Origin of the sequence: Rubripirellula lacrimiformis, assembly GCF_007741535.1 — a bacterium.
GTDB lineage: Bacteria > Planctomycetota > Planctomycetia > Pirellulales > Pirellulaceae > Rubripirellula > Rubripirellula lacrimiformis.
Window position 1 is genome coordinate 5,709,464 of record NZ_CP036525.1, and the last position, 57,671, is coordinate 5,767,134.

Consider the following 57,671-nt stretch of genomic DNA (forward strand, 5'->3'; position numbering starts at 1 on the left):
ACGCGAGATGCTATCGCAGACCGTTTCACTGCGCAGCACCCTGTTTGACTTGGCCCAGCAAATCACATTGTTGGCAGCCGAAGACAAGAAACCCAACGAAGAGCGTCTGCGTGGTTTCACCGATTCGTCGCGAGATTCGTTGCTGCAGGAATTGCTGAGCACGGCGCCAATTTATGCGGACTTGGAACAAGCCAAATTAGCCGACGAACTTTCACGCATGATCGAAAACCGTGGTGCCAACGACCGTCTGGTCGTCGAAATTCTAAGCGGCAAGGGACCGAGCGAACGGGCAGCGGAGCTGGTCGGCGGAACCAGTCTGTTCGAAGTCGCCAAGCGAGAAGAATTGATCGAAGGCGGGATCAACCAAGTCCTAGCCAGCGACGATCCGATGATCCAGTTGGCACGAAAGACAGAAGACGAGTACCGGCGTATTCGCAAGCAGAACGAAGAAATCGAAGAACGCGAACGTCAAGCCTATGCCAAGATCACTCGCGCAACGACAGCGATCGAAGGCACCGGTGGTTACCCCGACGCGACGTTTACATTGCGTTTGGCTTTCGGAACCGTCAAGGGATACGAACAGGACGGCAAACAGGTCCAACCCTTCACGACCTTTGCCGGTGCTTACCAGCACGCCGAACAGCATGCGGGGCAGACCGATTTTGACTTGCCTGCGTCGTGGATGAAGGCCAAGGATCGCGTGAAGATGGACACCCAACTGAACTTCGTCTGCACTGCCGATATCATCGGCGGAAACAGTGGTTCGCCCGTCGTCAATCGCAAAGGTGAACTTGTCGGGCTGATCTTTGATGGGAACATTCAAAGCCTGACCAGCGACTATATCTACAGCGATGTACAGGGTCGTGCCGTCAGCGTGTCGGGCGTCGGCATCCTGGAATCACTGCGATCGATTTACAACGCTGGCGACCTGGCCGACAGTATCGGCAAGTAGCGGGAAAACGCCGCTTTGATGAGCCGTTTTGGCGATAGGGGCCTGCTAATTCGATCGTTTTCCTGAAATTAGCATCGAGCGATCAATAAGTGTCGCATTATCAGTCCTCTCGCCCCCGCCGCGCAGCGGTTTGCGGGGCAGAGAGTAAGAGAGAGGGGGGGAAGATAGTTCGAGTTCGAATTTCTGAACTGTCTTTGCGTGCGAAAATCGAACTGAAACTCGAACTTCCATTCTTCATGTTCAAGAAGTGCAGAATGGATTCAACCCAATCGCCCACGTCGCAAGAAACGAGATTCGGATGACTGTTCCAACCAGCGATTCATTGCGACGGGCACAGTGTGTCCCCTGCGAAGGTGGGGTTCCCATGATTGGACCGCAGCAGGCCGCCGATCATTTGGCAGCCACGCCGCAGTGGACTCTGGACGAGTCCGGTAAAATGATTTCGCGTCAGTTCAACACGGGCAACTTTGTCAAAGCGGTGAAACTGATCCAACAGGTCGCGGAGATTGCCGAGACCGAGCAACATCATCCCGACCTGCACCTAACCGGGTATCGCCACCTTCGCATCGACCTTACCACGCATGCGATCGGCGGCCTCAGCGAGAACGACTTCATCATTGCTGCCAAGATCGACGCGATTGTCGACCAGGGAAACAGCACCCAAGGCAGCTAAGGACCAAGCGGACAACGCAGCATGGATGCACTCTTTGGCGAACAGCCGATCTTTGGCTTCGGGCCCGACCCGTTAAGCCCGCACCCGACTCGCCCCATCGACGCGGTGGGAGACGTTTCGACGATCGAGTTGAAGCGGCGTGTGATTCAGTCCTGTCCGCGAGTGCCGGGTGTGTACGGGATGCTGGATCGGAAAGGGCAACTGATCTATGTCGGCAAAAGCAAATCGCTGCGGTCTAGGCTGCTTAGCTATTTCGCGGCATCGAACTCCAAAGAGAAAGGCGGGCGGATCATCGAGGCGGCTCGCGCGATCCAGTGGGAAACGCAGCCAAGCGAATTCGCAGCGCTCGTGCGCGAACAGCAACTGATTCGGCGGTTCACCCCAAGGTGGAACGTCCAAGGCGTCCCCAAACGGCAACGTCCCGTCTATCTATGCCTCGGGAAAAACCCGGCAATGTTCTTCACATCAGCCAAGCCGCCCGAATCGAAACGCGATGGCGATATGGTCGCCGTCGAGGGTCCTTTTTTTGGCGCCGGCCGAATGAAGACCGCGGTCGATACGCTGAACAAAGTGTTCCAGCTTCGCGATTGTGGATCGAAACAGGTATTCCGATTTGCCGACCAGTTGCAGCTATTTGACTTGGAATACCGTCCCGGTTGCCTGCGGTTGGAAGTCGGTAGCTGCCTAGGGCCTTGCGCAGCGGCATGCTCTCGCCTGGCCTACGACGAACGGGTTCACGCGGCCGAAAGTTTCTTGGACGGCTTCAATCACGAACCGCTGGACGCGATCGAACTGCAAATGAAAACCGCGTCCGCGAATCAGCAATACGAATTAGCGGCGAGGTCGTTGTTGATGGTCAAATCGCTGAAGTACATCGATCGCAAACTAAAAATGTTGAACCAGGCGCGCCGCCGCTACACGTTCATCTATGCCGTCCCCGGCCACGATGGTTGCGGAACGTGGTACCTGATCCACTGTGGCGAAATCGCGGACGCCGTCGCGGCCCCACGAAACGCTAGCGAGTATGCCCAGTTGTCGGAAAAGTTGAAACACTGGGCGGCAGTATCCACCAGCCGCTTGGATCGTGGTCACGGGGCGTTTCCGCATACCCTGTCACTGGTGGCATCCTGGTTCCGCAAAAACCGCGACGAATTAGATTTCCGCACTTTCCCGGCGCACAAGGCGCAACTGCCGGTGCCGTCGAAAGCGACGGCCGCGCGCAGCTGATCGGACCGTCAATCCGACTTTCAGTTTATTGGGATCCAACGGGCCGATTGCCCCCACGTGCGACTCATCCGTGATAACAATAGGGGCGATACAAATCGAGGCGGGCCGCCGATCATGTTGCGTCCTGAAACCAAGTCCCCACCCCAAACGGAGCCCCCCCATGTCGACAGGACCTTTTGCGCAGAACCGAGGCGTGTCACGGCGCGACGCCCTGCTAAGCGGGTTGGCGGTTGCAGGCGCCGCCGGTGCCGCGATCGCCGCAGACGGATCCGCATCCAGCACGGGAAATCCACCCGATGGCAATGCAGCCGCGGACGAGCGGCGACAATCGAAAAAGAAGTATTCGTTTCGCAAATCCATCAATCAGTGGGCGTTCCCCTACCCCGATCGCATGAACCTGCGTGAATGCATGCAGCTGGCCAAGCGAGCAGGATTCGATGGCATCGAATTGAACTACGACCTGGACAACGACCTGTCGCCGAAGGCGTCCAACAAACAGCTCGCTGCCATTCGGCACATGGCGGACGAGATCGGTATCGAAATTAGCGGCCTGTGCAGTTTTCTATTCTGGCCCTACCCGCTGTCCAGCAATGACCCCGCCAAGCGAAATCGCGGCATTGAACTCGCCGGCATGATGGCCGACGCCGCCAATCAGATGGGAGTGCAGAATTTGCTGGTCGTTCCCGGTGCGGTTCACATCCCGTGGCGAGACGATCACGAACCTGTCCCTAACGATGTTTGTTTGCGACGGGCCAAGGATGCGATCGGAGGCATGGTGCGCAAGGCAGAAAAGTCCGGCGTGTCGTTGAACATGGAGAACATCTTCTTCAACGGGTTCTTGATGACTCCGATGGAAATGAATCAGTTCGTCGACGGCTTCGGCAGCGAAGCGATCCAAGTTCACTATGACACCGGCAACATTTCGATGTTCCAATTTGCCGAGCATTGGATCCCGATCATGGGTGACCGAATCCAGAACGTTCACTTCAAAGAGTTCACCAAGAAAGGCACCGACTACTCGCTGGAAACGTTCCGCCCCCTGTTGGACGGGACCACCAACTGGCCGGCCGTGATGGAGGAACTGGACAAGATTCACTACGACGGTTTTGTGACCTTCGAGTACTTCCATCCGTACCCGCACTACCCGGAAGCGTTGATCTATCAGACATCCGATTCGTTGGACCGCATGCTAGGCCGATTGCCCGACGGCCCAGCAGCGACTTAGCGTCCGCTGCAGCCTATCCAAGGCGAAACGACACGGCGATTCACAGATCGCCGTACGGACGTTGGATCCAGACAAACGGGTTCATGCAAACGAAACAGCCGATGGGCCCGTTCGATTTGGCGGAATCGCGTTGCCACAGGATGCTGACCAGACGACGGTTATTCGGGAGAATACCAAGCGGGCGTGCCGAACCAATCGTGCATTTCCTGGGTGAACGGTTCGACGATGGAACGTGCTTCGGGGATCGCGCCACGATCGTGGGTTTCTGCCATCCAAGTATCCAAGGCAGATCGCATTTGTTGCAATTGCGACTGGTGCTGCGGGTCGCTCGAATCGGCCAGGTTGTTGATTTCGAAGGGGTCAGCCTCGGTGTCGTAAAGCATTTCATCGGGAAAGGGTTGCATCAACTCCGCTGGCGGCCCGGTCAATTTCCCCTGGGCCAACAGTTGTCGCATCAGCGGCTTCACCAAGAAACACTTTTCCTTGTATCGGTTCAGTGTCGAAAACCCGGCACCGGGCGTGAAGTTGCGAATGTAGTGAAAACGTTTGCCACGAACGCTACGCAATCGGATCTCCGTTTCGTCGATCCGGTCACGAGCGCTGAAAACAAACCTTCGCGGTGGCGTTTGCGGCGTCCCCCAAAAGCTGCGTCCTTGCATCACGACCGGCGGCTCGATTCCCGCCATCGTCAAGGTGGATGCAGTCAAATCGATCAGGCTGACCAGTTCATCACTGACTTTCCCCGCCGCATACTGTGGCGGAGCCTGGTGATTCGCTGGCCATCGGATCACCATGGGAACGTGCAGCCCCGAGTCCCAGCACCAGTGGATTCCACGTGCTTCCAAGCGGCCATTGTCGGCAAAGAACACGATCACCGTGTCTTCGGTCAGACCGTCCGCATCCAGTTGTTTCAGGATGTTGCCAATCCGAACGTCCGTGCCCGATACCGAATTCAAATAACGCGCCCACTCGGATCGCGCGATGGGATGGTCGGGGTAATACGGAGGCAGCGAAACGTTCTGCGGCGTCGCAATCTGCGGATGCCATTCTTCCCCGACCCAGCGGACGCGATCCTTTTCGGCTGATTTGCGATCGTAGATGTCGTACTCTGCCTCCGGCATATTGATCTGGGCAAAGAACGGCTGATGATCCTTTAGCTTGGACCAATCGTCGGAATCGTACAGATCACCTTCGCGAGTGAAGTTCAAATCGAGTTTGCCCGTACCGACAGTCGCGTCACCCACCGTCGCATCACCGACCGTCCTGATGTTGGCCGTGAAATAACCGGCATCTTGCAGACGATGCGTGATTGGCCTGACGCCTTCGGGCAACCGAAACCCATCGTCACGGTGCGACCGCATGTGATGGGTATCTGTGGTCGTCTGATACATGCCCGTCATGAACGCCGACCGACTAGGTGCACAAACCGGTGAAGTCGAAAAGACGTTCGTGTACCGAATTCCTTCGTCGGCTAGCCGATCAACATTCGGCGTGGCGACGTTGGCAGCACCGTAGCATCCAAAGTCGAGGTCAAAATTTTCGCCAACGATCCACAGGATATTCGGCTTTCGCACGGGGTCGTCAGCCTGGCAAGGACACGCCTCAGTCCAAGTCAGGCAAGCAGCGATCCAAAGCATCACAAAGCAGCGTGTCATCGAACAACCCTGGTGGAAAGCAAGCGAGTGGTTTGGTCCCAGCGAACGACGTGGGCTTATTCTTGGCCGGGTGCCGGACCGAGTTCTTGGTACTGTTGTTGGGACATCCATCCCAAGTCGTTCCAGTATCCCGTGTCATTGGGCTGCGGCGCACCGGCGGTGGTCCGACCTGCGGCGATGATTCGATTGATCTGCTTGGTCAGCGACTGGACGAGCTTCGGATTCTGGTCCGCAACGTTGGACTTTTCCGATGGGTCGGTCGTCAAGTTGTACAGTTCCGGCTTTGCTTTCGGGGTGGGAAGGATCAGTTTCCAATCTTGGTCGGTGATCGAGTATCGGAAGCCGCCGGTACCGGATCCGTTATTGATCAGCGGCAGTCGTTGGTGGGTGGCTTGGGGATTTCGCAGGATCGATGCAAAGCTTTGGCTATCTTCGCCAGCGTCGTCCGGCAGCTGTACGCCGATGATCTCGGCCACAGTCGCCAACAGATCCACCTGCCCGACGGGGCGTTCCCAGGATCGTGACGGCTTGGCGATGCCCGCAGGCCAGCGCACCATGAATGGCACTCGGTGGCCGCCTTCGTACACCGACCGTTTCCCTTGCCGAAAACCACCGCGACTGTCATGGCTGTACTTGCGAAGACTGTTCTTCCAATGGTTTTCGGGACCATTGTCACTGGTGAAAACGACCAGCGTGTTTTCTTCTAATCCCTGGTCCTTTAGGAAATCCAAAACTCGTCCGACATGATGATCCGTCTCGATCACAAACTCGCCATAGGCACCACAGTCACCCATCCCTTGGAACTCGGGCAGCGGACAAACCGGGTAGTGAGGCGAGGTGTAGGGCAGGTACAGAAAGAAAGGCTTCCCCTGCTTGGCATCCGCCGACTTGCCGTCCATCCACTCGATCGCTTTGTCGGTAAACCGAGTCAGGCATTGGCTGTCGACAAAGTCCGGCGCGACCTCGAACCCATCCCGTTTCAAAGCAGCCTTGGTTTCTTGTGGCGTCCGATCGTAGGGCGGCATGATGCGGTAGTCCGACATCCGCGCGTTCGGTTTCTTGTTGGTGAACAGCGTCGGCGGAACAGCAGCGTGGCGGCCTTCGAACCACGCCAGAATCCCATAGTTCAGCGAAGCGGGCACGCCATAGAAGTGGTCGAATCCTTTATCCAGCGGCATGTCGCGGACGGGCTGCGACCAGTCCCGATCCGATGGTGTGCCGGGAAAGTCCATTCCCAAGTGCCATTTGCCCACCATCGCCGTGTGGTAACCATTTTCTTTTAGCAGAGATGCCAACGTCATCCGACCGTCGGCAATCAGACAGTCGCCTTCGGCCCCCATGACACTTTGTTTCAGCTTTGTTCGCCAAGGGTAGCGGCCGGTCAACAATCCGTAGCGGGACGGCGTACAGACCGCGGCGGCGCTGTGCCCATGAGTGAAAGAGACACCTTCGCGGGCCAGGCGATCAAAGTTCGGCGTTGGAAACTTCGCATCGGGGTTCAGTGCGGCGACGTCACCGTAACCTTGATCATCCGTGTAGATCACGATGATGTTCGGTTTGGTCAGATCGGGATCGGCAGCCGCGGCATCGGGTGAACAGCAAACGCAGTGCTGGGCCGCGAGTGCCAACAGAATCAGGAAGCAAAGGGAACGGTTCATCGATTGCCCACGGGTACGAAGAAAGGCGGTCGCTGCGTCGTCACAACGCATTGCCCATCATCCTAACCGTTTTCGCACCGCCGCTGCTGTGTCCCAGATACAGCCCTGTCCCCCGATAGCATTGCTGGCGATATGGTGAGCCCCTCCCCCTCGTGTTCCATATCAGCGGGACGTTCGGGCAAACGTCGTAGCGCCAAACCGTTAACGGTTTGGCGATTGAGTCGAACTTGCAACAGCAATGGTGAGCCGTTGGCCGTGAGGCCACGGGCATTCGGCGGATACCCGGCCGCTCACGCGATCACGGCCCGCTCAATTGAAAACATTTCGTAGCGAAAGTCGCCAAGACTTTCGGTGATCCTTTCAACGGCAATGGTGAGCCGCTGGCCGTGAGGCCACGGGCATTCGGCGGATTCCCGGCCGCTCACGCGATCACAGATCACAGATCACTCAATCGACAAACCGTGGACGAAATGGGGACCGGCGCTGCGGCACGTTTTAGATACGTCCCAGCAGATCCGATTTTTTCTGGTCGAACTCTTGCTGGGTGATGTAGCCCTTTTCTAGCAAGCCACCCAAGCGGTCGATCGTATCGAACACGTCCGGCTGAGCCGACGACGGCGAGGGCGAGGACTGACCTTGATTGTCATTTGCACTGGGCTGATTGACTGCAGGGGTGATTTGCTGGCTGGGCAAAGGTGCCTGGACAGGTTCCGGGTTTGGCGCAGATGGAGCTGGCACGGCAACCCCGTTGCGGCTGACCACGGGCAATGACCCCAGCGACACGGTCCCGAACTGACTGGTGAAGGTGATCGATCCATCGCCGGACTGTTGTTGGCTGAACCCGCCGATGTTGTGCTGCAGCGTGTCGTACACCCAAACATCGTCGCCGGTAGCGACGGCCAATCGGTGTGCGTTGGCAAAGTAGGCGTATCGCGTTTGGTTTTGCGAACCGCTGGCGGAAGGCGAACCGAGTTCTTGGGGCCACCAGTTGCGACGCGGATCGGGCGCGAACAGACTGTTCTGGCCTCCGCTGCCGCCGGCGTTTTGGTCTTGGTAGTCCGAGCCACTGCTTTGGCTTTGCGACTGAAAGACACCGCTTTGCGAACCGTTCTGGTTTTCAGAAATGGACCGGGCACAGTCGTCGCATAGCGAGGCGACGCGGAACTTCAGATTCTGATTGAACATGTCGCCAATCATCATCATCCCACCGGCCATCCACTGGCCAGAGCCACCAAATTCCGGATGCGAGAACTGAGCCATGCTGCCGTTGCCGTTGTAAACCGCCGTCAACATGTGGGCGACTGCATCGACTGAAAAGCCGTGGCGTTGGGCAAGCGTTTGGGCGATTTGCTGGCCCATCGGTGAAAGAGGCAACACGGCGAACTCGTTGGGGAAGCAGTTTTTGGATTTCTACCATTGTCAACTACGAACCCGCTTCCTCCTATAGTCCGTTTTGAATTGTTCGCTAGGAACTGGCAATGACCGATATCGGCCCCCAAAGAACCGGAACGGAACGTTAGTTGAACCTTCGGTGCCGGGAACGATGGGAGAAACCCAAAAACGACGAGCGGGTTTGTAAGCCGGGTTCTGTGAAGTCGACGCCACCCGAGGGCGACGCACGACAACGACGATCATTTATCTGTGCACGACGATTGCTCGCCGCCTCTACTGCGACCTACCCGAACGTAGGGACGTGACGGACCGCCACGTGAATGGCGGGTGGCAAGCCACCGACCACTGCTTCGTTCTGTTTGGTCTAGCTCCGGATGGGGTTTACCAAGCCGACCGAGTCACCTCGGTCGCTGGTGCGCTCTTACCGCACCGTTTCACCCTTACCACGCACATGATCAGCCACCGAGGTGACCAACATGCCGTTCGGCGGTCTATTCTCTGCTGCACTTTCCCTAACCTCGCGGCCGGTCGACGTTATCGACCATCCTGTCCTGCGGAGCCCGGACTTTCCTCCAGCGACAACTCGTATCGCCAGCGATCGCCCCACCCGCTCGTCGAACCCGATAGATTAGCGTGAATGGGGAAACGGTGTTAGAGCTTGCCACCTTCGTGGGCGGTGAAGTCGGCGAATACCGGCAGGTGGCTGGTCACGGCCTCGGCTTCGATCGGGTTCAGGTCCAGGGCACGGGGATAGTCGTAAACGCCTGATCGGCCCAGAAACTCGCTGGTCGAAACCGTATCGATCAACAGATTGCTGGTGTGGTAGCGGCCAAAGATATCGGTCGCACGCCCTTGCACTGCCGCTCGGATCGGACCGCCGCCCATGGTCGGGATCAAGTACGCGTCGTCAGCCTGGAACAGCCCCAACAGCAGCACATCATCCTCGCCTCGCCCGTCGGCTCGAACCGATTCTAGCACCTGCGGCAGCAGAGCAACCTCGGCCGGGGCTCGGGCCAAGTCGATCCGCAAATTCACAAGCGTGAAGGTCCATGCCGTTTGCGAATCCGGCTTGGCGGCGCGGAACGAAGCCACCAACGGGTCATAGGTCATCTGTTGCTGTGGGTCTTCGACGGTGTAGGCCTGGCGGCGATCGACCAACACCTTGGTCGTATCAAAAATGTACGCCAACTGTTCCTGACGGCCGGTCGGTCCCGACGATTCACCCAACACATAGTCGTATCGATTCTGGTACCCGGCAACCTGGCCGCCGTTGATGATTTCAACCAGTCGCGGGACAAGGTCGCGTTCGATCGAAGCGATCTGTTGCAGCGCGATCACGTCAAATTGCCGCACAACGGCGCTGACATGTTTTCGCACCGCCAGATTGCTGAGTTTGGTGGGGCCGAACCCGTCCATCGCCCACGATGCGACTTTGATGCTGCGATAGGTTCGCCGCCGGGCAGTGACCGAGGCCGTTTGTGCCGTCGGCAATGAAGTCTGCGGGGCCGAAAAGTCCCCGAGACCATCCACCGAAATCGCCTGAGCGCCCAAGGGCGACGATGCACGCGAAGTCAGTGCGATCGGATTCGCGGCGACCGAATATTCGCTGGTCGGGACCGATCGGTTGGCGTCGATCGTGACCGGGGCATCGATGTAGCTGACAAACGACGTGTCGTCTTCGTAGCCATCTTTCGGTGTGACCGAAACGCTATCCAGCCCGGCGATCTCGTAATGACGAAAGAAATACCAACCTCCGCCGACGAGCAGAAGCACGACGACGGCGACTTGTAGCGGACTTCCACCTTGAGAATCAGACATGACCGTGGCGGCTCGCGGCGGTGGGTACGGGGAAAAGATGTGGGTGAACCTATTTCTTTTCATCGATCGCCGGCCACCGCCATCGACAGCCCCGTTGCCAAGTTCCCGCTCGATCGGCGCGGCCGGGGGGTTGCAATCGTCGCGAAATGCCCCAACCGATGGATCCCCCAAAGCCCTTTCAACCATCAGGACTGCCTGCATCATTCTTGCCCCCAGCGACTTTGCAGGCACCACTTCCGCTGGGCGTTGACGGCGTGAACTGTTATTTTGGTCACAGCGTTGGCAAGCGTACTCGCCCGGCCACACAGATTTTGGACAGACGCTACGATTCGAAGACGCATCCGATTCGCGGCTCTCCCCCCCAATCCCCCCAGTACCACAGACGGTTCTCGTGAGCGAAACGATTCAGGTCGAAGTCCCCACCGTTGGCGAATCCATCAGCGAAGTCCAAATTGGCCAGTGGTTGAAAGCCGAAGGCGAATGGGTCGAATCGGGACAGGACATTGTCGAAATCGAGACTGAAAAGGCATCGGTTCAGATCCCCGCGCCTGTATCAGGCTTTCTAGAAAGCATCCAAAAACAGGCCGAAGAATTTGCGGTGATCGGCGAAGTGATCGCGACCATGCGAGTTGCTCCGCAGCCGGCCGGTGGAACGGCACCAGCGGCAGCACCGCAAGCAGCAGCCCCCGCTCCGGCGGCATCGCCGGCCCCAGCGGCGTCGCCCGCCGCGGGATCATCCAGCGGTTTTGTGATGCCAGCGGCCCAACGGCTGTTGGACCAACATGGATTGAAGGCCAGCGACGTCGCGGCAACCGGTCCGGGCGGACGACTTTTGAAGGAAGACATTCAGGCGCACATCGATCGTCGACCTGCACCGGTCGCCCCACCGGCAGCGCCGGCCAAGCCGCCAACTGCGGTTGCCGCCCCCCGACGACAAGCCGCCGGTTCGCTGGTGGCCGACGGACCAGCCCACCGGACCGAAGAAGTCAAACCGCTGTCGATGCTGCGGCGAACGATCGCAGCCCGCTTGGTCGAGGCTCAGCAGACGGCCGCGTTGCTGACCACGTTCAACGAAATCGACATGTCCCCCACGATGACGATCCGAAAACAGTACAAGGATCGATTCGCGGAACGTCATGGCGTCAAACTCGGCTTCATGTCGTTCTTTGCCAAAGCGGCGGTCGAAGCGCTCAAACAGTTCCCAGCTGTGAACGCCGAGATCCGTGACGGCAACGCCATCTATCGCAACTATCAAGACATCGGCATCGCGATCGGCGGCGGCAAAGGGTTGGTCGTTCCTATCCTTCGCAACGTCGAACGAATGTCCTTTGCCGACATCGAAGGCACGATTGGTGATTTCGCCAAACAGGCGGGCGAAAACCGCTTGCAACCCGAAGACTTGATGGGCGGTACGTTCACCATTTCCAACGGCGGCATCTACGGTTCGCTGCTGTCGACCCCGATCGTCAATCCACCGCAAAGTGGCATCCTTGGTCTGCACTCGATCCAAGAACGCCCGGTCGCCATCGATGGCCAGGTCGTGATTCGTCCGATGATGTACGTCGCGCTTACCTACGATCACCGAATCGTCGACGGACGCGAAGCAGTCGGCTTCTTGAAAACGATCAAAGAAGTCATCGAAGAACCAGCTCGCCTGTTCCTCGAATTATAAGCCGAAAACAGCAAGGCGAAGTAGAAGTAGGCCGGATCAAGGAGCGAAGCGACGCGGATCCGGCAATCAAGCGCAAGTTCCCACGCCGTGCCCCCAAGCCAAGTTCGCGTTCAAGGCAGAGCATCGAAACGATTGCAAATTGCAAAGTGATCAATGCAAATCGCAAATCGCCCCCCCGCCGCGAGCTCTCCATCCCACTCTCTCCAAAATTTGCATTTTGAAATGTTCAATTTGCAATTTGCAATCTCCCCGCTCACCTCTCCGGCTTGACGGATCCCCAGCGAAGTAGGCCGGATCAAGGAGCGAAGCGACGCGGATCCGGCAATCAAGCGCAAGTCCCCACGCCGTGCCCCCAAGCCAAGTTCGCGTTCAAGGCAGAACATCGAAACGATTGCAAATTGCAAAGTGATCAATGCAAATCGCCAATCGAAAATCCCCGCCGCGAGCTCTCCATCCCACTCTCTCCCAAAATTTGCATTTTGAAATGTTCAATTTGCAATTTGCAATCTCCCCGCTCACCTCTCACAGATCCCCAGTGAAGTAGGCCGGATCAAGGAGCGAAGCGACGCGGATCCGGCAATCAAGCGCAAGTCCCCACGCCGTGCCCCAAGCCAAGTTCGCGTTCAAGGCAGAACATCGAAACGATTGCAAATTGCAAAGTGATCAATGCAAATCGCAAATCGAAAATCCCCGCCGCGAGCTCTCCATCCCACCTCTCCCAAAATTTGCATTTTGAAATGTTCAATTTGCAATTTGCAATCTCACCTCTCACAGATCCCCAGCGAAGTAGGCCGGATCAAGGAGCGAAGCGACGCGGATCCGGCAATCAAGCGCAAGTCCCCACGCCGTGCCCCCAAGCCAAGTTCGCGTTCAAGGCAGAACATCGAAACGATTGCAAATTGCAAAGTGATCAATGCAAATCGCCAATCGAAAATCCCCGCCGCGAGCTCTCCATCCCACCACTCCCCAAATTTGCATTTTGAAATGTTCAATTTGCAATTTGCAATCTCCCCGCTCACCTCTCGCAGATCCCCAGCGAAGTAGGCCGGATCAAGGAGCGAAGCGACGCGGATCCGGCAATCAAACGCAAGTCCCCACGCCGTTCCCCAAGCCAAGTTCGCGTTCAAGGCAGAGCATCAAAACGATTGCAAATTGCAAAGTGATCAATGCAAATCGGCCAATCGAAAATCCCCGCCGCGAGCTCTCCATCCCACCTCTCCCCAAATTTGCATTTTGAAATGTTCAATTTGCAATTTGCAATCTCCCCGCTCACCTCTCACAGATCCCCAGTGAAGTAGGCCGGATCAAGGAGCGAAGCGACGCGGATCCGGCAATCAAACGCAAGTCCCCACGCCGTGCCCCAAGCCAAGTTCGCGTTCAAGGCAGAACATCGAAACGATTGCAAATTGCAAAGTGAACAATGCAAATCGGTCAATCGCCGCGCCCGCCGCGAGCTCTCCATCCCACCTCTCCCAAAATTTGCATTTTGAAATGTTCAATTTGCAATTTGCAATCTCCCCGCTCACCCCTCCGGTTTGACGGATCCCTAGCAGCGGGTGCTGATAGATATCTCTTGACTTGCCGGTTGCCGGCTACTAGTTGTAGAGTTCAGGTGAACAGGCCCTTCCGATTCCACTAGCGAGGAGGTGTGCGATGGAGCCTGAGTACAACGAAAATGACCATCCGCAACGTTCGACGATCGAACGTTTCTTTGTCGGCCTTAGCGAGTGCATCTTTCACTCGAAGTTGGGTGTGGCCGATGTCCAGCTTGTCGACTACGTTGGCGACATGATGTTGCGATTCATCCGAATCGATGACATTCATCGTGTCCGCCAAAACAACGGCCGGCCCGCAACCGAAGTCTTCGAAATGCTTCGAGAGGCCGAGCAACGTATCGGATTGGCACGACGTGAAGTCCATCGCCACATTGGCGACTTCACTCTGTTCTGGTCAGGGATGTATCCCGAGAGTCTTCGAAAGATGCAATCTGCCGGCACCGGCGACCAATTCATCGACTACTGCCAACAGGGCAAACGGGCGTATGCGATTGCAGCCGAGATCGAAGGTGGCGAAGACCGGCCGTCATCAGACGTGCTGCATCGGTTGAGCGATCAGTTCGAGATGTGCGCCTACGGTTTGCGTGAAATTCGGCGAGAAATCGAAGAAGGCGAGTCTGGCGAAAGCCTGTTGATCGGCTAGCCCAAAGTTGCAACTGGTCGCAGAGTCTCGGCAAGATCGGTATCTTGCCAGGCATGAATAATCATCAACCAAGCAACGAAAACGATCAACGATTCGACCGTGTCTGCGACCAGGCGCGGCGAGCGATGGTGCTGCAGACCACAGCCGACACTCTGGAATGGGACGAGCGAACCGGAATGCCGGTCGGCGCTGGTTCCTATCGGGCGACCCAGGTATCGACGCTGCGAGGGATGGTCCACGAACTGAGGACCGCCGAATCTTATGGCGATGATCTATGCCAGTTGGTCGAAGCATTTTCCGACGACGATCCCCACAGCGATTCGGCGGCCACGGTTCGGGAACTTCATCGCGATTGGAGCCGCGACCGCAAACTGCCCACCGACCTGGTTCGTCGTACATCCCAAGCCACCATCGGTGGCCAACAGATGTGGGACGCGGCTCGCAAGGCAGACGACTTCTCGATGTTTCGCGACTCGCTTTCCGAAGTGGTCGATCTAAAACGCGAAATCGGACAGCGTTGGGCCGCCGATTCGGATCGCTCACCTTACGAAGCGCTGCTTGACGAATACGAACCGAACGCCAGCGTGGCATCGCTGCAGACGATGTTCGACAGTTTGCGAGTCCCGTTGGTCGACCTGATCGCAAAGATCAAAGACGCTCCTCGCCAACCCGACTACTCCGTTCTGCAGCGTGACTTTCCAATCGATGCCCAACGAAAGTTCAGCCACCGGATCGCATCGCTGGTAGGTTTTGATTTTGATCGTGGTCGACTGGACGAAACCTCGCACCCGTTCTGTACCACGCTAGGCCCCAGCGACATCCGAATCTTGACTCGGTTCGAATCGGATTGGTTGCCCAGCGGAATTTTCGGGACGTTGCACGAAGCCGGACACGGTCTGTACGAACAGGGCATGCGAGAAGAGTGGTTCGGTTTGCCACCGGGATCCTACGTGTCGTTAGGAATGCACGAATCCCAATCACGATTGTGGGAAAATCAGGTCGGCCGAAGCCATGCATTTTGGCGGCATATGTACGGCGAGACCCAAACCACGTTTTCACCACAACTGGACGACGTGTCGATCGACGAATTTCATTTTGCGGTCAACACGATCCGGCCTAGCCTGATTCGGGTCGAAGCCGACGAAGCAACGTACAACCTTCACATCATCATTCGCTTTGACCTCGAACGACAAATGATCGAAGGCAGTTTGTCGATCGATGATTTGCCCGAGGCCTGGAACTCGCGATACGAAAGTGACCTAGGCATCCGCCCCCCCAGCGCTGCCGACGGCGTGCTGCAGGACGTCCACTGGAGCGCCGGGTTGATCGGATATTTCCCGACCTACACGCTGGGCAATCTGGCGTCGGCTCAATTGTTCGACGCTGCGGCCGCAGAATTGGGCGATCTGGACGAAGCCTTCGCGCGAGGCGAATTTGCACCGCTGTTGGACTGGTTGGTCCAAAATGTGCATCGCCATGGACGATGCTTCAGCGGCAGCGAATTGGTCCGCCAAGCGACGGGATCCGAGCTTTCAGCGGATGCGTTGGTGGGATATCTGCAACGTAAACTTTTGCCCCTGTACGGGCGGCAGTGATGCACGGCTGAATAGCGATTGCGATGCATCGGCGAAATGCCAAAGTTGCTCGATCCGATCCGGTTGTGCGCGTGAATTTAGTGATCCGGTCAGTTACAATTGGTCGCTGTCCCCCTTCTCTAGGATTCCTATGACAGTCTCGAATTGCCCCCGTTGTGAAGAACCGTTTCGCATGCCACTGGATCCGGCCAACGCCGAATTGCCAGATGGCGCGTTCGGGGAATGCCCGTGGTGTCACGAGACGTTTCTGATGAAGGAACTGATCCAGTCGCTGCCCCCCGTCTTGGCGATCAAATCCAAGGACGGAACCCCGATCCAAAGCCTGGTCGGCGGCGCGGTTGCGGTGGTAGCGAGCGGCCTGCCAACGGATTCGGATGACGAATTTGGACCGATGATCGTCGACGACGATGACCTGGGGCTGGCCAGCGGCCAGGAATCGAATCCCAACGAAACCGTCACAAACGAAACCTGGGCCAGTTCTTCGCCAGACGCAATGGAATCGTTAGAGATCGATGAAGTCGAAACATACCCCGATGCCAGCTCGCTAAATCAACCTGGGGCGGATGATCCAGTTGCGTTTGGGGAGATGCCATCCCACGACATCGGATCGTTCGAAGCAGAATCATCCGAGACGGATTCGGACGACATCCACCCCGAGTACAACCTTGCCCCTGTCGCGGACCAGTGGGGGGGTTCTGACCGCGAGGAAGTGGCCCCCATGCGGGTGTCGACTCCCGCCCGTCGCGCACCGAAAAAGAGTGCTCCCTGGAAGACCGCTGTCGGCGTCGTCGTGGGCGGTGCCTTGGCGCTGCCGATCGCTGACGGAATCCTGACATTGGCTGGTCGCGAATCGATCCTTGGCATCTGGCCATCGAAGTCGTCCAATTCGGCGACGGCCCGCGTCCGTGCATCCCAGCCGATGCCGATGTCCAATTCACCGGCCAACAACCAGATGGACACCGCGGCCACCGATGAACCGCCAACGACTGCGCCCGCCGGGCGTGAACTGGCGATGCCCGATGTGGCGGGCGGTCCAACAACGGATGAGTCGGCTGCACAGGTGTTAGGCGAACTAGGAATGCCCGATCCTGATGCCACGGCCCCCGCCGTCGATGATGCCCCGGCGACCGCCCCCAATCCGCAAGACAGCAGTTTTGCCGAGAACCCAACGGCGGATCCAGAAACAAGCTTTGCGGACCCCAAGGCGGTGGAAGCGATGGCCAACGACAACTCGTTCGACATGCCGATTGGCGGTGGCATGGGCAATGAACCTGCGACCGGACAGGCACGCATCAACCCCGAAGTGGAACCAGAGATCCGAAGTATCCCGGATGAAACCGCAGCAACGCCTGCTGCACCAAGCAATGACGAAACCGCCGCTGCGATCGATCCGCCAACATCCATCAGCAACGACGACGCTGGCACTGCTGCGGATGCTTCCACAACCAACGCCCTTCGCGATGCAGCGGATGCTTCCGCGCCGACGGATTCGCCCAAACTAGCCGCAGCGATCGCTGATGCCAATCAGATGCTCGACCAGGTGATCCAATCGCAAGATGGCGATCCGCAGGAACTTCGCAAATCATTGGCCCGTGGCTACATCATGATCGCGGAGGTCGGTTCGCTAGCGACCCCCGATAGCGCGGCCGCCAAAGAACTTCTCGCTCGCGTTCGCCAGCCCACGCTACTTTCGACCTACGAAAACGCTTCGTCACGCTGGTTCACGCACACCTCGCGAACGACCGATGGGATCCTGATCGTAGGGCGGCCCAGCGCGGACGTGACCGGCGATCGTAGCCAAGGCGGCACGATCACAGTGGGGGATGGCACCGTCATCACCGTCAAGGGCGGCGCTAATTTGCCCGACGCCGAACGTGTGCTGGCGCTGGGGCGAATCGTCGGCGATGGCGCTGACGCGACGGTGGAATTGACCGTCGCCGAACCTCTGTAAACTGAACCAACCTACGTGCGGATTTACTACACCGACCATTTTGAATTGCCGTTGCCGTCCACCCATCGGTTTCCGATGGACAAGTACCGGCGGTTAAGGCAGCGAGTGGTGCAGAACGATCGCCACCGCAACGATGTGCTGGTCGTTCCGCCGGAAGCCACTGATGACCAACTGCGACTCTGTCACGACCAGCGTTACGTCGGATCCGTCGTCGATGGCACGTTAACCGCAGCAGAAATTCGTCGCATCGGATTCCCCTGGTCGCCCAAGATGGTGCAACGATCCAGACGCAGCACCGGCGCGACCATCGCGGCGTCACGCGCAGCGATCCAAGACGGCATCTCCGTCAACCTAGCCGGTGGCACGCACCACGCGATGCACGCCGCGGGCGAAGGCTATTGCGTCTTCAACGATGCTGCTGTCGCGATTCGGACACTTCAGCAACAACAAGTCATCCGCCGTGCGTGCGTGATCGACCTGGACGTCCATCAGGGCAATGGAACGGCAGAGATCCTGTCGAACGATCCCACTGCGTTCACGTTTTCGATGCACGGCGTCAAGAACTTTCCGCTTCGGAAGACCGCCAGCGACCTGGACGTTTCGCTTCCCGATGGGACCGACGACGCCCCGTACCTGAATCAACTGCAATCTGCCTTGCGGATCGTTGAATCGGCTGGCCCATTTGATCTGGCGATCTATTTGGCAGGCGCCGATCCCTACGTCGATGACCGGCTTGGCCGACTGGCGTTGACCAAATCGGGTTTGCGGGATCGCGACGAAATGTTGATTCAGTGGGCCACCGAACGATCGATTCCGCTGGCCATTGCGATGGCGGGCGGGTACGCGGCGGATATCGACGACATCGTGGATATCCATGCCAGCACGGTGGCGTCGGCCGCCGCAGCATCCGTGCACTAGCCCAGCAACAACGGTTTTCGAATGGGGATGCGATATCTCGCAAAAAGTTTCGGGTTCCCGACTTCCTGCGGAACGATCGATGGCTGTCTTGCGTCTGCTACAATGAACGGGGGGCTATACCGGATCGCGAATATCTCGGGGCGAAACGAGAACGGCCGCGAGTCTCATCAAAAATTGAATCTGCAATAACGACCATGACTTCGATCACGGATCTTCTGACCAAAAGTACGAAAGGCGAATCAGGTGGTACCGACCAACTGTTTTCGCTGATGTACGAAGACCTTTGTCGGCTGGCCGGTCGGTTTCTCCAGAACGAACCCTTGCGTCACCGGTTGTCATCATCGTCCTTGGTGCACCAAGCCTATGTGCGGATGGTGGACCAATCTCGTATCAATTGGCAAGGCAAGACGCACTTCTTTGCGATCGGCGCGACGGTCATGCGTCGTATCCTGGTCGATCACGCCCGAAAAGTTCGGTCGCTGAAACGGGGTGGTGGTTGGGAACGTCGTCAATTGACCGACGAAGTCACCTTCAAGCTGAATGACGACGACGACGTGGTCGCGTTGGACGAACTGCTGAAGACGTTGGCGGATCTGAATCCACGCCAAGCGAAGATTGTCGAGCTGCGATTCTTTGGCGGCATGACGATGCGAGAAATTTCAACCGAAATGAATCTGGGACTGCGAACGGTTGAAAAGGAATGGGCCATGTCGCGAGCCTGGATGCGGCGGGAACTGCGCAGCGGTGACATTGCCGACGACACCCAAACTAGCAACGAACTGACCAGCAACGAATCGACTGGGGACGCGTAACGGATGGATGCGTCCCGGTACGCTCGGATTCGCGAGTTGTTCTTTGCGATCGAAGAGATGCCACCGGATGCTCAGGCCGATTTTCTGCGGGCCCAAGCCGGTGACGACCAAGAACTGTACGACGAGATCATGTCGTTGCTGGACGAACATGATTCGGAATGCGCGCGGATCGAAGGCGAGTCCGCGATTGCCGTTTCTGTTCCTCCCATGCAACCCGACCTGGACGAACACGACTCGCCGCCCGGCAGTGGCTCTTCGATTGGAACACACCCCGGAACCGAATCGCCACCGAAAGGCGATACCACTCGCCGTGGCGATTCCCAGAACCGGACGCAAACCGACGCCGATCAACGCGTCGGTGGTGGATCGGCCGCCATCACCAAGCACGGCGCCCATCGCACGCACGCATCGCCGCGAGTCAAACAAACCAATGCTGCCAAGCAGTCGTCCAGCAACAACCAAATCTGGGCCAAACGAACTCGCAATAGTCGTCGACGCAATTCCGGTTGGCTGTGGCTAGCCGCTTTGCTTCCCACCGCGTTGATCGGTTGGTGGACCTACCGCCAGGTCGAATCGATGATCATCCGATCGATTGCCACCGAACTGAAAGGGGTCGTCGACAGCATGACGCTTTCGGCAGACCAGTTCCTGGGCGAAAAAGAAACGCTGGTCGAATCCTGGTCGCGGGAACCGAGCCTGCGAAGTGCGATTGTCGAACTGAATCAATTGGCGGAATCGAATCCACCGTTGGACAAATTGAAAAACGCCAAACAGATTGACCAGATCCGAACCCAACTTCGCGAATTGTCCGGTGTCGAAGACATCAAGTTCGTCGTTTGGAACGACTCCTTTCGGACGCTAGCCAGTTCAATCCAAGACCGCCGCGATATCGGCAAACCGGTTCGCCCTGCGGACGCCGCCTATCTTGCCCGAGTGATGGCGGGCGAAACGGTAACCTATGGCCCTACACGACTGACCGATGAACCCGGTACCGAAAAGCCCATCATGGCGGTCATCGTGCCGATCCATGACGATTCGGGCCGGATCATCGCTTCGATGCTGGTTCGGGGGATCGGCATCTTCGAAGAATTCAATCGGATCTTCACCAGCATCGCCGTTGCGGGGGAACTGGACGCCTACGCGATCAATCGCGAGGGCACCATGATCACCGAAAGCCCGCGAGCGATTTCCAAAGCGACCCAAGGCCGATTTGATTTGGCCCCGGATCAAATCGCGGCCAACCTTCGCGTATCGGATCCGGGGTTCTTGATCACCGGCGAAAACGCCGCCGACCTGCAGCGACAAGTTCGCCCCGTCACCGTCGCGGTGGCCGGCGCGATCGCGTCCCAGCCCGATGTTCGCACCGATCCCTACATGAATTACTGTGGCGAATCGGTCGTTGGTGCGTGGCAATGGCTGCCGAACCGGCAAATGGGTGTGATCATCGAAACCACCACCGACCGTGCCTTCGCCCCCGCCCGTGTGGTGCGATTCAATTTTTTGCTGCTGGGCAGCCTGCTGTCGCTCACCGCGTTTCTAGCCGCGACAAAAATCGCTCGAACTTCGACCGCCGAACACGCCGCGGTCCACCCTCTGTCGCGCTACGACATCCAGGAACAACTTGGCAGCGGCGGGATGGGCGTCGTGTTTCGAGCCAACCATCGCCAACTCGGTCGCGACGCCGCATTGAAGGTGCTGCGAGGCGATCGCCACAGCCCCGAAGATCAACTGCGTTTTGACCGCGAAGCCAGATTGGCGGCCAGTCTAAGCAATCCCCACAGTGTCCAAATCTACGACTACGGTCGCAGCGATCAGGGTGAAGCCTACTGTGTGATGGAATTCCTGCGTGGTCTGACCTTGCAAGAAGTCGTCGCCCGCAGTGGCCACCAACCCGTTGGACGAACTCTATCGATCCTTCGCCAAGTATGCGACGCGCTGGCCGAGGCGCATTCGATGAACCTTTTGCACCGGGACATCAAACCTCAAAACGTCATGCTTTCCCTGGACCCTTCGGTCGGTGATTGGGCGGTCATCTTCGACTTTGGCCTCGCCAAGCCGTTGGAACCCGACACCAGCGTCTACCAGACGCGTGAAACCATCTGGGCCGGAACGCCGATGTACATGGCACCGGAACGATTTCGTCAGCCAGGCGTGATGGACCCGCGCAGCGACATCTATTCCGTGGGCTGTATCGCGTATTACCTGCTGTCCGGCCGACCGCCGTTCATCGAATCCGAACCGGAATCACTATTCGCGTTGATCCTGTCCGAGCACCCGATCGGGATCGCCATCCACCGTGGCGAGGGCATCCCTACCGAAGTCAACGACCTGATCATCAAGTGCATGGCGAAGCGACCAGAGGACCGCTACGATTCGATCGTCGACGTCGGACGGGCCATCGACCAGCTTCGCGTCAAACATCCGTGGACGGTCGACGAAGCCAGAGTTTGGTGGGGCCACCACGGCGGAAAATAGCCTGCCGTAATCCAGTCGCGAATCAGCAACCGCCGCGGGTTCGCGATGCGTGAAGACCTTGGCCCCTGCGCAAGATCCCACCAGTGCCGGAATTGCGTTAGCCCGTAAACGGAACGGCCCGCGCACGAAAAACCCGTCGACGACAAACGTGCGACGGGTGACTTGAATATCGATAGTTCGCGATGGCGTTAAGCCGCGCGTCGATCCTGATGAATCCGTCGACTGACAGCTTCGATTCGTTCGCGAGGAATCGCGTGCGGCCCAGTCTCGTTGCGACCAGCGCCGGCGTACCACTGGCGTTGTTGAACGGATTCAAGAATCCGATTGGCAACGTTCACGGCACGCGAACCAGCAACACCGTCCACCGTTGGCGAGATGCCGGTTTGGATGCTGATGACAAAGTCATGCAGTTCATCCAAGATTGCGTTTCGTGGTTCCAATTCCAGCGTTTCGCACTGAAGCTTTCCGCTGAATAGAGTTCCCGAGTAGTCCAACGGGTTATCGGTTTCCATCGCCAAATCAAAGGATCGATTGACGACCGATTCGCAGGGACGAACAACGGACAATGATGGCGCACCGAAATCAATTTCGGCAAACCCGTTTGCACCAAACACTTGCATGCTACGTGCTGGTGCCGGGCTGACTCGTGACGCTTTCAAATTCGCGACCAGGCCACACTCAAATTCTAAGCGGCATTCCACCAGGTCATCGTGATCGCTGATCACGGCCATGCCGGAAGCACTGACAGATTTCAGCGGAGCATCGGTCATCGAAAGCACCAGGTCCAGATCGTGGATCATCAGATCCATGACGACGCCCACATCCAGACAACGCCCTGGAAAACTAGACGCGCGGACGGCTTCGACATACTTTACGTCTACCGCCAGATCGCCCAGCGCCGTGAATGCTGGATTGAAACGTTCAACGTGCCCAACCTGAAGCGTGACTCGTTTCTTCGCGGCCATTTGAACCAAACGGTCCGCGTCGGCCGATTGGATGGTCAGCGGTTTTTCGACCAGCACATGCTTGCCTGCCGCGATCAAATCGGTCGCGATCTGGGCGTGTGCGTCCGTCGGTGCGGCGATCACCGCAGCATCAATTTTGGGGATCAGATCCCGGTAGTCCGCGGATGTTTCGACCGAGAACAATTTGGCCGCGTTTTGGCGAGCGGCTTCGAACGGGTCACTGACGCCAACAAGTTCGACTCCGTCGACCTGCCCCAACAGCTTGGCATGGATACGGCCAAGGTGACCGGCGCCGATAACGGCGATGCGTTGTTTGATCACGCTGCTTTCTTTCGTTGTTGTCGGCCACGGCCGTGCTTGCCGGCTCCGGCATAGTCAAGAAAATCGAACAAGTGCTTCAACACCGGCCGAATCGGCCCGGTTTCTAGCAGTTCGCGGCGTGCCTCTTCAATGCCAACACGCGATCGGTAGATCAAGCGATAGGCCTTGGTAAGCACTTGGATATCATCATCGGGAAAGTCGTGACGCTTCAGACCAACGCTATTGACCGCCCGTGGTTTGGCCGGTTGGCCGTCAACGATCATGTAGGGCGGCACATCATGCAGCACTCGGCTCATCGCACTAACGAAGCTCATTTGGCCGATCGACGCAAAGTGATTCACGCCAACACCGCCTGCGATCGTCACGTCGTTGAACACGTGAACATGGCCGCCCAACATTCCATTGTTGGCGATCACAATCCGGTCACCCAGTTTGCAATCGTGTGCAACGTGGACGCCGGTCATCAGGTAATTGTTGTCGCCGACTCGCGTGATGCCGTCTTCTTTTTCGGTGGCGCGATTGACCGTGCAATGTTCACGAAAAGTGTTCCCGTGTCCAATCTGAACGCAGGTGGGTGTTTCGCGATAACCGGTGTCTTGCGGATGGGTACCGATGACACAGCCCGAGAAAAAATGATTCTCTTCGCCGATCGAAGTATTGCCCGAAATCACGCAATGCGAATCGATGGTCGTGTCGTCACCGATCGTGACATCGGGACCGATAACGCAGAAGTGACCGATACGAACATTGCGTCCCAATTTGGCACGGGGATCAACGACGGCGGTTTGAGCGATGGTACTGCTCATTGATTTTCCTGCAGGCGACGCGGGTGTCGGGCTTGTCGGTAGCGATCGGTTGGGGTGATGCAGTGGTCAGGCTGCATTTCGCCGATCCGTTGGGATTGGAGTCTCGTTTTCGATTGAATGAAGCATGCCATGATGCGATCGATGGCTGCTTGTCTCGTGCGACGTTGCGGACGGCAATGCCATCTGCTCGGTCGCCAATTCGGCCAACTGTTTGGCCATCCGTCCATTCAGGTTGTGTCCACCACGAAACGATGTAAAGCGACCGATCAACTCGATGCCCGAAAGCGCCAAGTCACCGATCAGATCCAGCGTTTTGTGACGCGCACATTCGTTCGAATATCGGAACACGTTGTCGATGGGGCCACTTGGGCCAATCACCACCAAATCTTGGTTGGTCACGTGCGAAGCCATTCCGGTCGCACGGATCTTTTCCGCCTGCTGGGACGTGACAAACGTTCGCGCCGGAGCGATTTCACGAATGAAACGATCGGGAGTCAATTCCATGCCGAAGGCTTGCGGTGCGATCGGAGTCTCGTCATCAAAGCTAAGCTGGTACTCGTAATAGCACTCGCCGTCTTTCGATGGCATCGCTTCGACCCATCCGTCGCTGGACCCGACACGGTATCGGTCGCGAATGATAAGTTGAGGCTTGGCTTTTGCTTGGATCACTAACCCGGCATGCGATAGCGCTTCGACAAACGCCAAGCTGCTGCCGTCGAGCGCGGGCAGTTCCTCGGCATTGATTTCGGCAATGCAGTTATCGATTTCTAGAGCCGCAAGGGCTGCCATTAGATGTTCGACCATCTGAAACTGCGCTGCTCCGTGAACCAGGTTGGTTCGCAGATTGGCGTCTTCACGATGATCGACTGTAGCGACACACTGGGGGCGATTTGGCAGGTCGCAGCGCACCAAGCAGATGCCGGTGCCCAACGGTGCCGGGTGAACCCTGACGGTCACCTCTTTCCCGCTCCAATAACCGCGTCCGTGAATTTCGCACGTGACGGCGGTCGTGTGTTCATTGCGTGAACGATGCACGCGACTGCCTCCCTGCCCAGGTAGACCTGCCATCCATGGCAAGCGTTATTGTTTTGACGCGGTCTTCAAACGTTGTCACAGTTTGCGGCTACGAACGATCCAGACGTCTCGTTGATAGCCGATATAGGTACTGGGGACCGGGACCGTCCGCAGGATTGCGGACGGCCATGGTGGTCCAAAACCGAGCATCTTGCTCGGTGGTCTTCTTTAGCGAGTCGCGGCGTTGTTGGCACCTTCGGCAACGCTGAACTTATCCAAGTACTGCATCACGCCCTTGGTCATGTCCAGTTCGGTGTCGTGGTAGACAACGTTCTTCATGACGCCACGGATGACCGACTGGCCTTCTTCGAGGTCCATGTCTTCACTGTTGTAGCGCAACACCAAGTTGATCTTGTAGTGTTGTGCCAAGAACTTCACGCCGTCGGCGATCCGTTGGTAGTTATCGAAGTAGATTCGAGCTTCGGCGTCAGCCAGTTCTTTCTTTTTGCGAGCCATGTCCAAACGCAGTTTGGATTCCAGCGACGCAACTCGCTCTTCTTGAGCCGAGTACTCTGCCGAACCAGGCTTGAAGGCCTTGATTTGCTCGACAGCCGCTTTCAGCTCTTCTTGCTTCTTTTGCATCTCGCCGCTGTAACTCTTCAGGTCGTTTTCGACCGCGGCAACCTGGGACTTAATCCCCGGATGGTTTTTGAAGATGAACGCGACGTCCACAACTGCCAAACGGTGGCCAGCATCCTGGGCAGTTGCCAGGTTAGGGGCCATGGCAGCCAGGGTTCCGATAGCCATCGCAATGGCTGCTTTCCCAATAAATCGCACGTCCGCTCTCCTTGCGTGTGTGGTGCGTACTCAATCCGACGCCCTCTATTTTGCTCGATTGCACGCGATGGTGTCCGTCACCCGCGCCGAGCTGCCTGCGTCGAAACCGTACCTGATGTAGTTCAGATACCGATCGCCCGCGATTGTGTCACCAGATCTTGTAGCCGTAAAGATTGAAATCCTCGGAACCTAGGGCCCCTCGCATTTTTTCCAACTTTATTTTTTTCAACTCAACGGTCAGGTCTTGCGACCAAGCGTGGGACCAACAAAACCGATTTCCCCTCGCGAAACACCTCGATTTTGACTTCGTCACCCGGTGATTGGTTGCGAAGTCGTTCGAGCACATCCGACGAACGACGAATCGGTTTGCCAGCGATCGTATTCAAACGATCGCCAACACGAATCCCACTCTGCTCGGCCGGTCCACCGGGTGTCAGTCCTGTAATGGCGACTTGATCGCCGCGGTCGGAAAGAGTCACGCCCAGAAAAGCCGTCATTTGACGACGAATTTGGACTTGGCGATCCGTTACCGCATACCTTGGACGTTCACGACGCGTGGCCAGTTCGAACGTTGAGTTACAGGTGATATCGGTTATTCGGGTCAGGCCACCAAAATCGATTTTGCCGAAATCGTCAGAAGGCCGGTGATAATCATTGTGCAGACCCGTAAAGAAGAACAATACGGGCACCCCCACCTCGTAAAACGACTGGTGGTCACTCGGCCCATACCCGGTGGGCACTTTAAACAAATCGAACTGGGTTTCGGCATTTGCCGCGTCAACGATGGATTCGATCGAATCGGCGGAACCGGTTCCATAGACCGTCAATTCGTTGTCTCGGACTCTGCCGACCATGTCCAAGTTGATCATCGCGACCGTCGCGTCGATCGAAAATCGTGGGTGGCGGACGTAGTATTTGCTGCCCAACAGCCCGCGTTCTTCGCCGGTGAAGGCGATAAAGACGATCCGGCGGTGATCCGGGACATCGGCCAGACGCTGCACCATTGCCGCGGCCGTCGCCAACATCGCCGCGGTTCCCGACGCATTGTCGTCTGCACCGTTGTGAACGGCGATCGTTCCCGGGGCCAACGAACCGACGCCGCCCATGCCAACGTGGTCATAGTGCGCACCGACGACGACCGTTTCGCTTGCCATCGGGCCACGACCTTCCAGAACCCCCACAACATTGGGGGATTCGCGGTTCCCTTCCTTCATATCGACAGCCATCGTGATCGATACCCCCGACAATACCTCGCTAGCCGGACGCAGCGACTGATGGATCGATGCCTCCAGTTCACCAACGGTCTTTCCCGTGGTTTGTCGGGTCATCTGGTCGACCAGGTCTCGTGCGATCGAAACCACAGGAATCGACACGACCGGCTCCCCAGGTGCGGAAGGTGGACGATCACCGGCGTCCGAAATCCCCAATACCCCTCGCTGAATTCGTTGCAGGTCCGCGGTCATCGATTCCACCATCGAATCGATGCCTGCGATGCGTTTCGCCAGTGTTTCGCGACTATTGGTGGCTTCGGCCGGTAGACCAGCGATTTGCTTTTGAATCGTTTCGCGGCGTTCTAGCTCCGCGGCGATGCGACGTTTTTGGTCATCCACCTTTTCGGAAATGCTATCGCGGTCATTCACAAAGATGATCGCGCTAGCACCGTGCCGTATCGCGTTCTGAATCTTGGTTGAAAAGAAAGCGTGCCGCGTATTCTTGGTCCCGTCAAAACGACTGTCGGGATCGTTGGCTTGCGGCTCTTTCCGCATGATCACCACGATCGATCCGGCAACATCGATGCCGGAGTAGTCGTCGTAGCCCAGTTTAGGAGCCGTGATTCCATAGCCAGCAAACACGACCGGCCCAGTCAGCTGGCCGCGAGTCGATCCAATTGCCATTGGATTCATGCCATCGCCCAAATCGGCGACGATCGCGGTCCCGCGATGATCCGCTTCGTTGGGTGAATCCGATTCACCGGCGGATCCTTGGGCATCCGGCGCCTGCGGTTCGATTCGAATGACGACTCGATTATTCGCAGCCGGTCCCGCCTGGGGCCCCAAAGAGATGGCAACCTGCTGAAACGGACTGCCACCAAAGGATGTGGTGTCCAGGCCAACATTGTTCATCCGATCGGCGATGTAATCCGCGGCCAATAGAATGGTGTCGTCCGCGACGCTTCGGCCTCGCAATTCTTCGCTGGCCAAATACGCAACGTCTTCGCGCAACCGTTTCAGCTGGACAGATTCGCGATCAGAGTCGGTCGGTGACTCCGCGATCGAACGCGTCGATGTGATCGATGCCGCCGCGACCACCAACCAGGCAATCACCGCCCGAGTCACTAGCGGAAGACTTGCCATTACTTTGCATTCGTTCAATGTTTCCATCCCATATGAACCAGCGAGTCCCGCCCAAAGGGGGAATCTTCGCAGCCCGATCCAATGTCGCTAGCAAAGGGTCCGGAACCCTCTGATGGTGACCAGGCGTGTCAGGTTCCAAAGGATAGATAAAACAGGCAACCCATCACAGTAGCCGACTCACGAATCGGAACCGAGCGAAGGGGCGGGAACCGCATTGGGAACAAAGCCAAAACGCGGCTTTAAGATTTGACCAGCCGGCTGATCGATTTGAATTGTGGGTGGCTAGCGGTTCGGCACCACTGAAACACAGCCGATTCGAAAGTGGTGATCGTCACACCGGCGCCGGCCATCCAATCGATCGCGGCATCGTGGTCGCGTCCCCCCCGCGCAGCGACCGCTTCGGCAACCACAAAGACTCGCAATCCCTCGGCCAACAGGTCCAACGCGGTCTGCAGGACACAGATGTGTGTTTCGATTCCTGCGATGACGATCTGGTCGCGGCCTTGGGAACACCACCGATCCAGAGCATCACGACAAACGGCAGCCGAGAAATCCAGTTTCTCTTCGGGAGCTGGCAATTGATCTGCCAGCGATTGAACCAAACCGCCCAGCCCCTTGGGATACTGAACCGTCGCGGCGGCAGGGATGTCCAGAATCTCAGCGGCCTGAACCAAACGCTCCGTCGTGCGAATCACGTTGTCCGCCGACGGGATCGCCGGCACCAGTTTTTCCTGGATATCGATCACCAGAAGCCCAGACCGGGCGGCGTCCAACAGATGGGGTGAACGTACAGCGGGCATCGGGAGAACCTTCCAGCAAAAACGCGGCTTCGACGGCGACAGAGTTTCCGAAAAACGATCTACGAATCGCCGCCCGTCTTCTTCTTGGCTTTTGCAGGCTTGGCATCCGACGACTTTTCTTTCGATCCGCTCGACGAACTTTTTTCGCTTTTCGAATCGGCAGCGGCGGCTTTTTTGTATCCTTCGCTGCGATAATCGGTCTGATAGAACCCACTGCCCTTAAAGACGATGGCCGCCCCGGTTCCAAACTGGCGTTTCAGCTTCAGTTTTTTGCACTCGGGACACTTTTTCAACATCGGGTCATTGATGCCCTGAAAAACTTCCAAAGCGTGGCCACAGGCTTCACATTCGTAGTCGTAAGTTGGCATGGAAGTTGATGATACGAAAAAAGGGGGAAAGTTAGGTTGCGAGCGAACACCGCCCACCTGGCAAGGTTACATCGCCCGGGCGGGAATGCCTAGTCGAGCCGCGGGCGATCATGGTTTGCGACCCGCAATTTTGTTGATTCCGCCCCCACCCTTCGTCCGCTGCTGTTCCAATCCGTTGTGGGGGGATCGGGCAGCCAACGGATCCCCGGCTTTCCGGGGTACTACCGTGCCTGCGGAAACCCTGCTGATCTGAACTTCTCATCCTCTCTTCTCTTGTCATCCTGAATCCATGAAACGACTTCCAAACGCCACCGTCGGTCACCGATCCAGACACACTCATTTCTCCGTCCTGTATGCAGCGGTGTTCACGATCGTAGCGATCGCCAGCGCCGGATCTCCGCTAGCTGCGGTTGCACAGGACTGGAATCAGTGGCGAGGCCCCAATCGGGATGGGATCGTTTCGGAAACGCAGCTTCCGACGAAGTTGAAGGGCAACTTGAAACTGCTGTGGCAAAAATCGCTTTCCCCTAGCTACAGCGGCCCTGTCGTTCGTGACGGCCGGGTATTCACCACCGAAACGATCGACAAGTCGACCGAACGGGTAACCGCCTATGACGTGGAAAGCGGCGATCTGATTTGGACGGTCCAGTGGGCGGGCGCCGTCAAGATTCCCATGTTCGCGGCCTCCAACGGCGACTGGATCCGTTCGACGCCGGTTTGCAGCAAAAACAACTTGCTGGTTTTGGGCATGCGAGACGTATTGGTGTCGCTGGATCCGAGCACCGGCGACGAACAGTGGCGTGTCGATTTTCCGGCGACGATTGGCACCCCGCTGCCGATGTTTGGCGCAGTCAGTTCACCACTGATTGACGGCGATTCGGTTTACATCCAAACCGGCGGCCCGCTGTGCAAGTTGTCATTGGCCGACGGCACCATCCAATGGAAATCGCTGTTCGACGACGGCGTCGAAAACCAAGGCGCGTTTTCGAGTCCCACGATCGCGACGATCGCATCCGTTCGGCAATTGGTCGTCCAGACACGAGACGATTTGTGTGGAGTCGATATGGAATCAGGCGACCCGCTGTGGAAAGAACCGATCGAAAGCTTCCGAGGGATGAACATTTTGACGCCTGTCGTGATCGGCGACCGCGTATTCACATCGGCGCACAGCGGCCGCGCCCAAATGTTTGAAATTGATCGCGATGACACCGGGCAATGGACGATCGACGAGCTTTGGTCTCAGAAGACTCAGGCCTACATGTCTTCCCCGATCGTGATCGGAAAGACCATTTATCTGCACGCCAAAAATCAACGTCTGGTGGCTCTGTCGATTGACGATGGGGCCATCCGTTGGACGAGCGAGCCGTTCGGCAAGTATTGGAGCATGATTGGATCGAAGGATCGATTTCTAGCCTTGGATGAATCCGGCGAACTGTTGCTGGTCGCCGCGGACGACCAGGAATTCAAGCGGATCGATCAGTACAAGGTCGCCGAGGATTCATGGGCCCACTTGGCGATCGATGGAAACCGGCTGGTCATCCGGGATCTGTCCGCTTTAAAAGTCTTTGAATTCCAGCAGTAAAACCACCCGCGGCACAGCCCCCAACCAGCGGCAACCCAGCCACGTTTGTGGGGCGACAGGGTGTCAGTGAATGTCGCCCAAACGGTCGCCGGACACCACGCAGCCCGATCGAGCAACCGGTTCGCTGCGCCGAGTCTTCGGCGGTGGCAGTCAGCCGCTGGCCACCACGCTAGCAGGCGACGTGGTCAACGTTGCCAGAGGTTTTCAGCCGCCGGATCCCTTTGCGGTTCTTTCAGGACACGATCCACGGTTATACTTCTGGATTAGACAGCGGGACGCAAAGTTATCGATGATGACGCACCACGGGGCCCGCCCGGGTCGCCGACGGATGGGATGATTCACAGTGCAAAATGAACCGTATGGATTGCCGCGATTTCGATTGTCCCTGGATCGATTGGCGCTGGATCGATTGCCGCTGAATCGATTGCCGCTGAATCGATTGCCGCTGAATCGATTCCACCGGCGTCGTTCGGGTTCGGGCCGATCGTGTTCGCCATCGCTGATCCACCCCATCGCGATCATGGCACTGGTTTTGTGCGGAACGATCGCACAGGCCGACGAACCTTCGGACAAGCCGCAAGTCTCAGACGGCCGCGCCGAAGGCACGGTCGCCTACTGGGTCACCCAACTGAACAGCGACCAATATTTGCGCCGCGAAACAGCCTGTCAAAAATTGGCCGAAGCTGGTCCCAAGGCGGTCGATGACTTGATCGCGGTGATGAAAAGCGGCGAACTGGAAACGGTCGAAAGAGCGTCCGATGTGCTGACTCGGATTGCGATGGCCAACCTGCCGTCCGAAGACGGCGGGACATGGGACAAGTTGAACCAGCTGGAAACCGAAACCGTCGGCCGGGCCGCATCACGTGCTCAGTCGGCGATCGAAGAGATTCGGAAACAGCGATCCGCGCAGGCCAGGGTGGAACTGCAAGCCGCCGGTGTCTTCGTTGGACTGGACGAATTTGTCATCCGCGCGATCAGCCAACCGCGACTGATGGTACAGATCGACGAGAAGTGGCAGGGCGATGCGAAATCACTGCAGTGGCTAAGTTGGCTCGATGGAATCGAGAACGCTCGCATCAAAGGTCCTGCGGTTCGTTCCGATGTGCTGGCTCAAGTGACCAACGTTCCTGAATTGAAATCGATGGCGATTGTCGACGGCACCGTCGATGACGAAGTGATGGAAGCATTGCTGGCGATGAAGCCCATCAATGTGCTGGAATTTCGATACGTCCCGCTGACCGACCAACAGGGCGACCAGATTACTAAGATTCCCGTTCGTGTTTCGCTGAACTTGATGGGGACCGGGATCAGTTCGGAAAAAGCAACGGCAATGCAGGAAGCCACGCCCGGTCTACAGATCGATCATCGCCAAGGCGGATTCCTGGGGGTGACCTGCCAGGATTCATTTGACGTGTGCGAGATCAGCGGCGTGGTCGCCAAAAGTGCGGCCGAAGAAGCCGGACTGATCCGCGGTGACATCATTGTCAAAGTGGACGACACCGAAGTCACACGTTTCAAAGATCTGCAGAATGCGATCAACCGACACGTGCCCGGCGACGCTGTAAAAATCATGTTCCGACGTGCGGAAACCGTCAAAACCGTCTCGCCAATCTTGCGAAAGTTCCAAGACTAGTGAATCGCAAAACGGACGGGAGTTCAGGGGCAAAATCCAGCAAGCCAAACGGTGTCGCCGGCAAAGTCACAGTTGGCGAAATCCAGCACGACAATGCTTGGCAGGATGCCCGGTGGCGTGGGCGAGTGCGCACATCGCTGGCGAAGTGGTTTGGCCAGCACGCCCGCACTTTGCCATGGCGAACCGACCCGATCGCGTATCGTGTCTGGGTCAGCGAGGTGATGCTGCAACAGACACAGGTCGCGACGGTGCTACCGTACTTTGACCGTTTCATGAAATTGTTCCCCACCGTGACGGCGCTGGCGGACGCGGACGAACAGGACTTGATGAAACAGTGGGAAGGCCTTGGTTATTACCGTCGGGCTAGATCGATGCACGCGGCCGCAAAAAAGATCGTCGACGAACATGATGGAAAGTTCCCTGAGTCGTTCGACGATGTCTTAGCGTTACCCGGAATCGGTCGTTACACGGCCGGTGCGATCCTGTCGATTGCACGTGATCAGCGGCATCCCATTTTGGAAGGGAACACGGTGCGAGTTTTCAGTCGCTGGATCGCACTTCGCGATGATGTAACATCGACGCCGGCGAACCGCTTGCTGTGGGAAGTCGCCGAGGCGATGCTGCCGCCGGCAACCGGGCGACAAGTGTCCGCAGGCACATTCAATCAGGCCGCCATGGAATTGGGCGCGTTGATCTGCACACCCAAGGCGCCCAAATGCGACCAATGCCCGGTCGCCAAGACCTGCCGCGCCCATGCCGGTGGATGGGAACTCGAAATCCCCGGCAAAGTATCCAAGACGGTCTACGAAAGCCGGACTGAATTTGCGTTTGTGGTTCGCAAACAGGCAAAGAAAAAGCTGCCGGCGACCTTTCTGATGCGGCCCATTCCGGCCGGTTCGCGTTGGGCCGGTTTGTGGGACTTCCCACGCACGATCCAGCGGTCGCTTGATTCGCCACAGGCCGCCGCCGCGGAACTGGCCCCCGAACTTGGATCCATCATCGAACCGGCCGCTACCTTGACCACGATCAAACACGCGGTCACCAAATATCGAATTGCGTTGCACGTCCACGGAGGCGATTTGCCAGCGGGCAGCCCGCCCCCCCCACCGCCGTGGGAATATGTCACGTTGGACCAGATGGCTGAATTGCCGCTAAGCGTCACGGGACGCCGGATCGCAAAATTGTTGGCTGGTTAATTGGGCCTACCTGATCAGCAAACACCAGCGGTTTGTCAGCTATAATCAACGGTGGATGGACTGCCACCCGCCTGACCAACCCATTGGACAGACACCGCATGGTTGCTGTGCATTTCGCGCGGTGGTCTGGCCCCCCCAAAAAATATCCCGCAACTGTATCCCACCTGACGAGTCGATTTCATGCCGCGATGTAAACAACCGATCCTTGGTACCTTGATTCTAGGCGGCGCTGGACTGCTGTTCGGCGGGCCGATGTCGTCGCCATGCCCAGCCCAGTCCGATTCAACCTCGAAATCCAACCAAGTCACCCTCGGCGATGCCGAATTGACCGCTGGGATTCCAGGGTTCGGATTGCTGACCGACGCGCAACTGAACCGATGGCTGGATGACCCTGCCAATCACGAAACGTTGCAGATCAAATTGCCCAAGGGTCTGGATGCCGCATCGGCGAACATCTCCATCCCCGACGACAACCCGATGACCCGGGCCAAGATCGAACTTGGACGACAACTTTATTTTGACGAACGTTTGTCTTCGGATAACACCATTTCGTGTGCGTCATGTCACGACCCGGCACAGGGCTGGGGCGCAGAGATGCGTTTCGGCGTCGGCGTTCGCGGACAAGAAGGTGGTCGCAATTCACCAGTCGCGTACAACCGCATCCTTAGCAAGGCGCAGTTCTGGGACGGGCGTGCCGATTCGCTCGAAGATCAGGCCGTCGGTCCGATTGCCAACAGCATCGAAATGGGCAACACCCACGAAGCCAGCGTGGCGACCATCGCTAAGATCCCCGGATACAAGCTGCAGTTCGAAAAGATCTTTCACGACGGCGTCCATATCGACAACGTCGGGAAAGCCTTGGCGACCTTCGAACGCGCAATTGTCACCGGGTTGATGCCCTACGATGCCTACGACCAACTGGCAAAGTTCGAGAAAACGTTCGCCGAAGACCTGGAATACTTGGACGAAGAACCCGAACTGAAAGCCAAGTATGACGTGCTGAAGGCCGAGGCTGCAGCGATGCCGATGTCGGAATCGGCCCAGCGTGGCATGACGCTGTTCTCAGGCAAGGCGAACTGCACTGCCTGTCACGCCGGTGCCAACTTTACCGACGAACAGTATCACAACCTGGGCGTCGGGATGGACGTGGCAGAACCCGATCTCGGTCGATTTGAAATCAGCCGCGAAGAAAAAGACAAAGGTGCCTTCAAGACCCCCACGCTTCGCAACATCGTTTTCACTGCACCCTACATGCACGACGGCAGCCAGGCCACGTTAGAAGAAGTCGTGGAGTGGTACAACAAAGGCGGTCACAAGAACGAGTACCTGAGCGACAAGATGAAGGTACTGAATCTGACCGACGACGAAAAAGCGGACTTGATCGCTTTCATGATCGAAGGTCTGACGGGTGAATTCCCCTACGTCAGCCAAGCTCGGTTGCCGCAGTAAAATCAACCGACCATCACATCACGAAAAAAAGGCCGGGGCGCTAAACACGTCCGGGCCTTTTGCGTTTTGCACTTTCGATCCGTGTCTCGATCAACGGTTCGATCGTGGTTCGGCGATCCGCCAATGGCATCACCGTCGACATAGCAACAGCGACTATTCCTGTGCCTGCAACATCCACAGGTGCTTTTCCAGACTGCTGCTGATTCCGATCAACAAGTCTTCGCTAATCGGGTCCAGATCACCGACGACCTCGATCCCCGATCGCAGCCCGGCAATGGTGGTAGCAAGCGCATCGGACACACTGGTGATGGTGGAATCGACCGTCTGAAAACCACTGGCGTATTCGGCAAGTTCGGAGTGGCCGGCGATCGTTTTGACTCGGCCGTCGGGCGCAATGCCGATCGTCACAATCCGTTCTGCAACTTCGTCGGATCCCATGCGGGCGGATTCGATGATCAGATCCAACTGTTCGTGGACGCTCAGAAAATTCCGACCCAAAACGTTCCAGTGTGCTTGTTTACCGACCAACGCCAAATCGATCAGATTGTAGAGCGATTTCTGCAGCGCTTCGGCGACGGGGCCCTGCTTGTCTTCGGAAAGAATGCTGCGTTTGAACGAACTCATCAACGGGAACTCCGGTAGTTGGCAAGCGATTGGCAGGTTGTCCAATCGCTACGAAACAGATTAAGACGGGCGGAATAGGCATTCGTTGCGCTGCACAGCAGCAACCCCGGCATTCCCCCGCACCATCGTGTACCTAGCGAAAACGATGCCAAAGGTTGGAAATTCCACGAAGCAATCGTTGCTAAATCAGATCTCGAAGCGACTTCATCGCCAACGGTTCTTTCGTTGCGAAGGGTTCGCCGTAGCGGCGATTGATCAAGCGGCCCCAATTGGCGGCTTCGTAGTGCAATTGGTCGATCATCGTTGGCGGATCGGTGGGTCTGCCTTGAACAAACTGACTGTCGTAAGCCAGGATCGACGCCAACTTGGCGTCCCAATGGTCACTGATGTCAACGATCCAATCCGGATCGACGGCGATTCGCAGATGGATACAGAAGTAGTAATAGATGCGTTCAGGATGGAACCGCTGGCCCGGCATGTCGGTCTTGCTAAGCTTTGCCCAAAACCGCGCGGCTTCGATCAAGTCGGTGGCGGCAACATGGTCCGGGTGTGCATCGTTCCAGTACGGTGCAAAGATCCAACGCGGTCGCAGGATCCGAAAATAGCTGGCCACCAATTGGCGAGCGTCCAGCGTGTGGACCAATTTTCGATTGGTCAGCCCCGCATTGCCGCGCCAAGTCAGATTCAAAGCCTCGGTCGCGACGCTGGTTTCTTGACGGCGAATCGCTTCGCTGCCGTGCGGTGTTGGTTCACCGGTGGTCAGATCTAGCACACCCACTCGCATGCCTTCGTGAATCATCTTGGCGATCGTGCCCCCCATGCCAAGTTCGGCGTCGTCCGGATGGGGTGCAATGACCAACATGTCGAGCGGTTCGATCGCGGGCAGGTCGGCGGGCGATTCGGTGTGAATGGGGATGGTCATGCGTTCTGCGGGTGATGTCGCGAGGTGATGGAAATCATGTCTTCGTGCAGGTGCGAATTGCTGGCGACCACACTGGTCTTCGCCAACGTCAACGGTTGGCCCATCGCGTCGGTGATTTTACCGCCGGCTTCGGTGACGATCAGCGCCCCAGCGGCGAAGTCCCAGGGCGACAATTCGTATTCAAAGAATCCGCCAAACTGTCCGATGGCGACTTGGCATAGATCCAACGACGCGGTTCCGAAACGACGGATGCCATGGATATCGTTCCCAAAGAACTCTTCGACAGCCGCCAAGGTCGATCGCATCATCGCGCCGCGATCGTAATAAAACCCGCAACCGATCAATGTCTTGGACAGTGAGGTTGCCGTATCGACTTGAATCGGCGTCCCAGTGAAATTCGCACCTCCGCCTCGGACGGCCGTGTATTGTTCCTGACGAACCGGGTTCAGCACGACACCGACGACGGCCTCGCCACGGTGATAGTAAGCAATCGAAACCGCGAAGTGCGGAACATGGTGTGCATAGTTATTGGTCCCATCGAGTGGATCGATGACCCACAGATGTTCCGCGTCGACGGAGCCGACCTGACCTTCTTCGCCCAAGATTTCGTGGGTAGGAAACTCGCTTCGCAAGTAGTTTGCAATCGCGTTTTCGCTTTCCACGTCCGCGTCACTGACAAGGTCGTACGTCTTCCCTCCGTTTTCCGACTTGTCACGCATTTGGACGCCGTCACGCCAATACCGCATCAACACGTCGCCGCCCAGCGATGCAGCATGGGTTGCGGCGGCCAGCAGCTCGTCATTTGGATTGATCATAAAATTCTCAGTTCACTTCGGCGAGAATGAAAGTACAGGCAAAATAGCGTTCCGGAGAAAATCACCGCCGCGGCTGCACCGTGCCAAGGGTCCACGTCAATCTTTGCCGCCGTACCAGATCCCGCGATGCCAATGATGTCGACGCAGTTGCAACAGCAAGTCTTCGGGAAGATCCTTCAAACGGCTGGTGCGAGTATTCTGTTCGACTTGCTGCACGTTTCTCATTCCCGCGATCACAGTGCTGACCTCTGGCCTCGCCAACACGAATTTCAGCGCGACGTCGGCCGGTGTGTATTGTTCCTGGATACCAAAGATCTTCATATCGGACTGAATCTGTTCGACACGCTGCACGGTGCGTGCCATTCGGTCACCGGCAAAGTAACGATGTCGGAAATCATTTTCGGGGAAGACGTGGTCCGCGGGATACTTCCCCGCCAAGGCACCTTCGTCCAGCGCCACGCGGACGATCACTCCCGTGCCGGTTTCCGCCGCGACGGGCAAAATCTGCGCGGCAGGTTCCTGATCGAACAGGTTGAAGATGATCTGAACCACGTCCACCAATCCGTCACGCATCAACTGGATCACACAGGACTGGTCTTGTTCCGGCGTGCTGACACCGATCAACCCGATCTTTCCTTCCTCGCGCATCTGCCGCAGCACCAGCAGCGGCTGGGGATCGTCGTTCCACGCACGCGTCCAGGTATGCAGTTGCAACAGATCCAACCGGTCGGTCCCCAGATTGGTCAATCGAGTGTGAATGTTGTCCCGCAGGTAGGCTGCCGAATATCGATCCTGCCATCGACAATACGGGCTGGGCGGCCAAGGTCCATCGGCGGGAGGCGTTTTGGTGGCGACCACGATGTCTTCGCTGCGTTCTTTCATCACCTGTGCGATCAATCGCTCGCTATGTCCATCACCGTATCCGGCGGCGGTATCGATGAAGTTGACTCCGTTATCGATCGCTTTGTGCACCGCTTCGATGGACGCCCGATCATCATGTTCCCCCCAACCGCCTCCGATTGCCCAGGCGCCAAAGCCTATCTCTGAAACCAAAGGCCCGTCGATGCCGAGGGAGCGTGTGTGCATGTGGAATAGCTTTTCGAGGGGTGTGTGAAACAGCGGCTAAGTCAAATTGTGCCGGTTAGTGAACGAATTCAAAGGGGCCAAGCCAAACTTCCCGCGTTTCCTATTCCCCGTCGGCGAAGGGCTCAACAATGCGTGTCGCGGAGTCCGAAAAGCCTGTCTAGACGACGTTTCGTCAGTAATTCGCGGATCAAATCAGCTCCGTCGAAACGAGTTCAGCCTCTCTTGTTGGATGGTATTGGTGACAAAATTCCCTCCGATTCCTCGCTTGTCGATTGTGATTCCCGTAGGTCGCGACGTCGCGACGTTCGAGAACACCTTGGTCAGCGTCTTAGAAAATCAGCCCGCAGATAGCGAGATCCTGGTATGTCATGATGGTCGCTACGCAAACCCATTCGAACTGTCCGACGAGGTACGGTTCGTGACTTCGGAATCGAACCGGTTCGTTGACCTGGTCGATGCCGGTGCCTTCGCGGCACAGGGTCAATTCGTGCACATTCTGGCCGACGGCATGCGTGCCACGCAGGGCTGGACCGCAGGCGCGATCGAAAAATTTGAACACTTTGACGCTGGCGTCGTGTCGCCGGTAATTCGCAGTGGCGATGACAACATCATTCTAGCGGCTGGTTGGCACGACACTGCCGACCGGCTTTGCAAACCAGCCGACTTCGGCAAGATGGATGTGCCCGCATCGAAGGCCAAGCTGATCGGCGCCTACCTACAGGCATCGTTTTGGCGACGCGAACTGCTGCGTACCGTATGCGAAGCCTGCGATCTGCAGGACGAACTGGATGCGTCCTATGCCTACGAATGGCTGGCTCGCACAGCGGGGTGGCGATGTGTTTTGGCGGATCAGTCATCTGTCATCGCTGACGACGATGAAATCCCAGGCGAACAACCGTCTCTGAGCCGCGGGAAAAGACTGCGTGCGATTCGCGGCTGTTTCCGTGGCGGTGGATCATCGGCGGCTTACAAAGCATCGGCCTTTGCCATGCTGGCCAACTTGTTTCGTCCGTCCATGTTGGGCGAATCGATCGGCCAGGCCTTCGCCGCATCGTTGGAAACGAAGATCTCTCGCATGATTCACCCGGACGAAGTGCTTGCCTGCGGCGATGACGCCGATACGGTGATCCACTCGTTGCCAAACACGGGCTTCACCGAGACCCGCCGAGCGGCTTAACCGGCCACGCGGGAATGGAACTTTAGAATAGCGTCGCCATCGCTTCGTCGATCGACGCTATCCGGTCTTTGTCTTTATCATCGACCGATGCGAATGAATCGAGCACCTGGTACTGCGTGCTCGATTCGGCCTGCTGGCCCTCTGCGGGTCGGGCGGATTGCTGATTCAATCGATTGATGATCATCAGCGCGTCGACCGCCGACGTCATCCCATCGTCGTTGACATCGGTGGCTTGCCGCCCCACCTGTTCGCCAGCCGCCGCGCCGGCATCTTGCAACGACAGTCGGTTGATCACCCGCAGGGCATCGATCGCGGTCAGTTCTCCCTCCCCCGTGACATCGAAACGAATCAACGGATCCGATGTTGCGATGGTAAAGTCGGTGGGCGTCATCGCCTGATCTGTCGTCACGACTACAGGCATCTCGGATACGTCTAGCCGCAGGATCGTGACGGTGCTGGGAACCACATACCGATCGGGATCACTGCTAACACCCGGAATCACTTGGTACAGATTCGACACCGCCAATTCATCCAATCCATCCGAATTGAAGTCGTCGGCGACCATGGCGGTGGGGGCAATCACACTTTCGATGGTTGTGATCAGCGAGAACTGTCCGTCGCCGTCACCCGCGTACATCTGAATGGTTTGATCTCCCAAATTGGCGATCGCCACATCCACGTATTCGTTCCGATCGAAACGGCCAATCGCCATCGCCGTTGCGCCTGGCTGCATCGTCAACGTTTCGACACGTTCCAACGTTCCGCTAGGGGTCCATTGATGGACGGTTAGCGAACCCGAATTCGAAAGCGCCATGATCTTGGGGACGGAAAGAGGTCCGTCCACATCGACAAAACGGGGATCTGTCGTCGCCACAACCTCGATCGCGACCAGTCCTTTCGGGACCGATGTGACAATCGGGTCGGCGAACTCTCCGGTTCCATCGCCCAGCAAAACCAACAACTCGGAATCCGCCTGCCCTTCGTATCCATATCCGCCAACGACCAAATCGATGTTGCCGTCCCCGTTGATGTCACCGGACGAAATCGCACGAACTTGTCGTGCAGCGCTCACCAACGCGGGTGTGTCGGCCCCATTCATCAAGATCTGCAGATCGGATGAACGAAAGGATCCAACGACATGATCGGGGATACCATTGCTGTCGAAATCATCAATCAACACTTCGACCGGGCCATTGCCGGCCGGTGTCAACGGCCCTGCGACCGACGGCATCCCGTCCATCCGATAGATACCACCGCCGTCTGCCGCCGTTCCGGGACCGGCAACCGCAATGGCAGGGGCAGCTAGCAGCGGCGATTCAAAAACCGCGACGCTTTGCGGGCGATTGCCGAGCGTGGTTTGCATTCCCATCTGGAACACACCACCCTGGTTCACCAACAAGGTTAACGATTCATCCAATTCGCCAGTGACCAGCAGGTCGCGATCTCCGTCACCGTCGATGTCGACCGTCTGCAGCGAACGCGCCAAGTCGCCAACGTCGATGGACGATCGAATGATCCCCGGATTGGATGGGATCGTTAAACAGGACAAGGGGATGTCCATCACGACGAAGCTGCCGGCCGCCGGCGTCATGGCAAAGAAATAATCTCCGGACGAATCCGTCAACGTCGAAACTTCGCCCAGATCCAAAGTCCGATTGCCATCTAAGTCGATGAAGACCAGTGCGCCGACCTGGGCCTCGCCCGATTCTTCGATTCCACTGTTATTGGCATCACAGTACACGTGCCCGCTAATCGCCGGGTCAATGCTGGTGACGGCGAACGACGAGTTATTGGCAATGTCGGATTCACCCGTTGTCGTGGACACGCTTACCGAGTTGGTAATGGATGAAACGGCCAACGCATTGACCGTCACCAGGACCGTGAATTCGACCGATGATCCCGAGGCCAAGTCGCCACCGTTGGCGGTTACGATTCCGCCCGACGCGGTCAACGCAGTTCCCAAAGAATCGCTGCCGCTTACGAATGTCACGCCCGATGGCAATGTATCCGTCATGACGACGCCCAGCGCTGTCGACGGACCGTTGTTGGTGACCGTGATCGCGTATGTCAACGATTCACCGATCACGACGCTGGATCGTGACACCGTGCTGATGACCGCCAAGTCTGCCAAGCCGGCCGCACCAACGTTGACTTCGATCACGCCCTGGTCCGTCGCCAGTCCATCGCTAAGCGTGTAACGGAAACGATCCAGTCCAGTGAAACCGAGTGGCGGAAAGTAGGTGATGTTCCCCGTCAGACTATCAAAACTGACCGTGCCCAACGTCGTACCGGAGATCGGGGATGCCGAATCGACCACCAACGTATCCAGTTCATTGGTCGCCCCAGTCGTATCGTTTGCGATCACTTGCGAACTAGCGATCACCAGCGTCGTTTGGAACGGAGTCGCCAACGAATCAACGTTGGCAACCGGGGCATCGTTGTCCCCCGTGACCGACACATCGACGATGGCGGTTGAAAATCCTCCGCTGCGATCACTGATTCGGTACGTGAACGAATCACTGCCAAAGTAGTCGGCGTCAGGGACATAAGTGACACTGATACCATCGGGATTGATCGATACCGAACCCTGGGACGGCTGAGTGATCGAATCGATTCGATCCGACGTAATCAGAAACAGATCATTGGCCAGCACACCAATCGACACAGTCCCGTCTTCGATGACCGTGGCGCTATCGGCGACCGCCGCAGGCAAGTTCGTATCGTCATCGGCGATTTGAACCGTGCCGGTATCGGTCGCGGTCACGGATGCCCCCACCACATTCGACAATGACACCGTGAACGATTCGCTGGGTTCATTGACGGCGTCGTTGATGATCGGGATCGTGAAGCTCTGCGTTTCACCGGCGGTTCCGGCAAAGGTCAAGGTGGCGGTGGTGCTGGTATAGTCGCTGGGCGATAAGGCGGTCCCATCCGTCGTCGCTGCGTCCACGGTAAAGCCAACGCCCGTGGCGGATGGCAGTCGCACCGTCACGGTGGCTGTTCCAGCAGATTCACTAACGGTGACATCCTGAACCTCTAGGGCCACCGTCAGTTCGGCCTCGTAGGCTCCGATATCGTTTGCCAAGCTGCCGTTGTTGTCCCCGTCCTGGGGCCGAACCACTCCACGGGCGTCCGTCGTGATGTCACTGCCATCACCGGCATCAATGGCCGGACTGCCCGAAACCAGTGCGTGTGTTTGTACGATCCCGCCATGGTTTGCCAGGACCGGATCGAAGATGGATGTGATCGCTAGTGATCCACCGACACCATCGCCGACGATGTTTCCGTTGGCCCCGTGGATAAGACCGCCCGAGGTGGCAGCGTCTGCGATCAGGTTGTGATCGCTCGTGTCATCGACAGACTGCCCGGACAAATCGCTAGCGGTTTCAACCGCGATATCACCGACGACGTTCCCGGCGACAAGCGAACTGGTCAGTCGTGTGATCGAGTTCACGCTGGCAATGGACACGCCCCCACCATCGCCACTGCCGATTCCACCAGCATCAGCTCGGTTGTTCACGATCGTGCTATAGAAAACATCGATCCGACTAGTTTCACCAGGCCCTGTGTCGGCGTTCCGAATCCCACCACCGCTGCCGTTGGCACGGTTGCCAGAGATCGTCACATTCGTCAACTGCAGTGCAGCGTTGCCATAGCTGTACACGCCGCCGCCATCACCATTGGCAGTGTTGCCGGAAATGGTCGATTCCGAAACCGAGACATCGCCGCCTGATACGAACAGTCCACCACCGCTGTCGCCCGAAACATTATCGCTGATCGTGGTCCGCGAGACGTTCACCAACGAGTCGAAGACCGCGATTCCTCCGGCGTAGTCGGACGCATTGTTTCCGGTGATGACACTGTCGATGATTGTCGTCGGTCCCGATGTCGAAATCGCACCGCCGTCATTCAGCGCCGTATTGTTCGAAAGGGTGGAACGCACAAGCGTCAGCGTCCCCGAATTGTCGATGCCTCCACCGTACCCGGTCGATCCCAAGGAATCCGCGGTGTTTCCAGTGATCGTGCTATCTGAAATCGTCAGGTTTGCGCCGTTGCTGATCGCACCACCCGTGTTGAAGGTCCGCCCACCGGTCAGAGTCATGCCGGACAGGTCCACTTCGGTTTCCGTACCGCTGACACTGAACACGCGTGAAAGCAGATTCGCATCGATCGTTAGCAGCGATTGGCCAGGGCCCACAAGGGTCACACTGTGGGTGATACTCAGCTCACTTCCGCCAAGGGTGATCGTGTCAGGCGTCGCATCGTTGAACAGCGTCCCAAAAGAAATCGTATCCCGTGCCGTCGTAGCATTGGCCAAGCGAATGGCTTCGCGAAGCGAGAGGTTTCCAGGGGTCACGTCGCCGTCATCGATATCGTCTGCGACGTCGACGACAAAGGCGAACACTTCTTCGAACTCAAACGCCCCGATGTCTCGGAACGGGATCGAGTCACCGTTTCCATCGTTGGGACGGGTCGCGCCACGGGCGTCGACATCGATCGGACTGCTGGTCGCTGCATCAATGGCAGGGCTGCCAGCGAGCAGCGGGATCGTCATCACGAATGTGCTGCTGTCCAAGACACCCAACAGCGGGTCGGTCGAATTGAGGTCGGATGGGTCAGAGAATCCCATCGACGTGCCGCTGTCCAAGTTGCCACCATCGGAGGCAAAGATTCCAGGGATCGCAGCACCGGTTCCGTCGGCAAACAAGCTGCCTTCGATCGCGATCGGCTGACCGGTCGCAGCGATATTGCTGCCTAGCCCACCGGCCAAATTCCCCGTGATCGTCGAGTACAAAATACTGCTGTCGATCGTATCATCCACTTGGTTGTAGGCGATACCGCCGCCGTCTGCCGCGCTCTCGTTGCCAGCTGCAGTGACGTTCAGCATCGACAGTGATGCCGTGTCCACCGCGATTCCGCCACCGTCACCACCGGCGATATTGCTCACAACGGCCACGCGGTTCAGGTCCAACCGCGGGATCCGAGACAGCCCCTGCAGCCCGACGCCACCGGCACGTCCGACACTCGCTTCGTTACCCATCAGGTTGGAATCGGTGATGGAGATGTCGAAGTCGACACCGCCGACCCCGGCACCTGACCCCGCGCTCGTATTGTTGATGACATTGCTGTTTCGGATAGAAAGCGCCAAGGTGCTGCCCAGTGTCGAGATCGCACCAATCCCTCCTCCACCCGCCAGCGTATCACTGGAATCATTCCCCGAGATGACGCTATTTTCGATCGTGACGCCAACGTCAACGATCGCGATTCCACCGGCTGCGGCCGCCGAGTTTTGATCGATCAATGCGTTGCGAATCGTGACTTCGGATATCAAGGCAGGGATGGTCGAAATCAGCGCGATCGCCCCACCACCCTGATCGAATGTCTGCCCGACACCGGTGACACTGTTATTGCGGAACAACGTGCCATCAATGGTGCCAGGATAGTGGACCGCTTCGAAACCACCGGCACCGGAAACCGCTTGGTTGCCAAAGAACGAACCACCAACGATCTCGAATGTTCGGCCAAACGGCCCATCGCCGACCATATAAATCCCGCCGCCGCCGCTGTCGCTTCCCAGTGCCTGGTTATTGGTGACGGTCAGATCGTAGGCGACCAAATTGTCCTCGAAGATCGCGATCGCCCCACCTGAATCGCCAGCGGTGTTTCCAGTCAACGTGACACGGTCCAGCAGAATGTCGATTTGCCCATCACCGTTTGATCGGATCGCACCGCCGTAGCCGATATCGACGGCCGAATCGCCTGTGGTGTTCCCGCTAAGCGTCGAATTTCGAATCGTCAGCGAGATGCCACCACTACTGAACCCCGAAATATCGATCGCACCGCCATCACGCGTCGCCGTGTTGCCATCCAACAATGAGTTGTCGATGGTCACGCTGCCAGATGCTTGGATGGCACCTCCGGACGACGGAGTCCCCGGGCCACCCAACGATTCAAAGTCAGCCAGATTGTTGTGCAAGCGAACGTTGTCAAAGACGAGGTTCACGTCTGGTCCACTGACGACCGCGCCACCACCGCTGGAATCGTTGGCGACCGCGTTCTGAATGGTCAGATTGGCAAAGGTAACGTCGACTGCTGGGCCGCCTACTCCGGCACCAAAAATATCGAATCCACGCGACTGACTGGTCCCGTCAATGATGACCGCGTCCCGATTCCCCGACGTGCCAATCAACGACACCGGATCAACGGCCGCAAAGTCGAAACTGCCCAACGAGTTGTCGATCAGATAGTTTCCATCGGCGATTTGGATCGTGTCTGCACCCGCGTTTGCTTCGGCGGCAGCCACGGCGGCGCGAATGTTGCAGTTCCCCGCACCGGCTTGGTCCCCAGCCACACAGACCGACCCAACCGCGGAATCCGTGGTCAATCCAACGAAATAGGTCGCCAAGACACGGCGATTCTCCAACGTTTCAAAACGATGAACTCTTCGCTTGGAACGTTGACGAGAAACTGAATTGCGTGCTCGAAGACTCATGGCGGATAGCCTGTGACGATTCGTCAATAGATGCAGATACGATGATGCCAGTTGCTGATGCTAGTCCAGCGACACCTGCCCCGCAAACAGCGGGGTAGAAACCCTCACCTAGCGGGAACACCCCGGATGGTGGATTGCCCGGAATGCAACGATTGTGCCCCCACCCAGCGCCCGTAGGCATCCAATCGCATGCATCCAATCGCATGCATCGAATCGAGCGAATTCAGGCCGAAGCGAATCGCGACACCCCAGTTAGGCGCCAGCCACAGGAAGAACGCATCACCACGGACAGTTCAGGCCAGGCCTAGGCGGCCTTTTGAAAGTCAGCTCCGCACAGGCTTTGATAGAACCGGTTGCGTTCCAACAGATGCGCGTGGTGCCCTGAATCGGCCACGCGGCCTGCCTCAATGACGACGATGCGGTCGGCCATCGCCAAACTGGTCGGTCGGTGAGTGATCATCACCCCGGTTCGATCAACCAGGAACTTGGCCAACGCTTGGTGAATCAGCTGTTCGGATTCCAAGTCAATCTGGCTGGTCGCTTCGTCCAGGATCAGCAGATCCGGGTCTCGCAAGAATGCCCGCGCCAAAGCGATCCGTTGCATCTGGCCGCCCGACAATCGCATCCCGCCGCAACCCAATTTAGTTTGGTAGCCGTCGGGCGTTTTGCGATGAATGAAATCATCCGCGAACGCCATCTTTGCCGCCCGGACTACCGCGTGTGCATCGGCGCCAGGCGATCCGTATCGAATGTTGTTTTCGATCGTGTCGTCAAACAAAACCGTACGCTGGGTCACCAATGCAATTCGTTTTCGCAGGTCACGCGTCCGCATCTCGCGAAGTGGAACACCGTCCATCGACACCGACCCTGATTGGGGATCGTCGAATCGGCATAACAAATTGACCAACGTGCTTTTGCCGCTGCCGTTGGGTCCCACCACTGCAATGGTTTCGCCATGGCGAATCGTCAGATCAATGCCTCGCAAAACGGTTGGTCCAGAGGGGTACTGAAATGCAACGTCACTGAAGGTGATGCGGGAGTGCGGACGAGCCACTTCACGAGCGACGGCCGGCTCTTGCACGCGAACCTGTTTGTCGATCACGGCAAAGACGCGATCCGTTGCAGCGATGCCACGCTGCAGCCCACTCCATACATCGCTTAGCTTTTTGGCCGGGTCCGACGCACCGATCAACAACGCAAAGAACGTCAGGATTTGCCCCACAGTCAGTGGATCGGTGCTCATGCGAATGCCCAACAGGTGCGTTTTTTGGTTGACCACCAAATAGCCACCCGCCAAGATCGCTAGCGATACCGTACAGATCCCAAGCAGTTCACTGCTGCTGCGAGCCAAGGTGTTGTAGAACGACATCTTCATTGACTTGCGATACAACGACTCGGTCGCGGCGTTGAACTTGGCTCTTTCGAATCCCTGGGTCGTGAATGCCTTGACCACTCGGATGCCTGCGAACGAATCGTTCAACATGCCGTACAACTGGCTCATTTCTTCCATCAGTTTTCGGCTGGCTCGACGGATCGCCTTGCTCAGGTAATTCATCACGATGCCAATGATGGGTGTCACCACCATCACCATCAGCAACAGCCGTGGGCAAACCATCATGGCACCACCGAAACAGACGGCCATCTTCAACGGCTCGCGAATCAGCCGACCTAGCAGCACACCTAGCCCGGCGGTGACGTGCGAAATGTCGTTGGTCAAGCGAGCGGTCAAGTCAGAGGATCCATTTTCGCCGAACGAATCCAAGTCCAAGTGCAAAGCCTTGCGGAAAAATTGCCGACGAATCTCGATCGATGTCTTTTCGGCCACGAACTGGACCAATAGCAGGTTGATGGCCAGCGCAGTCAGCTTCAGGGCCGTACCGACCACCAGGAACCCCATCACCACCAACAGTGTCGCGTACGCCGAATCAGGGGCGTACTTGTCGATCGTCGGCTGCAGCTTCCGCAGATAATAGATCCCGTCTGTGGCGGCCGTCCGCTTCACCTGAGCGGTTTCCAGTTCGACCTGCAAACGACTCTTTTCGTCGTCTGTCGCGTCCGCCACTTGATCCTGCAACGCCGCGATTCGCGAATCCAGGTCGGCCACCCGCTGATCGGTTTCCGTGATCGTCTTTTCGGTGTACTCGGGGAACGACTGACCTTCGAAAACGACTTCCACCAACGGGTAGATCGCTCCGATATTGGTCCCCCACAGCACGGCGATGATCAACGAAGTGATCAAAATTCCTAGCAGCGACCAGCGACGCCGCGAGGCGATTTTGAGTACGCGTCCAAAATTCTTCATCAGACCTGATCATCCATGATTCGCTGTAGAAAACCGGCCTCGCGAGAGGCACAAGTTTCTTTTAGCGATCATCCCGGACGGCGACCACCCGAATTCGTTCCATCGATTGCTTGCATAGCCGGCCCCTTCGGCACCACCAGCGCAACAAAAACGTCGCCAAAGACATCTGTCCTTGGCGACGTTCGCAATGTTCTAGCAATCATCGGTCCAAAAATCGGCCGGCGAAGAATCCCAACGGACTAGGCTTCGGTGACTTCGGCTTCGCGGCCCTTGGCCAATTCACCCGCCTGAGCCTCGTACTTTTTCGTCAGCTCTTGCACAGAATCCTTGATCGTGTCGCGTTCGTCTTCGCCGATCACTTTGTCTTTTTCGGCGGTATCGACGGCTTTGTTCGCATCGCGACGGATGTTTCGAATCGCGATCTTCGATTCTTCGGTCAACTCTTTGATACGGCTGACCATCTTCTTACGCACTTCGGTCGACAATGCGGGAACGTTCAGACGGATCAGGCGGCCATCGTTTTGCGGGTTCAGACCAATATCGCTGGCCACAATCGCCTTTTCGATTTCCTTGATCGTCGACGCGTCGTAGGGTCGGATCACGATCTGTTGCGGTTCGGGGGTACCGATCGAAGCAAGCTGCTTCAACGGTGTGGATGAACCGTAAACGTCGACCTTGATCGAATCGACCAAGCCTGGCGTCGCCCGACCGGTGCGGATACCGGACAAATTGTGTTGCAGAACCGAGATCGCCTTTTCCATGCGTTCTTCGGCGTCCATCAGGGTGTCGTCAGCGGTGGCCATAGGAAGATCCTTTTCGTGGAAGAAGATTTGGAGGTAGGATTAAAAAGTGTAGATCAACAGCGAGCGGCAAAACGGTATCCGACACCGACGTCGGCGCGAACACACGTCGTGATTTGAATCATTATCCATGGGGGGGAAGCTTCGTCGTACCGATCCAGGTTCCGACCGTTTCGCCCTGGATTGCTTTGACGATGTTCCCATCTTTCTTGAAGTTGAATACCAGGATCGGCTTGGCGTGTTCATTGCACAGCGCGATCGCGGTGGCATCCATCACCTTGAGGTTTTTGGCGATGACTTCACCATAGGTCAACGATTCGTATAGGACGGCGTGCGGATTCTTTTCGGGGTCGTCGCTATAAACGCCATCGACGCGAGTCGCTTTCAAGACAACGTCGGCATCGAGTTCCAGGGCCCGCTGAGCCGCGGCGGTATCGGTTGTCACGAAGGGGTTGCCAATTCCGGCCGCCAAGATGACGACGCGTCCCTTTTCCAGATGCTGGATCGCTCGGCGTCGAATGAATGTTTCGGCGATCTTCTCCATCGGAACGGCCGACATCACGCGTGTCTGCAGCCCGATCGATTCCAGCGCGTCTTGCATCGACAGGGAATTGATGACCGTGGCCAGCATGCCCATGTAATGCGCGGTCGCTTCTTGGACCATCGCGTTGCGGCCCGAGAATTGTGCACCGCGAAGGATGTTGCCGCCGCCGATCACGATCGCAATTTGGCATCCCGATTGATGCGCCGCTTTGATCTGTCGAGCGATTTCGCCGGACTCTTCGCCGCTGATTCCTCGACCGCCCGAATCAGCCAAACTTTCGCCACTGAGCTTCAAAATAACGCGCCGGTAACGCAGATCGCTGCTGGGTGAAACTTCGGTCTGGCCATCGGCGTCTTGGGTCATAGGAAAATCGCTGGTCGTGTGAATCGAGGAACGGGTGGGGCAGAAGCAACGATCGGGCGTCGCACGCACTGGGTGCATCAACCATCATCATAAACGAAAAAACCTCGCCGAACCGATGGGGGTCGACGAGGTTTTATGAACCGCTGTATCAGGGGGGATCAGACTAGCTGACCGCAACTCGCTTGAACTCGACCACTTCGGCCGAATCGCTCAGATCCTTGATCGCCGTTTCGACGGTCTTGGTATCGTCCAGGGCGAAGAACTGGCTCAACAAGCAACGTTCTTGGTCCAGCAGAGTGTTGTCCGAGATGAATCGATCGACCTTTCCGGGAACGATCTTGTCCCAAATTTTCTCGGGTTTGCCTTCGGCCTTCAATTCGTCCTTGATCGTGGCTTCGATGGCTGCCATGACTTCGGCAGTCAGCTGACGACGGCTGGCGTACTGAGGCACGTTCTTCTGTGGCTTGCCCAGATTTTCGCGCTCGTTGATTTCGTTCTCGGCACGAATTTGAGCCTGCAGAGCTTCGGTTTCCTTGGTGACCAATTCTTCGTCGAATTCGTCAGGATGCAGGATCGATGGCTTCATGGCCGCGATGTGCATGGCAACGCTACGGAAGAACTGTGGTGCTTCGGCGTGACCACCGTCCTTGTAGCTAACCAAAACACCGATCTTGCTGCCGGCGTGGATGTACGAAGCGATGTTTTCGCCTTCGACGACTTGGACGTCGGCGACTTCGATCTTTTCACCGATCTTGCCGGTTTCCAAAACCAATCGTTCGCCAACAGTGGCTCCTTCGAATGGCAGTGCGGCAACTTCTTCTTTGGTGGTGCAATTGTTATCGAAGGCCAACTTTGCAATTTGGTTGGTCAGTTCGATGAAGCCTTCGTTCTTGGCGACGAAGTCGGTTTCGCAGCTGAGCGCCAACAACATCGCTTTGTTGCCTTCGCTAAGTGCAACCACGACGCCTTCGTTGGCGTCACGGTCGGCACGCTTGGCAGCGACCTTCTGGCCTTTTTTGCGCAAGTAATCCAAGGCACCTTCAAGATCGCCACCGGATTCCTGCAGGGCCTTTTTACAGTCCATCATGCCCGCGCCGGTCGATCGTCGCAGTTCGCTGACATCTTTTGCGGAAATTGCCATTCTTCTCTTCTTCCTACTTCTTGTCTGACGTACTTAAAGAATCATCAATTCGGTGTGGCCTTTCGCGATTCGAAAGGCCGGCGGACAAGCGACTCGGGCTGTCCGCAAGAAACCTGGCCTGCTAGGCCAAAGACACGGCAACGGCCGTCTCGGTTCTGCTGTTTTGTTGGATCCGAAGCGATCGTGATCGGAAAGCTCCCGAAGACCTCGCGGCCACTGAAAACCCGGCTGGGCTAGCGGCCACTGGTTCGCTTTTCGGACCGCTGACGGCAAGGTCAAACGGTCCGGGTTCGATGGCGGCCGAATTCCCCGGCCACCGGGACACAGAATTCTCTGGTCCCCATGATACCGGTCGGCATCGCGTCGACGAACGACGACCTAGCTGGCCGAAGTTTGTTCGGCGACAGGTTCAGCAGCTGCGGCTGCAGGAGCACCGTCGGACTTGTTCATCGCCAGTTGGCCCTTGCCGGCGTTAACCGCATCAGCCAACTGCTTCATGATCAATTCAACGCTGCGGATACCGTCGTCGTTGCCTGGAATCGGCAAGTCGATTTGCGAAGGATCGCTGTCGGTATCGATCAGGGCAACGGTAGGGATGCCCAATCGTTTGGCTTCACGAACCGCATTGCGTTCCTTGCCTGGGTCAACGATGAACAAGCACTCTGGCAAGCGGTTCATCGAACGAAGACCGTTCAGGTTACGGTACATTTTGCGGTACTCGCGGTTCAGCGACGACTGCATTTTCTTGCTGTAATCGTTGATGCGATCGCTGCCGCGCAGTTCTTCCAATTCTTCCAACCGGGTCAATCGGCTGCGAATGGTTCGGAAGTTGGTCAGCGTTCCACCAAGCCAGCGTTCGCTGACGAAAGGCATTCCGCAACGCAATGCTTGCTCTTCGACGGCTTCACCAGCTTGACGCTTGGTACCGACGAACAGGATCAGGCTGCCACCGGCAGCCACTTGGCTAAGATATTTTTTGGCACGAAGCATGCCGCGAAGTGTTTCGCGGATGTCCATGATGTGGATCTGGTTCTTACGACCAAAGATGTACGGAGCCATCTTTGGGTTCCACAGACTGGTGCGGTGTCCGAAGTGGACGCCAGCTTCAATCATTTCTTGGACGATCGGATTTGCCACTATCAATTTCCTTCAATGTTCTTGCCATCACGGGCTACGAGAAATAGTGACCCACAGAAACAATTTCCGGGTCCTATTTCCAGGGCATCGAGCGGCCAGAAGACTGGTCCAAACGCTCTTCGCCCTTCGTCCCATCAGCGACGGCTGGTGAGTGAAAAGTCGCCCAAAGCAAAATGGGCCGACCATGAGAGCGAAGAACGTACAGGAGCGGCCGTTTTTCAGCAAGAGCGCGACGAAATACTGGCGTTTTCCCCCACTCGAATCGCCCAAGATCATTGGCGGACAGCAAAAACGCAGCTCGCCAGAGAAAACAGCGTATTCGTTGGCACAACCACGAACCGCAGGCCCCCAAACCAACTCCCGATCGAATCCCAACGAACGCCCCCCCCCTCCACAGAAGTCACCTGCAAGCCCCCGATCCACGGCGCCTGCGTCCAGCAGATCGACATGACTGCCTCCAAACCGGCAAGAATCATTCACGCAAGCGATTGCGAGAAAATGCCAGCGGCGTTGCTCGCCATTGCCCCGACTGGCATAAATTGAATGGATGGCAAGCGTCGGAAGCTTGACAATGAACCCCAGATGATCTGACTTTCGTCCCCCCTCCGTAAAGCCATGTCGACCGGACGCCTGCCCCACCCCCCCGGCGCCGGACCGCTCGGATGCTTCCCTCTGTGACCTGATGCTGAATGAGTTTGCTGCCCATTTCATCCAAACGCGTTCATCCATTTGTTCTGGTATTCCCGTTCGCGGTCGTGGTTGCAATCGCGGTGGGATGCCAACGTGAACCCTCGTCGCAACCTCTTTCCGAGGATGCAAACGGCCAATCAGCCACCGCCCCCCAATCGTCCCGAGGATCCGAATCGTCGCTCGGCAATTCAACAGGCCAACCGGCGATGCCGGCCGATCAACTGGAAGCGGCGGGGGACACCGCCGCCACCGTGGGGAACACCAGCTTGGCGATTTCCAGATACCAGCAGGCGATGGACGCGGCCCCCACGCCGTCCCGCAATCTGTTTGACAAATTAGGCCAACAATTCATGACCGCTGGCCGGCCATTTGAGACCATGGCTGTCCTGGATCGCGCGATTGCACAATACGGCGCCGACGCCGATTTGCGTCGAAAGATGGTCAGCGTCCAAGCTTCACTCGGACTGCAGCGTGACGCGGCCGTCCATTTGCGATGGCTGATTCAACGAGGGCACGGCACGCTCGGGCTGTTGATCATGGCCTCGGACCTCAGCCGGCCACAAACCGTCGAATCCACCTGCCGATATTCGCTGAAACAATTCCCCCAAGATTTGCGGCCGCAGTTTTCGTTGGCGTGCATGCCGGCCTATCGCGGGGAATGGCAGGCTGCGGCTGAACTGCTTGCGCCCGTGGTCGCCGCGCACCCCGAATTCGTTCCTGCCCAAGCACTTTATGGCCGCGTGTTGGTCGAACTGGAAGACCACGACGCGATCGAGCAATGGGCCAGTGGCACACCCCCCCCAATCCAACAGAGCCCCCAGTACTGGATCGCAGCGGCGATTCACTACCAACGGAACAATGATCTTGAAAAGGCGAGCCAAGCGTACGCGCTGGCCGCAAAGCGTGCCCCGGACGACGGTGAAATCCTGACCCGCTGGGCAGCCGTGCTGGCCCAACAAGGCAGCGATGAAGAATCGCGTCATGTCGCCAAGCGTGCCAGTCAAGTTGCATCGCTGCGAACCGATGTCGATTCGCTGCTGGGTTGGAACCATCAATCCCAAACCGCCGCGGTCCAGGTTGCCCAACGTCTCGAACAGATGGGGCGATTGTGGGAATCCACCACCTGGCTGCAAGCAGCGCTTCCTATCCAACAGAATCCTCGTGCCGAGATTCAGTCGCTGTACAAAACAGTGCGTGCAAAGCTGACGCGAGACACACCGTGGCGCGCCGATGACTCGGTCGTGGCTGAATTGGTCGCCACCGCATCAAGTTTCACGCCTGACTGGTCCCTTGGCGATGTTCCAACCAGCCGAACCGCGACCGATTCGCTTCGGCCCCCAGCCCGGTTCGCTGATCAGGCGGTCCAGCGGGGGCTGGATCACGTTTGCCGGTTGCACCCGAGCACGAAGCCGCAGACGGGCCTAATGATCTATCAGTCCAATGCGGGCGGAGTCGGCGCCGCAGATTTCGACAACGATGGTTGGCCAGACATCTACTTGACCCAGTCCGACGGGGATCCGTTCAGCGATACGTCGAGCCCCAATCGGATGTTCCGAAACCTGGACGGTGAATTCGCGGACGTCACCGAACACTCCGGGGGCGGAGACCGTGGATTTTCTCAGGGCGTCTGTTTGGCCGACTACAACGACGATGGTTTCGTCGACATTTTGGCCAATAGCATCGGCACCAGCCATCTGTACCGAAACAACGGTGACGGCACATTTTCACAGGTCAAGTCACCAGCCGGATTTCCGTCGGACCTGTGGACAACATCGTCGGCGATCGCTGACTTTGACTCCGACGGAAACGCAGACATTTTCTTGGTGGGGTACTGCGCCGGTCAAGCACCTTTCGAACAACCATGCTTCGACGCCAACCTTGGCGAAAACCGATCCTGTTCGCCGCTGGTCTTCGAAGCTCAGCACGATCGTGTTTTTCGTGGTGTCGGTGACGGCACGTTTGTCGACGCCACGGATCAATGGCTGCAACCGCACACACCCGGCCGCGGATTCGGAATCGTTGTGGGCCAAATCGATTCCACCCCAGGGCTGGATGCCTACGTTGCCAATGACATGTCTAGCAATCATTTCTGGACACGTGACCGCAGCGAAGAGCAAACGTTTGGATGGTCGGAACAGGCCAGCCTGCGTGGTTTGGCATTGAACGCACGATCCCTTTCCCAAGCATCGATGGGGATCGCAACAGGCGATGCCGACAATGACGGCGATCTGGATTTCTTGTTGACGCATTTTTCCGATGACCACAACACGTTTTACGAACAAGTGGTCGATGGAGTTTGGTCCGATCGGTCGAAACAAGTCGACCTCGCTTCGCCATCGGTGCCGATGCTCGGATTCGGCACGCAGTTCCTAGATACGGATAACGATGGGTCGTTGGAACTATTTGTTGCCAACGGCGACATCGATGACTTCACACACGAAGACCGCCTGTACCGACAGCCTGCTCAAGTTTTCAATCGACGCGATGACAACCATTGGCAGCAGGTCCCCGGCGACAGCATTGGCGAATATTTCTCGACAAACCACCTAGGTCGCGCCGCAGCGACCTTGGACGCCAACCGGGATGGTCTGACCGATTTGATCGTCACCCATCTATTTGAACCCGTTGCCCTGCTGATCAATCAAACCCAATCCTCGGATCCCCCCCCATCTTCGGCGCAAATCCAGACGCCTTCGAAACAAATCCGTCTATGGTTAAGGTCAACCACAGGGCACCGCGACGCCATCGGTGCCATTGCGCAGATCAAAAGCGACCAGTCCACGCAAACCGGCTGGCTGATTTCGGGCAATGGTTTTCAATGTTCCAATGAAAGCTGCATTCGCTTTGGAACGGGCAGCATCGAACAAAGCCATGTCCAGCTTTCGATCCAATGGCCAAGCGGTGTGAAAGAGAGTTTTGGAACCGTCGATTCGGCTGGATCGTTCCTGATTGTGGAAGGAACCGGATCAGCTTTCCCGCTGGACGAAAACGAACCGATCGCTGGATCACGTTAAAACCGAACGCCTGACGTATTGAATTTAGAGCAAATTGAATGTCTCTGCCGCTGCTTGATTGCGTCGCCCGATTCTGCCGCACGCCCCACCGCCGTACACATCAGCAGCCCTTGGTCGTACGGATCACCGCGGGCCTGCTGACCACTTTGGGCTTGTTGGGCTTTGTCGGCTGTGATCGTGGTGGCCCATCGCCCGACCAGTCGTTGGAAAGTCCGTCGCTTGACGATCCCAAACCGGCAACAACCCCGCCGTCGTTGGAAACCGCCTACCGGTTCAGCCAGCAGGGTCGCGACGCCGAAGCGCTTGCTGAAGTACGCCGACTGCTGATCGCGACCCCGGACGACCGCGACACATTGTTGATGGCGATCGAACTGGATTCGCGACTAGGCAACTTCTGCGAAGCTGCTGAATTGGCGATCAAGCTTGCGGCCAGCGACCCGACGATCACGGCGGACATGTTGGTACGCGCCTTCGATCTACACTTGCGCTGTAAAGATTTTGCGGGTGCCGAACAGGCCTTGCTGCGGCTATTGCAATTCAGCCCCAACCACGTCGAAGGGCATCGGTTGTCGGCCCAACTTTACAACGCTCAAGGCCGGCGAGCGGAGGCCTGTGAACACGTGATCCAACTGATCCGTTTGCGTGCCGTGCGGCCCGAGGAAACGCTTAGCCTGATCGATAGGCAAGGTCCGTTCTTGTTGGTTTCCTTTGATGACTTTACCAATGCCGAAGAACTTTCCATGTTCTCGCTGGGACGGATCCGGGGACAGTACGTCAAGTTCAACAAGGCATCCAACGAAGTCCTGGATCGGTTGACCCAACTGCGTGAAAAGTTCCCAGACAGTACGGCGGTTGCCGCGTTCCAAGGACGCGTCATCGCAGAAACCGGCCGGCAAGATGCCCTGCGCCAATGGGCCCAATCGTTGCCGCCGGGAATCGAGCAGCAGCCGGAATACTGGCACGCCATTGGCCAGGGCCTATCACTGGAAAACCGCCACGAAGAAGCGATCCGCGCC

The 57,671-nt window shown here is 57.4% G+C and carries 40 protein-coding genes and 1 other RNA gene (2 of these 41 running past the window's edge); 19 read left to right on the plus strand and 22 right to left on the minus strand.

All coding sequences use genetic code 11. The features are described from left to right. The 4 genes from K227x_RS19965 to K227x_RS19980 all read left to right on the plus strand — a co-directional run. On the plus strand, positions 1-952 hold the 3' end of the coding sequence (locus K227x_RS19965) for a S46 family peptidase (RefSeq protein ID WP_145178166.1). The gene continues 1,103 nt to the left of window position 1, outside the view; only the last 952 of its 2,055 coding nucleotides appear in the window; its start codon lies off the left edge, out of view; it ends in the stop codon at positions 950-952. A gap of 298 nt (positions 953-1,250) precedes the next feature. Beyond that, positions 1,251-1,625, plus strand: coding sequence for a 4a-hydroxytetrahydrobiopterin dehydratase (locus K227x_RS19970; protein ID WP_145172276.1), 375 nt, complete (start codon positions 1,251-1,253; stop codon positions 1,623-1,625). Between the two features lie 21 nt (positions 1,626-1,646). Next, on the plus strand, positions 1,647-2,852 hold the full coding sequence (locus K227x_RS19975; RefSeq protein ID WP_145172278.1) for a GIY-YIG nuclease family protein: 1,206 nt from the start codon (positions 1,647-1,649) through the stop codon (positions 2,850-2,852). A gap of 160 nt (positions 2,853-3,012) precedes the next feature. Then, the gene (locus K227x_RS19980; RefSeq protein ID WP_145172279.1) at positions 3,013-4,077 is read left to right on the plus strand and encodes a sugar phosphate isomerase/epimerase family protein; all 1,065 of its coding nucleotides are present in this window, start codon (positions 3,013-3,015) and stop codon (positions 4,075-4,077) included. A 158-nt stretch (positions 4,078-4,235) separates the two neighbouring features. Here the strand turns inward: K227x_RS19980 and K227x_RS19985 are convergent, their stop codons facing one another. The 5 genes from K227x_RS19985 to K227x_RS20005 form a co-directional block, all read right to left on the minus strand. Further along, complete coding sequence (locus tag K227x_RS19985; RefSeq protein WP_218933396.1) at positions 4,236-5,732, minus strand: sulfatase family protein; 1,497 nt, start codon at positions 5,730-5,732, stop codon at positions 4,236-4,238. Positions 5,733-5,788: 56 nt separating this feature from the next. Next, positions 5,789-7,390, minus strand: a complete 1,602-nt coding sequence (locus tag K227x_RS19990; protein ID WP_145178168.1) for a sulfatase family protein — start codon at positions 7,388-7,390, stop codon at positions 5,789-5,791. Positions 7,391-7,885: 495 nt separating this feature from the next. Then, positions 7,886-8,749: an SHOCT domain-containing protein gene (locus tag K227x_RS19995; protein WP_145178170.1), complete on the minus strand. Its 864-nt coding sequence runs from the start codon at positions 8,747-8,749 to the stop codon at positions 7,886-7,888. A 201-nt stretch (positions 8,750-8,950) separates the two neighbouring features. Beyond that, positions 8,951-9,396, minus strand: an RNA gene (gene rnpB, locus K227x_RS20000) — RNase P RNA component class A. A 37-nt stretch (positions 9,397-9,433) separates the two neighbouring features. Then, entirely contained in the window at positions 9,434-10,600 is a 1,167-nt protein-coding gene (locus K227x_RS20005; RefSeq protein WP_145172283.1) for an exonuclease/endonuclease/phosphatase family protein, read from the minus strand. 391 nt (positions 10,601-10,991) lie between these two features. Between K227x_RS20005 and odhB the strand changes: the two genes are divergently transcribed. From odhB to K227x_RS20040, 7 genes are all read left to right on the plus strand, one after another. Next, positions 10,992-12,272, plus strand: coding sequence for a 2-oxoglutarate dehydrogenase complex dihydrolipoyllysine-residue succinyltransferase (gene odhB, locus K227x_RS20010; protein WP_145172286.1), 1,281 nt, complete (start codon positions 10,992-10,994; stop codon positions 12,270-12,272). A 1,653-nt stretch (positions 12,273-13,925) separates the two neighbouring features. After that, complete coding sequence (locus tag K227x_RS20015) at positions 13,926-14,471, plus strand: hypothetical protein (RefSeq protein WP_145172288.1); 546 nt, start codon at positions 13,926-13,928, stop codon at positions 14,469-14,471. Positions 14,472-14,524: 53 nt separating this feature from the next. Further along, the gene (locus tag K227x_RS20020; protein ID WP_145172291.1) at positions 14,525-16,066 is read left to right on the plus strand and encodes a carboxypeptidase M32; all 1,542 of its coding nucleotides are present in this window, start codon (positions 14,525-14,527) and stop codon (positions 16,064-16,066) included. Positions 16,067-16,196: 130 nt separating this feature from the next. Next, positions 16,197-18,017, plus strand: a complete 1,821-nt coding sequence (locus K227x_RS20025; RefSeq protein ID WP_145172293.1) for a hypothetical protein — start codon at positions 16,197-16,199, stop codon at positions 18,015-18,017. Positions 18,018-18,032: 15 nt separating this feature from the next. After that, the gene (locus tag K227x_RS20030) at positions 18,033-18,935 is read left to right on the plus strand and encodes a histone deacetylase family protein (protein ID WP_145172295.1); all 903 of its coding nucleotides are present in this window, start codon (positions 18,033-18,035) and stop codon (positions 18,933-18,935) included. A gap of 194 nt (positions 18,936-19,129) precedes the next feature. Further along, entirely contained in the window at positions 19,130-19,747 is a 618-nt protein-coding gene (locus tag K227x_RS20035) for an ECF-type sigma factor (protein ID WP_145172297.1), read from the plus strand. Between the two features lie 3 nt (positions 19,748-19,750). Further along, positions 19,751-22,222 carry a serine/threonine protein kinase gene (locus tag K227x_RS20040; protein WP_145172299.1) on the plus strand — a complete coding sequence of 824 codons (2,472 nt, stop codon included), beginning with the start codon at positions 19,751-19,753 and terminating at the stop codon, positions 22,220-22,222. 188 nt (positions 22,223-22,410) lie between these two features. On the opposite strand, the gene K227x_RS20045 is transcribed toward K227x_RS20040, so the two are convergent. From K227x_RS20045 to K227x_RS20075, 7 genes are all read right to left on the minus strand, one after another. Beyond that, positions 22,411-23,508 carry a Gfo/Idh/MocA family oxidoreductase gene (locus tag K227x_RS20045; protein WP_145172301.1) on the minus strand — a complete coding sequence of 366 codons (1,098 nt, stop codon included), beginning with the start codon at positions 23,506-23,508 and terminating at the stop codon, positions 22,411-22,413. Further along, positions 23,505-24,314: an acyl-ACP--UDP-N-acetylglucosamine O-acyltransferase gene (gene lpxA / locus K227x_RS20050; RefSeq protein WP_145172303.1), complete on the minus strand. Its 810-nt coding sequence runs from the start codon at positions 24,312-24,314 to the stop codon at positions 23,505-23,507. Before lpxA ends, K227x_RS20045 begins: the two co-directional genes overlap by 4 nt. A 66-nt stretch (positions 24,315-24,380) precedes the next feature. Then, entirely contained in the window at positions 24,381-25,349 is a 969-nt protein-coding gene (lpxC, locus tag K227x_RS20055; RefSeq protein ID WP_145172305.1) for a UDP-3-O-acyl-N-acetylglucosamine deacetylase, read from the minus strand. 207 nt (positions 25,350-25,556) lie between these two features. Further along, positions 25,557-26,135: an OmpH family outer membrane protein gene (locus tag K227x_RS20060; protein WP_145172307.1), complete on the minus strand. Its 579-nt coding sequence runs from the start codon at positions 26,133-26,135 to the stop codon at positions 25,557-25,559. A gap of 260 nt (positions 26,136-26,395) precedes the next feature. Further along, positions 26,396-28,519 carry a M28 family peptidase gene (locus K227x_RS20065; protein ID WP_218933397.1) on the minus strand — a complete coding sequence of 708 codons (2,124 nt, stop codon included), beginning with the start codon at positions 28,517-28,519 and terminating at the stop codon, positions 26,396-26,398. Between the two features lie 239 nt (positions 28,520-28,758). Next, positions 28,759-29,319, minus strand: a complete 561-nt coding sequence (locus K227x_RS20070; protein ID WP_218933398.1) for an isochorismatase family protein — start codon at positions 29,317-29,319, stop codon at positions 28,759-28,761. Between the two features lie 59 nt (positions 29,320-29,378). Then, on the minus strand, positions 29,379-29,687 hold the full coding sequence (locus K227x_RS20075; protein ID WP_145172311.1) for an FmdB family zinc ribbon protein: 309 nt from the start codon (positions 29,685-29,687) through the stop codon (positions 29,379-29,381). Positions 29,688-29,976: 289 nt separating this feature from the next. Here K227x_RS20075 and K227x_RS20080 point away from each other — a divergent pair, with 289 nt between their 5' ends. The 4 genes from K227x_RS20080 (at position 29,977) to K227x_RS20095 (ending at position 35,547) form a co-directional block, all read left to right on the plus strand. Continuing rightward, complete coding sequence (locus K227x_RS20080) at positions 29,977-31,269, plus strand: PQQ-binding-like beta-propeller repeat protein (RefSeq protein ID WP_145172313.1); 1,293 nt, start codon at positions 29,977-29,979, stop codon at positions 31,267-31,269. Between the two features lie 343 nt (positions 31,270-31,612). Continuing rightward, positions 31,613-32,902 (plus strand): PDZ domain-containing protein, encoded by a 1,290-nt coding sequence (locus K227x_RS20085; protein ID WP_145172315.1) that lies wholly within the window; start codon positions 31,613-31,615, stop codon positions 32,900-32,902. Further along, positions 32,902-34,098 (plus strand): A/G-specific adenine glycosylase, encoded by a 1,197-nt coding sequence (gene mutY / locus K227x_RS20090; RefSeq protein ID WP_246145988.1) that lies wholly within the window; start codon positions 32,902-32,904, stop codon positions 34,096-34,098. Before K227x_RS20085 ends, mutY begins: the two co-directional genes overlap by 1 nt. Before the next feature lie 252 nt (positions 34,099-34,350). After that, positions 34,351-35,547, plus strand: a complete 1,197-nt coding sequence (locus K227x_RS20095; RefSeq protein WP_315854360.1) for a cytochrome-c peroxidase — start codon at positions 34,351-34,353, stop codon at positions 35,545-35,547. A 153-nt stretch (positions 35,548-35,700) separates the two neighbouring features. Here K227x_RS20095 and K227x_RS20100 read toward each other — a convergent pair whose 3' ends face one another. From K227x_RS20100 to K227x_RS20115, 4 genes are all read right to left on the minus strand, one after another. Beyond that, a complete protein-coding gene (locus tag K227x_RS20100; RefSeq protein ID WP_145172318.1) occupies positions 35,701-36,171 on the minus strand; it encodes a Dps family protein in 471 nt (156 codons plus the stop codon). Between the two features lie 181 nt (positions 36,172-36,352). Beyond that, positions 36,353-37,093: a bacillithiol biosynthesis deacetylase BshB1 gene (gene bshB1, locus K227x_RS20105; protein ID WP_145172321.1), complete on the minus strand. Its 741-nt coding sequence runs from the start codon at positions 37,091-37,093 to the stop codon at positions 36,353-36,355. Next, positions 37,090-37,905, minus strand: a complete 816-nt coding sequence (locus K227x_RS20110) for an inositol monophosphatase family protein (protein WP_391540456.1) — start codon at positions 37,903-37,905, stop codon at positions 37,090-37,092. The genes bshB1 and K227x_RS20110 overlap by 4 nt, the downstream gene beginning before the upstream one ends. A 99-nt stretch (positions 37,906-38,004) precedes the next feature. Further along, the gene (locus tag K227x_RS20115; protein ID WP_145172325.1) at positions 38,005-38,994 is read right to left on the minus strand and encodes an aldo/keto reductase; all 990 of its coding nucleotides are present in this window, start codon (positions 38,992-38,994) and stop codon (positions 38,005-38,007) included. Between the two features lie 238 nt (positions 38,995-39,232). On the opposite strand from K227x_RS20115, the gene K227x_RS20120 reads away from it, so the two are divergent. Then, positions 39,233-40,171, plus strand: a complete 939-nt coding sequence (locus tag K227x_RS20120; RefSeq protein ID WP_145172326.1) for a glycosyltransferase family A protein — start codon at positions 39,233-39,235, stop codon at positions 40,169-40,171. 22 nt (positions 40,172-40,193) lie between these two features. Here K227x_RS20120 and K227x_RS20125 read toward each other — a convergent pair whose 3' ends face one another. From K227x_RS20125 to rpsB, 6 genes are all read right to left on the minus strand, one after another. Continuing rightward, entirely contained in the window at positions 40,194-46,664 is a 6,471-nt protein-coding gene (locus K227x_RS20125; RefSeq protein ID WP_145172328.1) for a choice-of-anchor Q domain-containing protein, read from the minus strand. Between the two features lie 304 nt (positions 46,665-46,968). Then, positions 46,969-48,966 carry an ABC transporter ATP-binding protein gene (locus K227x_RS20130; protein WP_145172330.1) on the minus strand — a complete coding sequence of 666 codons (1,998 nt, stop codon included), beginning with the start codon at positions 48,964-48,966 and terminating at the stop codon, positions 46,969-46,971. 239 nt (positions 48,967-49,205) lie between these two features. Beyond that, positions 49,206-49,745 (minus strand): ribosome recycling factor, encoded by a 540-nt coding sequence (gene frr / locus K227x_RS20135; RefSeq protein ID WP_145178176.1) that lies wholly within the window; start codon positions 49,743-49,745, stop codon positions 49,206-49,208. 145 nt (positions 49,746-49,890) lie between these two features. Beyond that, positions 49,891-50,673 carry a UMP kinase gene (gene pyrH, locus K227x_RS20140; protein ID WP_218933399.1) on the minus strand — a complete coding sequence of 261 codons (783 nt, stop codon included), beginning with the start codon at positions 50,671-50,673 and terminating at the stop codon, positions 49,891-49,893. Between the two features lie 163 nt (positions 50,674-50,836). Then, a complete protein-coding gene (tsf, locus tag K227x_RS20145; protein WP_145172334.1) occupies positions 50,837-51,814 on the minus strand; it encodes a translation elongation factor Ts in 978 nt (325 codons plus the stop codon). A 378-nt stretch (positions 51,815-52,192) separates the two neighbouring features. Further along, the gene (rpsB, locus tag K227x_RS20150) at positions 52,193-52,951 is read right to left on the minus strand and encodes a 30S ribosomal protein S2 (protein WP_145172336.1); all 759 of its coding nucleotides are present in this window, start codon (positions 52,949-52,951) and stop codon (positions 52,193-52,195) included. A gap of 147 nt (positions 52,952-53,098) precedes the next feature. Here rpsB and K227x_RS30725 point away from each other — a divergent pair, with 147 nt between their 5' ends. From K227x_RS30725 to K227x_RS20160, 3 genes are all read left to right on the plus strand, one after another. Further along, the gene (locus K227x_RS30725) at positions 53,099-53,494 is read left to right on the plus strand and encodes a hypothetical protein (protein ID WP_218933400.1); all 396 of its coding nucleotides are present in this window, start codon (positions 53,099-53,101) and stop codon (positions 53,492-53,494) included. 146 nt (positions 53,495-53,640) lie between these two features. Then, positions 53,641-56,655, plus strand: coding sequence for an FG-GAP-like repeat-containing protein (locus K227x_RS20155; protein WP_145172338.1), 3,015 nt, complete (start codon positions 53,641-53,643; stop codon positions 56,653-56,655). A gap of 38 nt (positions 56,656-56,693) precedes the next feature. Further along, on the plus strand, positions 56,694-57,671 hold the 5' portion of the coding sequence (locus tag K227x_RS20160) for an FG-GAP-like repeat-containing protein (RefSeq protein WP_145172340.1). 2,064 nt of this gene lie beyond the right edge of the window; the window shows 978 of its 3,042 coding nt (coding positions 1-978); it begins with the start codon at positions 56,694-56,696; the stop codon falls past the right edge of the window.

Coding starts and splice junctions, on each gene's coding strand:
- K227x_RS19970 (WP_145172276.1), top strand. CDS start 1,251: ATGACTGTTCCAACCAGCGATTCATTGCGACGGGCACAGTGTGTCCCC.
- K227x_RS19975 (WP_145172278.1), top strand. CDS start 1,647: ATGGATGCACTCTTTGGCGAACAGCCGATCTTTGGCTTCGGGCCCGAC.
- K227x_RS19980 (WP_145172279.1), top strand. CDS start 3,013: ATGTCGACAGGACCTTTTGCGCAGAACCGAGGCGTGTCACGGCGCGAC.
- K227x_RS19985 (WP_218933396.1), bottom strand. CDS start 5,732: ATGACACGCTGCTTTGTGATGCTTTGGATCGCTGCTTGCCTGACTTGG.
- K227x_RS19990 (WP_145178168.1), bottom strand. CDS start 7,390: ATGAACCGTTCCCTTTGCTTCCTGATTCTGTTGGCACTCGCGGCCCAG.
- K227x_RS19995 (WP_145178170.1), bottom strand. CDS start 8,749: ATGGGCCAGCAAATCGCCCAAACGCTTGCCCAACGCCACGGCTTTTCA.
- K227x_RS20005 (WP_145172283.1), bottom strand. CDS start 10,600: ATGTCTGATTCTCAAGGTGGAAGTCCGCTACAAGTCGCCGTCGTCGTG.
- K227x_RS20015 (WP_145172288.1), top strand. CDS start 13,926: ATGGAGCCTGAGTACAACGAAAATGACCATCCGCAACGTTCGACGATC.
- K227x_RS20020 (WP_145172291.1), top strand. CDS start 14,525: ATGAATAATCATCAACCAAGCAACGAAAACGATCAACGATTCGACCGT.
- K227x_RS20025 (WP_145172293.1), top strand. CDS start 16,197: ATGACAGTCTCGAATTGCCCCCGTTGTGAAGAACCGTTTCGCATGCCA.
- K227x_RS20035 (WP_145172297.1), top strand. CDS start 19,130: ATGACTTCGATCACGGATCTTCTGACCAAAAGTACGAAAGGCGAATCA.
- K227x_RS20040 (WP_145172299.1), top strand. CDS start 19,751: ATGGATGCGTCCCGGTACGCTCGGATTCGCGAGTTGTTCTTTGCGATC.
- lpxA (WP_145172303.1), bottom strand. CDS start 24,314: ATGAGCAGTACCATCGCTCAAACCGCCGTCGTTGATCCCCGTGCCAAA.
- K227x_RS20060 (WP_145172307.1), bottom strand. CDS start 26,135: ATGGCTATCGGAACCCTGGCTGCCATGGCCCCTAACCTGGCAACTGCC.
- K227x_RS20065 (WP_218933397.1), bottom strand. CDS start 28,519: ATGGCAAGTCTTCCGCTAGTGACTCGGGCGGTGATTGCCTGGTTGGTG.
- K227x_RS20070 (WP_218933398.1), bottom strand. CDS start 29,319: ATGCCCGCTGTACGTTCACCCCATCTGTTGGACGCCGCCCGGTCTGGG.
- K227x_RS20075 (WP_145172311.1), bottom strand. CDS start 29,687: ATGCCAACTTACGACTACGAATGTGAAGCCTGTGGCCACGCTTTGGAA.
- K227x_RS20080 (WP_145172313.1), top strand. CDS start 29,977: ATGAAACGACTTCCAAACGCCACCGTCGGTCACCGATCCAGACACACT.
- K227x_RS20095 (WP_315854360.1), top strand. CDS start 34,351: ATGTCGTCGCCATGCCCAGCCCAGTCCGATTCAACCTCGAAATCCAAC.
- K227x_RS20100 (WP_145172318.1), bottom strand. CDS start 36,171: ATGAGTTCGTTCAAACGCAGCATTCTTTCCGAAGACAAGCAGGGCCCC.
- bshB1 (WP_145172321.1), bottom strand. CDS start 37,093: ATGACCATCCCCATTCACACCGAATCGCCCGCCGACCTGCCCGCGATC.
- K227x_RS20115 (WP_145172325.1), bottom strand. CDS start 38,994: ATGCACACACGCTCCCTCGGCATCGACGGGCCTTTGGTTTCAGAGATA.
- K227x_RS20125 (WP_145172328.1), bottom strand. CDS start 46,664: ATGAGTCTTCGAGCACGCAATTCAGTTTCTCGTCAACGTTCCAAGCGA.
- K227x_RS20130 (WP_145172330.1), bottom strand. CDS start 48,966: ATGAAGAATTTTGGACGCGTACTCAAAATCGCCTCGCGGCGTCGCTGG.
- frr (WP_145178176.1), bottom strand. CDS start 49,745: ATGGACGCCGAAGAACGCATGGAAAAGGCGATCTCGGTTCTGCAACAC.
- pyrH (WP_218933399.1), bottom strand. CDS start 50,673: ATGACCCAAGACGCCGATGGCCAGACCGAAGTTTCACCCAGCAGCGAT.
- tsf (WP_145172334.1), bottom strand. CDS start 51,814: ATGGCAATTTCCGCAAAAGATGTCAGCGAACTGCGACGATCGACCGGC.
- K227x_RS20155 (WP_145172338.1), top strand. CDS start 53,641: ATGAGTTTGCTGCCCATTTCATCCAAACGCGTTCATCCATTTGTTCTG.